This window comes from Actinomadura monticuli (assembly GCF_041463655.1).
In the GTDB taxonomy this organism is placed as follows: Bacteria; Actinomycetota; Actinomycetes; order Streptosporangiales; family Streptosporangiaceae; genus Spirillospora; species Spirillospora monticuli.
This window is the reverse complement of record NZ_JAXCEI010000022.1, coordinates 1-57,391: the sequence shown is the minus strand read 5'-3', so window position 1 is coordinate 57,391 and position 57,391 is coordinate 1. Positions and strand designations below refer to the sequence as shown.

The following is a 57,391-nucleotide window of genomic DNA, read 5'->3' as shown; positions in this document are numbered from 1 at the left end:
CGTGCTCCTTGGTCTGCGGCATCGGGCCGTCGGTGGCGGCGACCACCAGGATGGCGCCGTCCATCTGCGCCGCACCGGTGATCATGTTCTTGATGTAGTCGGCGTGCCCCGGGCAGTCGACGTGCGCGTAGTGCCGGGCCTCGGTCTGGTACTCCACGTGCGCGATCGAGATGGTGATGCCGCGCTCGCGCTCCTCCGGCGCCTTGTCGATGTCCTCGAACGGCGTGAAGGGGTTGAGGTCCGGGTACTTGTCGTGGAGCACCTTGGTGATCGCCGCGGTAAGCGTGGTCTTACCGTGGTCGATGTGTCCAATGGTGCCGATGTTCACGTGCGGCTTCGTCCGCTCGAACTTGGCCTTCGCCACTGGTTGCTCCTTGTTGCGATCCTCGGCCGTCTAGACGACCGCTTCGATGTACGTCTGGTGTGATCTGTGGGCAGGCCCGGTGCTCTACTCGCCCCGCGCCTTGGCGATGATCTCCTGCGCGACGTTCGTGGGAACCTCGGCGTAGGAGTCGAACTGCATGGTGAAGACAGCCCGGCCCTGGGTCTTGCTTCGCAGATCACCCACGTAGCCGAACATCTCGGACAGGGGCACGAGCGCCTTGATGACGCGCATGCCGTGCCGCTCGTCCATGGACTGGACCTGACCGCGGCGGCTGTTGAGGTCGCCGATCACGTCGCCCATGTTGTCCTCGGGCGTCGTGACCTCGACGGACATCATCGGCTCCAGCAGCGTGGGGGACGCCCTGCGGGCGGCCTCCTTGAACGCCATGGAACCGGCGACCTTGAACGCCATCTCCGAGGAGTCGACGTCGTGGTAGGCGCCGTCCTGCAGGGTGACCTTCACGCCCACCATCGGGTAGCCGGCGAGGACACCGAACTCGGCGGCCTCCTGGCAGCCCGCGTCGACCGACGGGATGTACTCCCGCGGGATGCGGCCGCCGGTGACCTTGTTCTCGAACTCGTAGCCGTCGGACCCGCCGCCGAGCGGCTCCAGGTCGATGATCACGCGGCCGAACTGGCCGGAGCCACCCGTCTGCTTCTTGTGGGTGTACTCGACCTTCTCGACCTTGCGGCTGATCGTCTCGCGGTAGGCGACCTGCGGCTTGCCGACGTTGGCGTCGACCTTGAACTCGCGCTTCATCCGGTCGACGAGGATCTCCAGGTGGAGCTCGCCCATGCCGGAGATCACGGTCTGGCCGGTGTCCTCGTCGGTGCGGACCTGGAAGGACGGGTCCTCCTCGGCCAGCCGCTGGATCGCGGTGCCGAGCTTCTGCTGGTCGGCCTTCGTCTTCGGCTCGATCGCGACGTGGATGACCGGCGCCGGGAAGTTCATCGACTCCAGCACGATCGGGTTCTTGTCGTCGCAGAGCGTCTCGCCCGTGGTGGTCTGCTTGAGACCCATCACCGCGACGATGTCGCCGGCGCCGGCGCGCTCGATCTCGGTGCGCTTGTTGGCGTGCATCCGGTAGATCTTGCCGATGCGCTCCTTGCGCTCCTTGACGGAGTTCATCACGCTCGCGCCGGACTCCATGACGCCGGAGTAGACGCGCACGAAGGTGAGCTTGCCCAGGTGCGGGTCGCTCGCGATCTTGAAAGCGAGCGCGGCGAACGGCTCGTCCTCGCTCGGCTTGCGGGTGAGGACCTTCTCCTCGTCGCGGACGGCGTGGCCCTCGATGGCCTCGACGTCCAGCGGGGAGGGCAGGTAGCGGACGATCGCGTCCAGCAGCGGCTGCACGCCCTTGTTCTTGAAGGCGGTGCCGCAGGTCACCGGGGTGAGCTTCGCCGAGATCGTCGCGCGCCGGATGCCGGCGTGCAGCTGCTCCACGGTGGGCTCGTCGCCCTCCAGGTACAGCTCCATGACCTCGTCGTCGTTCTCGGCGAGCGTCTCGACGAGCTTGTCGTGCCACTCCCGCGCCGTCTCCAGGTGCGACTCGGGGATGTCGACCGTGTCGTACATCTCGCCGAGCTTGGCCTCCTCGTTCCAGAGGAGGGCCTTCATGTTGACCAGGTCGACGACGCCCTTGAAGTCGGCCTCGGCGCCGATGGGCAACTGCAGGACGAGCGGGGTCGCGTTGAGACGGTTCTCGATCATGTCGACGCAGCGGTGGAACTCGGCGCCGACCCGGTCGAGCTTGTTGACGAAGCACATGCGGGGCACGCCGTACCGGTCGGCCTGGCGCCACACCGTCTCGGACTGGGGCTCCACGCCGGCCACGCCGTCGAACACCGCGACGGCACCGTCGAGCACCCGGAGGTTGCGCTCCACCTCGATGGTGAAGTCGACGTGCCCGGGGGTGTCGATGATGTTGATCGTGTGATCGATCTCGTTCACGGGCCAGTGGCAGGTGGTGGCGGCGGAGGTGATGGTGATCCCCCGCTCCTGCTCCTGCTCCATCCAGTCCATGGTGGCCGCACCGTCGTGGACTTCACCGATCTTGTAGCTCATCCCCGTGTAGAACAGGATGCGCTCGGTCGTCGTGGTCTTGCCCGCGTCGATATGGGCCATGATCCCGATGTTGCGGACCCTGGCCAGGTCTACACCGGTTTTGGTAGCCACTGTCGTCCTCGCGTCGTCTCGTCGTTGCAGTTCCCGCCGGGATTACCAGCGGTAGTGGGCGAAGGCCTTGTTGGACTCCGCCATCTTGTGCGTGTCCTCGCGCTTCTTGACAGACGCGCCAAGGCCGTTGCTGGCGTCGAGCAGCTCGTTCATCAGCCGCTCGGTCATGGTCTTCTCGCGGCGCTGCCGGGCGTACACCACCAGCCACCGCAGGGCGAGCGTGGTGCTGCGGGCCGGCCGCACCTCGACGGGGACCTGGTAGGTCGCGCCACCCACGCGGCGGCTGCGGACCTCCAGGGTCGGCTTCACGTTGTCGAGCGCGCGCTTCAGCGTGACGACCGGGTCGTTGCCGGTCTTCTCGCGGGCGCCCTCGAGGGCGTCGTAGACGATGCTCTGCGCGATGGAGCGCTTGCCGTCCAGGAGAATCTTGTTGATGAGCGCGGTGACCAGCGGCGAGTTGTACACCGGGTCAGCGATCAGCTGGCGCTTGCCAGCGGGGCCCTTGCGCGGCATCAGCTCTTCTCCTTCTTCGCGCCGTACTTGCTGCGCGCCTGCTTGCGATTGCGGACGCCCTGCGTGTCGAGCGAACCGCGGATGATCTTGTACCGAACACCCGGGAGGTCCTTCACACGGCCGCCGCGCACGAGCACGATCGAGTGCTCCTGCAGGTTGTGGCCGACACCGGGGATGTAGGCCGTGACCTCGATCCCGCTGGTCAGCCGGACACGGGCGACCTTGCGAAGCGCGGAGTTCGGCTTCTTGGGCGTCGTCGTGTAGACGCGCGTGCAGACGCCCCGGCGCTGGGGGCTCGCCTGCAGCGCGGGCGTCTTGTTCTTGGTCACCTTGTCCTGGCGGCCCTTTCGGACCAGCTGCTGGATCGTGGGCACCGCGTCTCCGTCTTCCTCGTACCGAGCCGGTAAGTCTTCTTGCTGCAATCACCACCTCAGGCGAGGCTGTGACCTGCCGGTTTCCCGACCTCTCCGACCCCCGCGGTCGGGCGTGTCGCCCCCTCACGGAAATACAACCGCGCGAAACCGACACAGACCGCCCGGCCCAGAATGAAGGGCCAGATCAAGCCGGGGAGTGAGGCTCCCCCACCCGGCACGTCCCCACGGCGCGAAACCGCTGGACACACCAGGGATCAAAGAGCCCCATCTGATGCGGCGCCGAGGCTGGCCTGCCGGCCTCGCCGACGCGCACGCATAGCGACCCGCAGAGCGGGCGCAAGTGAAGAGATTACCGACCCGCGCTGCAAAGTGCAAAACAGGGAGCGCACTATCGCGCGCCCCCTCCGGAGCGCAAGCCCCCCGGGCGGTCGGGAGGCATCTCCCCTGTGACGATGAACGACAGAATGCCGACGGATGTTCCGGCCTGGACGCGAACGTCCGGGAGGGCTACCCGTCGGCATTCTGTCTCACGTTCCCCCTGTTGGGGAAGATGTGGCCGAGCTTTTACAGGATGAACGCGACGACCAGGACAATGAGGATCACCACGACGGCGACGCCGCCGATGACGAGCCACAGCGTGTTCTTGCCGCCCTTGCCCTCCTGTGAACCGCCGCCGTAGGCGGGCTGCTGGCCGTACTGGCCCTGCTGGCCCGGCTGGCCGTACTGACCGGGCTGGCCGTAGGGCTGCTGCTGGCCGTACTGCTGCTGGCCCTGGGCGCCCTGGCCCTGCTGCTGGTCGTACTGGCCCGGCTGGCCGTAGCCCTGCTGCTGGTACGGCTGGCCGTACTGCTCGGGCTGGCCGAAGCCGCGCTGCTGCTCACCCTGCTGACCGGGCTGCTGTTGGCCGGGCTGCTGTTGGCCGGGCTGCTGTTGGCCGGGCTGCTGTTGGCCGGGCTGCTGGCCGTAGCCCTGCTGTTGCTGCTGCTCGGGCTGGCCGTACGCCTGCTGCTGGCCGTACTGCTGGCCGGGCTGCTGCTGCGGCTGCTGGGGCTGGCCCCACTGCTGCTGACCGATGTCGAGCCGGGTGCTGTCGGCCATGCCGGCGTTCTCGGCGGCGTGGCGCCCCTGGGACACGGCGGACGGGTCGAACGCCTCGGTGGCGCGCCCGTCCTCGACGTTGCTCTCGCCCGGCGGGGCGTACAGGTCGTCCACCGAGGGCGATGAGCCGGACGACTGCGAACCCGCGCCGGCGCCCGCGCCGAAGCCCGGCTCGGGCGGCGGCACCATCATCGTCCGCTCGTGGTCGGCCTGGCCCTGCTGCCCGCCCGGCTTGGGCGCTTCGGGCGACCAGGGCTCGGGCGTGGACGGCGGCGTCGGCGCCTGCCACGGCTCGGCGGGCGGGTCCTGCCGGCGCTCGGGACCGGTGGCGACCGGGACGTCGGTGCCCGGCGACCAGTGCAGCGTCGCCTGGTCGTCGATCGCGGGGCGCTTCGGCTGCTCCGGCTCGGGCGCGCCGGCGGCCGGACCAGGGACGATCATCGTGCGGTCCCCGGAGACGTCCTGGGGGCCGGGCTGCGGCGGCGCCTGCTCGGCGGACGCGCCGGACTCGGGCGGCGGGAAGCCGCCCGGCTGCCCGCCGAAGGGCTGCTGCCCGTACTGCGGCTGGTCCTGCGGCGCGCCGTGCACCGGCTGCTGCGGATAGCCGGACGGCTGCTGCGGAGGCTGCTGGCCGTACTGGGGCTGCTCGTACTGCGGCTGCTCGTACTGCGGCGGCTGCTCGTACTGGGGCGGCTGGCCGTAGCCGGGCTGGGGCCGGCCGTACTGCGGCTGCTCTCCCGGCGGGACGTACTGCTGCGGGTCCTGCGAGGGCGTGAACCCGCCCGGCCCGCCCTGGGGCGCGCCGTACGGCTGCTGCCCGTACGGGGGCGGCTGCTCCTGGGGGGCGCCGTAAGGCTGCTGGGGCGGTGCCGGAGGCTGCTCGCCGAACTGCTGCATCGGCTGCTCGACCATCGTGGGGGGCGGCGGAGGCGGCGCGGGCCGCTCCTCCTCGCGGGGCTCGGCCGGCGGCTTCGCGCCGCCCTGGCCGCCCAGCTGCGGAGCCCCGAACACCACGGTGCGGTCCCCGAGCGGCCGGGCGGGGGGCTCCTGGCCCTCCAGCGTCCCGGGCTGCCCCTCGTCCTCCGGCAACGGCCGCTTCGGTCCCTGCGTGCCGTCGTTCTCGGTCATCGTCGGGCTCCTTCAGCGCCGTCGTCCCGGGGCTCCTCGGCTCCCGGTGGCCCGGAGGCGCGCGGCGCATGACGCGGCTTCCGAACCTTCACCCTTTTCTCCACGAGGCGGTTGCGCCAAACGTGGGCGTTCTCGCCCACAGCCTGCCTCGATCGCCCGTGGGATCGCAAATCACCACCCTTGATAGACGCTGGACGGCCCCGGAGCGTTCCGGCCCGGGGACGTCCGCGTCCGGCCGCGTCAGGAGTGCCCGACGACCGCGTGCGGGCGGTACGGGGCCTCCATCCGCTCGATCTCCTTCTCGTCCAGTTCCAGGCCCTCCGCGGCGATCGCGTCGTCCATGTGAGTGAGTTTCGTCGCTCCCACGATCGGCGCGGTCACACCGGGGCGGCCGAGCAGCCAGGCGAGCGCCACCTGCGCCGCCGGGACGCCCCGCTCGCCCGCGACCTCCCGCACGGCGTCGACGACGTCGAAGTCGGCCTCGGTGTAGAGGCCGTCCCCGAAGGCGTCGTTGCGCGAGCGGACCGTCTTGCGCTCGCCGCCCCTCTCCCGGTTCCCGGCGAGCAGGCCGCGCGCCAGCGGACTCCACGGGATGAGGCCCACGCCCTGGTCGACGCAGAGCGGGTTCATCTCCCGCTCCTCTTCTCTGTAGACGAGGTTGTAGTGGTTCTGCATTGAGACGAACTTCGTCCAGCCCCGCGTCTCGGCGACGTGCTGCGCCTTGGCGAACTGCCACGCGTACATGCTGGACGCCCCGATGTAGCGCACCTTGCCCGACTTCACGACGTCGTGCAGGGCCTCCATGGTCTCCTCGATGGGCGTCCCGTAGTCCCAGCGGTGGATCTGGTAGAGGTCCACGTAGTCGGTGCCGAGCCGGCGCAGCGAGTCGTCGATGCCCGCCATGATGTGCTTGCGGGACAGGCCCCGGTCGTTCGGCCCGTCACCCATGGGCATGCAGACCTTGGTGGCCAGGACGTAATCGTCCCGCCGGGCGAAGAGCTTCGGCAGAAGGCGTCCGGTGATCTCCTCGCTCATTCCCTGCGAGTACATGTCGGCGGTGTCGAAGAACGTCACACCTCCCTCGACGGCCCGCCGGACGATCGGCTCCGCCGCCTCCTCGTCCAGCGCCCACTTCCTGAGCGCCGGGTCGCCGTAGCTCATCATCCCCAGGCAGATGCGCGAGACCTTGAGCCCGGTCGTGCCGAGGCGTACCTGTTCCATGAACAACTCCTCTCAACGACCTCCACGTTGCACCCCGCACCACCGGATCACCAGTCCCTTCCGGCGCTTTCCGCGTTCACCGGAAGGGACGGGCGCGGGCCGCCGAAGGGGCCCGTTCCGCGCGGAACGGGCCCCTTCGGCATGCGAGGGTTCTCAGGCGAACGCGTGGCACTCCACCGTGGCACGGCGTTCGGTCATGCCCTGCTGGACCGCCGAGGTCACACACGCCTGCTGCTTCTCGTCGAGCTTGGGCTGACCGCACTCCTTGACGCTGGAGTAGGTGCGGCAGTCCTGGCGCGTGCCCTGCTCCTGGGACGGCTGGGCCGCGACCGCGCTGCCCATTCCCCCGATCCCGACGACGGCGGCGATCAGCGCACCGGTCATGACCCTCTTCATCAGCTCTCCCCCGTCGCATGCTTCTGGCAACGACGACGTTTCTCCCCGGCCCGCAAGACCACAAAACCCGACAAAACGTCAAGAAAACGACGCCACCCGCAGGTCAAGCGCCGTCGCGGGCGAACTCGGCGCGGACGCCGAGGAGGCGCACCGGCCGCCGCCCGGTGAACTCGGCGAGCGCGGCGAGCGCGGCCCGCTCGATCCGGTGCGGCCCGCTCGCCGGCGCTTCCAGCGTCCGGCCGTGGGTCCGCGTGGTGAACGGCGCGTACCTCACCTTCACGATGACCCGGACGACGTCCCGCCCGTCCGCGGCGACGTCGCCGGCGACCCGCCGCGCCAGGCGGACCACTTCGCGGCGGACGTCCTCCCAATCGTCCAGATCGTGCTGGTACGTGGTCTCCCGGCCGCACGAGCGCGGGACGCGCGGCGCGTCGCTCACCGGCGAACGGTCCCGGCCTTGGGCGAGCCGGACCAGCCACGGCCCGGTCGCGGGCCCGACCTCCGCGGCGAGGACGCCCGGGTCGGCCGCCGCGAGATCGCCGACCGTGGCGATGCCGAGTCCCTTCAGCCGCTCGGCGGTCTTCGCGCCGATGCCCCACAGCGCGTCGGTCGGCCGGTCGCCGAGCACGTCGAACCACGTCGCGGTGGTGAGGCGGAAGACCCCCGCGGGCTTCCCGAAGCCGGTCGCCAGCTTCGCCTGGAGCTTGTTCTGCCCGATGCCCACCGTGCATTCGAGCCCCGTCGCCGCCCGCACCCGGCGGCGGACCTCCTCGGCCACGGTCTCCGGATCGTCGTCGTCGACGGCCAGGAACGCCTCGTCCCAGCCGAGGACCTCCACCACGACGCCGAGGCTCCGCAGGGCGGCCATCACCTCGTCCGAGGCGGCTTCGTAGACGCCCCGGTCCACGGGCAGGAACACCGCGTCCGGGCATCGCCGCGCCGCCGTCCGGAGCGGCAGGCCGGAGTGGACGCCGTACTCGCGCGCCTCATACGAGGCCGTGCTGACCACGCCGCGCTTCGCCGGATCACCGTCTCCGCCGACGACGACCGGCCGTCCCTTCAGTTCCGGGTGCCGCAGCACCTCGACGGCGGCGATGAACTGGTCCAGATCAACGTGCAGGACCCAACGAGCCACACCCTCATTGTTCCCCGCCGGCAAGAAGGCCATCACCGTAGGCGACGGGGGCCGGCGGCCGGATGAACCGGTCCTCCAAAAGCGAAGGCAAGGAGGTCGTTGACGCTCCCTGCCATTTTCAATCTATAGCGCAGTGGGGGGCTTGCGACAAGACCCCTGTCGTGCCGCAGAATCTCCTGGCGAAAGCCCGGACCTGCGGAAATCATGGGCGTGCGATAGGCGCGTGCACCGCCGGGCCGTGGAACGACGATGGACGAATCGGGGGGTCATGGCCGACTTCGACGTGATCATTGCCGGCGGCGGGCCGACCGGCATGATGCTGGCGGCCGAGCTGCGGTTGCACGGCGTCCGCGTGGTCGTGCTGGAGAGGGACGCGCGTCCGACCGAGATGGTCCGCTCGCTCGGCCTGCACGTGCGCAGCATCGAGGTGATGGACCAGCGCGGCCTCCTCGACCGGTTCCTCGCGCACGGCAAGCGGTACCGGCTCGGCGGCTACTTCGCCGGCATCCACAGGCCGTGGCCGGAGGGGATGGACACCGCGCACTCCTACATCCTCGGCCTCCCGCAGCCGGTCACCGATCGCCTGCTCGCCGAGCGCGCCGCCGAGCTCGGCGCCGAGATCCGGCGCGGCACCGAAGTGGTCGGGCTGAGCCAGGACGAGGACGGGGTGACCGCCGAGCTGGCCGACGAGACCCGGCTGCGCTCGCGCTACCTCGTCGGCTGCGACGGCGGCCGCAGCACGGTGCGCAAGCTGCTCGGCGTCGGCTTCCCCGGCGAGTCCGCCGGGCACGAGTGGCTGCTGGGCGAGATGGAGGCGGCCGTACCGGAGGAGGAGGTGACCGCCGTGGTGGCCGAAATCCGCAAGACCCGCCACGGGTTCGGCGCCGGACCCGTCGGCGACGGGGTGTATCGCGTGGTCGTCCCCGCCGAGGCGGTGGCCGCCGATCCCGCCGTCCCGCCGTCCTTCGAGGAGGTCAAGCGGCGGCTGCGGGCGTTCGCCGGCACCGACTTCGGCGTGCACTCGCCGCGCTGGCTGTCCCGTTTCGGCGACGCCACCCGGCTGGCCGAGCGGTACCGGGCCGGCCGGGTGCTGCTCGCCGGGGACGCCGCGCACATCCATCCGCCGCTGGGCGGGCAGGGGCTCAACCTCGGCGTCCAGGACGCGTTCAACCTGGGCTGGAAGCTGGCCGCCGAGGTCGCCGGGTGGGCTCCGGAGGGGCTGCTGGACAGCTACCAGGCCGAGCGGCGCCCGGTGGCCGCCGACGTGCTGGACCACACCCGCGCGCAGTCCGAGCTGATCTCCCCGGAACCCGGCCCGCGGGCGGTGCGCCGGCTGCTGGCCGAGCTGATGGACTTCGAGGACGTGAACCGGTACCTGATCGAGAAGGTCACCGCGATCGGCGTCCGCTACGACTTCGGCGCGGGCCACGACCTGCTCGGGCGGCGGCTGCGGGACGTCGAGCTCAAGCGGGGCCGGCTCTACGCGCTCATGCACGGCGGCCGCGGGCTGCTGCTCGACCAGACCGGGCGGCTGTCGGCGGCGGGCTGGGCGGACCGGGTCGACCATGTCGCCGACACCAGTGAGGAACTGGACGTGCCCGCCGTGCTGCTGCGGCCGGACGGCCATGCGGCCTGGGTCGGCGACGATCAAGCGGATCTGCTCGGCCACCTGCCCATCTGGTTCGGCGCACCCGCCGGCTGAGCCGACGAGGCGCCCGCGGAGGGTCCCGCGCCGGCTCAGTCCGCGAGCCAGCGCAGGGCCTCGCGCTGGAACGGGACCTCGGTGTCGAGCTGGCAGAGGACGCCGATGCCCACGCCGAGCGCGCGCTGGGCGTGCACGTAATCCGGCGGGAAGGCCAGGCTGAGGCCGACCTGCATCGACGAGGTCATCCCTTCGACGGTGGCGCGCAGGTAGGCGCCGTCGAAATGGAAGGTCTCGTCCCGGACGGCCGTTCCGGAGTGCTCGAAGAGCGCTTTGAGGCGCGCGCCGTCCGCCCGCACCCCGGGACGCAGGAAGCCCATTTCGCGGAGGACGGCGACCAGTTCCTCCGGGTCCTCGGCGAGGTGGATCAGCATCCATTTGTGCAGCGGGCTCGGGGTGCCCGGCTCATGGCGGTACATCGCGCCGAAGTCGAGCACGCCGAGGCGGCCGTCGTCGAAAAGGCGGAAATTGCCGGGGTGCGGATCGCCGTGCATCATCCCGGTCCGGGGAATGGCCGAGAACATCAGCCTGGTCAACAGCAGGCCCGCCCGGGCCCGCTCCTCCGGGCCTCCGGCGGCGATGATCCGGGCCAGCGGGGTGCCGTCGAGCCAGGACGAGACGATGACCCGCCCTTCCTGGAGGACCACCTCGGGGACGACGTAGTCGGGATCGTCCAGGAGGCCGGCCCGGAACGCGGCCTGCGCCTCGGCCTCCCGCGCGTAGTCGAGTTCGAGGGCCAGGCCGTCCATCAGCTCGGTGGCCAGGGCCTTGCCGTCCAGTTGGGGGGCGACCAGGGAGGTGAACCAGCGCATCGCGAACACCGTCAGATCCCGGTCGTCCAGGAGCTGCGCCCTGGCGCCCGGGTACTGCACCTTGACCGCGACGGGACGTCCGTCGGGCAGGACGGCGCGATGGACCTGGCCGAGCGAGGCCACCGCGACGGGTTCGGGGTCGAAGGAGGCGAAGAGGCGCTGCCAGTCCGGGCCGAGGTCGTCCTCCAGGACCTGCCGCACCCTGGCCGCGTTCTCCGGCCGCGCCGCCTCCTGCAGCCCGGCGAGCCGCTCCCGGTAGACCGCGGAGATCGACGGCGGGAGCACCGTCTCGTACACCGACAGCACCTGGCCGAACTTCATCACCCCGCCCTTGAGCCCGCCGAGCACCTCGAAGAGCTGGTCGGCGGTGCGCTCGTGCAGGTCGAGCGACGCCTCGTCGGTGAGCCGGCCGAGCGCCTTCAGCCCGCCGGCCACGGCCATCCGCCGGCCGACCCCGAGCGGGATCGCCGACAGCCTCGCCAGCCGGGGCAGTGCCTGGATTCGCATGCCGACAGCGTCCACGGCGCGCCCGGCCCGCCGCATCGCCCCGCGGTCCCCGACACGCTATGACCGTGGTCGCAGCCGGCCTGGGACCACGGTCCGATGACGGGACGACCCGCCCCTCCCTAGGATCGGCGCATGCGCTGGACCGCCCCGCCCTGGCCGCTGCTGAGGCTGCTCGCCTGGGTCGGGACGTGCTGGGCGCTGCTCGCCGTGCTACTCGACCCGGCCGAGCCCGCCCGGACGGCCCTCGTCACCGGGTACGCCGCGCTGTGGGCGTGGCAGGCGGTACGGCCCTGGAACCCGCCCGTCGCGGCGGTGCCCCTGCTGGCGCCGGTGATCCTGCTGGTCATCGCCCTGGCGCCCGGGGCGGGAGGCGGCGACGGGTTCCGGCCGTTCCCGTTCACCGAGGGCACCTACGCCGACGGGGCCCTCGCGGTCGCCACCGCTCCGGTCTGGATCCACCTCGTCGTGCTGGCCCGCGGCCGCGACCTTGCCTGGGCGGTCCCGCTGACGCTGGTGCTCGCTCCCGTCCGGCACCTGCTGGACGGAGGGCTGCCGCTCTGGCCGGCCTGGATCATGTGGGGAGTCGGGTTCATGGTGCTCGGCTCGGCGTTCCGGATCCACGGCATGCTGTATGAGGCGCGGCTCCGGCTCACCCGGGAGGCGGTGGCCGAGGAGCGCCGGAAGATCGCGCGCGAGGTGCACGACCTGGTCGGGCACGGGCTCGGCGTCGTCATGCTGAACATCACCGCGGCCCGGCTCGCGACCTCCAGGGGCAACGCCGACGCGGCGGGCCGGGCGCTGGCCGAGGCCGAGCGGGCCGGGCGGCGGAGCGTCCGGGACGTCCACCGCGGGTTGGTGCTGCTACGCGACCCGGCGGGCGCCGCCGCGCCGCCGATCGCGCCCGCCCCGCCCACCGCCGAGGACACCGGGGCCCTGGTCGCCGAGCTGCGGGCCGGCGGGCTCGCGGTCGCGCTCACCACGCGGGGCGACCTCGGCGCCGTCGACCCGGCGGTCGGGCTCACCATCTTCCGGGTGGTCCAGGAGGCCCTGTCCAACACCGCCCGGCACGCGCCCGGCGCGGAGGCCGCCGTCACCGTGGCCGTCGGCGACGCCGCCGCCGAGGTGACCGTCACCGACCCCGGACCGGCGGACGCGCGGGGACGCCCCTCCACCGGCGGGCTCGGGCTCGTCGGCATGCACGAGCGGGTCGGCGTGCACGGCGGGGTGCTGCGCGCCGGGCCCGACGGCGCCGGCTGGACCGTCCACGCGACCATCCCCCTGACGGGGACGGCGCCGTGATCAGGCTGCTGCTCGTCGACGACCAGCAGCTCGTCCGCGCCGGGCTCGCCCGCATCTTCGACGGCGAACCCGACGTGAAGATCGTCGGCGAATGCGCGGACGGGGACGAGGTCATGGGCGCCGTCACGCGGTGCGCCCCCGACGTCGTGCTGATGGACGTCCGGATGAAGCGGCTGGACGGCGCCGAGGCCACCCGGCTGCTGCGGGCCCGGCCCGGCGCGCCGCCCGTGCTCGTCCTCACCATGTTCGACGACCCGGAGGTGGTGGCCGCCGCGCTCGCCGCCGGCGCGGCCGGTTTCGTGCTCAAGGACGCGCCCGGCGAGGAGATCATCCAGGCGACCCGGGCCGTCGCCGCGGGCAAGGGCTGGCTCGACCCCGCCGTCACCCCGCACGTCCTGCGCGCCTACCGGACCGCGTTCCGCCCGCGGCCCGCACCGTCCGGCAGCCTCTCCGACCGCGAACGCCAGGTGCTGGAACTCATCGGCACCGGCGCCACGAACCCGGAGATCGCCGCCCGGCTCCACATCGCCGAAGGCACCGTGAAGACCCACATCGGCAGCATCTTCACCAAGCTCGGCCTCCGCGACCGCGCCGCCGCCGTCATCTACGCCCTCCGCCACACCCCCTAGCCTCTCCGTTGACCTGCGGCATGTTGTTGCTTACGCCGCGCTCATACCAACAACACGCCGCAAGTCAACGTCGAGTTCGCTTACCTTGCCGCTTATGGGAGCTAAGCGCTGGCTGGCGCTCGTCTGCGTTGGGGTGGTTGCGTCCTCGCGCGTTCGGGCTCACCGCCGGCACAACGGCCCGCCCCTACGACCGTTAGCCGACCCGGGACGCGCGAAGGCCGCCGCCCGCATGCGGCGGGCGGCGGCCTTCACGTGTCGTCAGTCAGGTGTCCGCGAGCCGGGACGTCGCGAGCGCGGCGCCCCGGGACGGGACGCTAGCGGTTGTACTGGCCGAAGTCGTACTCCTCCAGCGGCACGGCCTCGCCGGAGCCCTGCCCGAAGGCGTACTCGGCGCCGTCGTCGTAGGACCCGACGGAGTAGACCGCGGCCTTCGCCTCCTCGGTCGGCTCGACCCGGACGTTGCGGTACTGCGGCATGCCGGTACCGGCCGGGATGAGCTTACCGATGATGACGTTCTCCTTGAGGCCCAGCAGCGGGTCGCTCTTGGCGTGCATCGCGGCCTCGGTGAGCACCCGGGTCGTCTCCTGGAAGGACGCCGCCGACAGCCACGACTCGGTCGCGAGCGAGGCCTTGGTGATGCCCATCAGGACCGGGCGGCCGGCGGCGGGGACCCCGCCCTCGGCCACGACGTTCCGGTTGCGCTCCTCGAAGATCGGACGCTCGACCAGGTCGCCCGGCAGCAGCTCGGTGTCGCCCGACTCGAGGATGTTCACCCGCTTCAGCATCTGGCGGACGATGATCTCGATGTGCTTGTCGTGGATCGACACGCCCTGCGACCGGTAGACCTCCTGGACCTCCTGGACCAGGTGGAGCTGCACGGCGCGCGGGCCGAGGATGCGCAGCACCTCGTGCGGGTTGATCGCACCCGCGATGAGCTGCTGGCCGACGCCCACGGACTCGCCCTCCTTGACCAGGAGGCGGGACCGCATCGGCACCGGGTAGGCGATCTCGTCGGAGCCGTCGTCCGGGACGACGACGACCTTGCGGGCCTTCTCCGTCTCGTCGATCTTGACGCGGCCGGCGACCTCGCTGATCGGGGCCACACCCTTGGGGATGCGGGCCTCGAACAGCTCCTGGACGCGCGGCAGACCGTGCGTGATGTCGCCACCGGCCACACCGCCGGTGTGGAAGGTGCGCATGGTCAGCTGCGTGCCGGGCTCACCGATGGACTGCGCGGCGATGATGCCGACGGCCTCGCCGACGTCCACCCGCTTGCCGGTGGCCAGCGAGCGGCCGTAGCAGGCGGCGCAGACACCGATCTTGGCCTCGCAGACCAGGGCGCTGCGGGTGCGGACCTTCGTCACCCCCGCCTCGAACAGCCGGGTCACGACCGCGTCGGACAGGTCGGTGTCGGCGGGGTAGATGACCGTCCCGTCGACGACGACGTCCTCGGCGATCGTGCGGCCGGTCAGGCTGGTCTCCGTCGTGGGCAGCTTGATCAGGCTGCCGTCCGACTGCCGCTCGACGATCTCGAAGGGGATCGTGCGGTCGGTGCCGCAGTCCTCCTCGCGGACGATGACGTCCTGCGCGACGTCCACCAGGCGCCGGGTCAGGTAACCCGAGTCGGCGGTGCGCAGCGCGGTGTCGGCGAGGCCCTTGCGGGCGCCGTGCGTCGAGATGAAGTACTCGACGACCGACAGGCCCTCGCGGAAGGACGACTTGATCGGACGCGGGATGGTCTCGCCCTTCGGGTTGGAGACCAGGCCGCGCATGCCGGCGATCTGGCGGAGCTGCAGCGGGTTGCCGCGGGCGCCCGACTGGATCATCATCCAGATCGGGTTGGCCTTCGGGAACGCCTTCTCCATGTCCACCGCGACGTCCGCGGTGGCCTTGTTCCAGATCTCGATGAGCTCCTGCTTGCGCTCGTCGTCGGTGATCAGGCCGCGGTTGAACTCGCGCTGCACCTTGTCGGCGCGCGCCTCGTAGCCGCCCAGGATCTCCTGCTTGTTGGGCGGCGTGATGACGTCGTCGATCGCGATCGTGACACCGGACCTGGTCGCCCAGTGGAACCCGGTGCTCTTCAGCGCGTCGAGCGCGTTGGCGACGGCGACCTTCGGGTACGTCTCCGCCAGCTCGTTGACGATCGCCGAGAGCTGCTTCTTGCCGATCTCGTCGTTGACGAACGGGAAGTCGTCCGGCAGCGTCTCGTTGAACAGCGCGCGGCCGAGCGTCGTCTCCAGCCGGTACGGCTGGCCGGGCTCGTAGCCCTCCGGCGCGCTCCACTCGCGCGGCGGCGGGATGTCCTTGAGCCGGATGCTGACCTGCGCCTGCATGTCCAGCTCGCCGCGGTCGTAGGCCATGATGCCCTCGGCGATGGACCCGAACGCGCGGCCCTCGCCCTCGGCGCCGTCCTTCTGCGTCGTCAGCCAGTACAGGCCGATGACCATGTCCTGGGTGGGCATGGTGACGGGCTTGCCGTCCGACGGCTTCAGGATGTTGTTCGTCGACAGCATCAGGATCCGCGCCTCGGCCTGCGCCTCGGCGGACAGCGGCAGGTGCACCGCCATCTGGTCGCCGTCGAAGTCCGCGTTGAACGCGGTGCAGACGAGCGGGTGGATCTGGATGGCCTTGCCCTCGACGAGCTGCGGCTCGAACGCCTGGATGCCCAGCCGGTGCAGGGTCGGCGCGCGGTTCAGCAGCACCGGGTGCTCGGTGATGACCTCTTCCAGGACGTCCCACACGACGGGACGCGCGCGCTCGACCATCCGCTTGGCGGACTTGATGTTCTGCGCGTGGTTGAGGTCGACCAGCCGCTTCATGACGAACGGCTTGAACAGCTCCAGCGCCATCTGCTTGGGCAGGCCGCACTGGTGCAGCTTCAGCTGCGGGCCGACGACGATGACCGAGCGGCCGGAGTAGTCGACGCGCTTGCCCAGCAGGTTCTGCCGGAACCGGCCCTGCTTGCCCTTGAGCATGTCGGACAGCGACTTCAGCGGACGGTTGCCCGGCCCGGTGACCGGACGGCCGCGGCGGCCGTTGTCGAACAGCGCGTCGACGGCCTCCTGCAGCATCCGCTTCTCGTTGTTGACGATGATCTCGGGCGCGCCCAGGTCGAGCAGGCGCTTGAGCCGGTTGTTCCGGTTGATGACCCGGCGGTACAGGTCGTTCAGGTCGGAGGTCGCGAAGCGGCCGCCGTCCAGCTGCACCATCGGACGCAGGTCCGGCGGGATGACCGGGATGCAGTCCAGCACCATGCCGAGCGGGCTGTTGCGGGTGTTGAGGAACGCCGAGACGACCTTCAGCCGCTTCAGGGCGCGGGCCTTCTTCTGGCCCTTGCCGGTGCGGATGATGTCGCGCAGCTTCTCGGCCTCGGCGTCGAGGTCGAAGTTCTGCAGCCGCGCCTGGATGGCCGCGGCGCCCATGCCGCCCTCGAAGTACTTGCCGAAGCGGTCGCGCATCTCGCGGTAGAGCAGTTCGTCGCCCTCCAGGTCCTGGACCTTGAGGTTCTTGAACCGGCTCCACACCTCGTCGAGGCGGTCGAGCTCGCGCTGCGCGCGGTCGCGCAGCTGCTTCATCTCCCGCTCGGCGCCGTCGCGCACCTTGCGCTTCTGGTCGGCCTTCGCGCCGGCCTCCTCCAGCTCCGCGAGGTCGCCCTCCAGCTTCTGCTGGCGGGCCTCGACCTGCGCGTCGCGGGCCTGCTCGATCTGCTGGCGCTCCACCGAGATGTGCGCCTCCAGCGTGGGCAGGTCGCGGTCGCGCCGCTCCGCGTCCACGCTGGTGATCATGTAGGCCGCGAAGTAGATGATCTTTTCGAGATCCTTCGGGGCCAGGTCCAGCAGGTAGCCGAGGCGCGACGGCACGCCCTTGAAGTACCAGATGTGCGTGACCGGCGCGGCCAGCTCGATGTGGCCCATCCGCTCACGGCGCACCTTGGCGCGGGTCACCTCGACGCCGCAGCGCTCACAGATGATGCCCTTGAAGCGGACGCGCTTGTACTTGCCGCAGTAGCACTCCCAGTCCCGGGTCGGGCCGAAGATCTTCTCGCAGAAGAGCCCGTCCTTCTCCGGCTTGAGGGTCCGGTAGTTGATCGTCTCCGGCTTCTTCACCTCGCCGTGCGACCACTGGCGGATGTCGTCGGCGGTCGCCAGACCGATGCGAAGCTCGTCGAAGAAGTTGACGTCAAGCAACTGTTTTCCCCTTGAGTTCTCAGACCTCGTCGACGCTCATCGCGCCCTCGTTAGGACGGCGGGACAGGTCGATGCCGAGCTCCTCCGCGGCGCGGAAGACGTCCTCGTCGGTGTCGCGCATCTCGATGGACATGCCGTCGCTGGAGAGCACCTCGACGTTGAGGCACAGCGACTGCATCTCCTTGATGAGCACCTTGAAGGACTCGGGAATGCCGGGCTCGGGGATGTTCTCGCCCTTGACGATGGCCTCGTACACCTTCACGCGGCCGAGGACGTCGTCGGACTTGATGGTCAGCAGCTCCTGGAGCGCGTAGGCGGCGCCGTACGCCTCCAGTGCCCAGACCTCCATCTCACCGAAGCGCTGGCCGCCGAACTGGGCCTTACCGCCGAGCGGCTGCTGGGTGATCATGGAGTACGGGCCGGTCGAGCGCGCGTGGATCTTGTCGTCGACCAGGTGGAGCAGCTTGAGGATGTAGATGTAGCCGACCGAGATCGGGTCGCGGTAGGGCTCGCCGGTGCGGCCGTCGAACAGCCGCGCCTTGCCGCCGGGCTCGACCATGCGGTTGCCGTCGCGGTTGGGCAGCGTGCTCGCGATCAGCCCGGTGACGTCGTCCTCGCGGGCGCCGTCGAACACCGGCGTGGCGGTGTTCGTCCACGGGGCGGCCTCGTCGGCGCCGATCTCCCGCAGAGCGCGCTTCCACTCGGCGTCGTCGCCCTCGACCTTCCAGCCGCGGGAGGCGACCCAGCCGAGGTGGGTCTCCAGGACCTGGCCCACGTTCATGCGCCCGGGGACGCCCAGCGGGTTCAGGACGATGTCGACCGGGGTGCCGTCCTCCAGGAACGGCATGTCCTCGACCGGGAGCACCTTGGAGATGACGCCCTTGTTGCCGTGCCGGCCGGCCAGCTTGTCGCCGTCGGTGATCTTGCGCTTCTGGGCGACGTACACCCGGACCAGCTCGTTCACGCCGGGCGGGAGCTCGTCGCCGTCGTCGCGGGAGAACACCCGGACGCCGATGACCTTGCCCTGCTCGCCGTGCGGCACCTTCAGCGAGGTGTCGCGGACCTCGCGCGCCTTCTCACCGAAGATCGCGCGGAGCAGCCGCTCCTCCGGGGTCAGCTCCGTCTCGCCCTTCGGGGTGACCTTGCCGACCAGGATGTCGCCGGGGACGACATCGGCGCCGATGCGGATGATGCCGCGCTCGTCGAGGTCGGCGAGGACCTCCTCGGAGACGTTCGGGATGTCCCGGGTGATCTCCTCGGGGCCGAGCTTGGTGTCGCGGGCGTCGACCTCGTGCTCCTCGATGTGGATCGAGGAGAGGACGTCGTCCTGCACCAGGCGCTGGCTGAGGATGATGGCGTCCTCGTAGTTGTGGCCCTCCCACGGCATGAACGCCACGAGGAGGTTCTTGCCGAGCGCCATCTCGCCGTTGTCGGTGCACGGCCCGTCGGCGATGACCTGGCCGACCTCGACCCGCGCGCCCTCGTCGACGATCGGCTTCTGGTTGAAGCAGGTGCCCTGGTTGGACCGCTTGAACTTGGCGACGCGGTAGGTGTTCCGCGTGCCGTCGTCGTTCATGACGGTCACGTAGTCGGCGGAGACCTCCTCGACGACGCCGGCCTTCTCGGCCGTGATGACGTCGCCGGCGTCGGTCGCGGCGCGGTACTCCATGCCGGTGCCGACCAGCGGCGCCTCGCTGCGCAGCAGCGGGACGGACTGGCGCTGCATGTTGGAGCCCATGAGCGCGCGGTTGGCGTCGTCGTGCTCCAGGAACGGGATCATCGCGGTGGCGACCGAGGTCATCTGCCGCGCCGAGACGTCCATGTACTGGACCTCGCGGGCGGGGACGAGCTCGATCTCGCCGCCCTTGCGGCGCACCAGGATGCGGTCGTCGACGAAGGTGCCGTCGTCGTTCAGCAGCGAGTTGGCCTGCGCGATGACGAAGCGGTCCTCCTCGTCGGCGGTCAGGTAGTCGATGTGCTCGGTGACGACGCCGTCGGTGACCCGGCGGTACGGCGTCTCGACGAACCCGAACGGGTTGACCCGCCCGAACGCGGCGAGCGAGCCGATCAGGCCGATGTTCGGGCCTTCCGGCGTCTCGATCGGGCACATGCGGCCGTAGTGGGACGGGTGGACGTCGCGGACCTCCATGCCCGCCCGCTCACGCGACAGACCGCCGGGACCCAGCGCGTTCAGCCGGCGCTTGTGCGTCAGCCCGGCCAGCGGGTTGGTCTGGTCCATGAACTGCGACAGCTGGCTGGTGCCGAAGAACTCCTTGATGGAGGCGACGACCGGCCGGATGTTGATCAGCGTCTGCGGCGTGATCGCCTCGACGTCCTGGGTGGTCATCCGCTCGCGGACGACCCGCTCCATGCGCGCCAGGCCCAGCCGGACCTGGTTCTGGATCAGCTCGCCCACGGTGCGCAGGCGCCGGTTGCCGAAGTGGTCGATGTCGTCGACCTCGATCGGCACCGGGACGGCCCCGAGGGTGGCCTCCTCCTCGCCGGCGTGCAGCCGGACCAGGTACTCGACCGTGGCGACGATGTCGTCCTCGGTCAGGGTGCCCTGCCGCATGTCGAGGTCCAGGCCGAGCTTCTTGTTGATCTTGTAGCGGCCGACCTTGGCGACGTCGTAGCGCTTCGGGTTGAAGTACAGGTTCTCCAGCAGCGTCTGCGCGGACTCGCGCGTCGGCGGCTCGCCCGGACGCAGCTTGCGGTAGATGTCCAGCAAGGCATCGTCTTGGCCGGACGTGTGGTCCTTCTCCAGGGTGACGTTGATCGACTCGTAGGAGCCGAAGCGCTCGCGGATGCGCGCCTCGTCCCAGCCGAGCGCCTTGAGCAGCACGGTGACGGGCTGCTTGCGCTTGCGGTCGATGCGCACGCCGACGTTGTCGCGCTTGTCGATCTCGAACTCGAGCCAGGCGCCGCGGCTCGGGATGACCCGGCAGCCGTAGATGTCCTTGTCGGACGCCTTGTCGAGGGCGCGGTCGAAGTAGACGCCGGGCGATCGGGTCAACTGGGAGACGACGACGCGCTCGGTGCCGTTGATGATGAAGGTGCCCTTCGGGGTCATGAGCGGGAAGTCGCCCATGAACACCGTCTGGCTCTTGATCTCACCGGTGGTGTTGTTGATGAACTCCGCCGTGACGAACAGCGGGGCGGAGTAGGTCATGTCCTTGTCCTTGCACTCCTCGACGGAGTACTTGGGCGGCTCGAACCGGTGGTCGCGGAACGAGAGGGACATGGTTCCGGAGAAGTCCTCGATGGGACTGATCTCTTCGAAGATCTCCTCCAGCCCCGACTGGGTCGGGACGCTCTTACTTCCGGCCTTCTGGGCCGCCTCGACCCGGGCCTTCCACCTCTCGTTGCCCAGCAGCCAGTCAACGGAGTTGGTCTGCAGTGCAAGGAGGTCCGGGACTTCGAGCGGCTCCTTGATGCGCGCGAAGGAGACGCGGTGCGGACCGGTTGCGGTATTCGAGGCGTTGCGCGAGGCTGCCAAGAGTGGTCCTTCCGAGGGCTCGCGGCGTAACTGACGACACGCACGCCAGACGATCCACGTCCGAGACCTGCGTTTTCGGGGTCCATGACAGGCCCCTGCAGGGGTGCACTCACACGCGGATAGTCAGAGGGCAGCGCAAAGGGGCAGTGTAGCCGACTGGTACACCGCTCGCAACTCTAGCGCCGCAGTATGCATCACGTTGCCATGGAGCATCGCCCCTCAGCGCCTCTCAGTCAAGAGCGGACTTGGACTTTTCGGGCCCTGACCTGCAGTGAGGAACGCCATAGTTTACCGGGGAGGGCGACCCCCCGAGCCTCCCGTCGCGACGCAGGCGATCCTCACGCCGCTGTTGCGGTTTTTGTGCCTGTGCTGGTGGGTGGGGCGTCGCTGCGGTCGCCTGCGTCGGCGGGCATGCCCGCTCCGGTCGCCGGCGCTCCCTCCGCGTGCCCGCCCGTGGCTGCCGCTTCTGTCTTCTGCACGGCTTCGCGCGCCAGTCCGAGAAGGGGCGGTGTGGCACGTCCTAGAGGGTGGTTGTGGCGCGCCCATAAGGGAACCCCGTGGCCTGAGGGCCACGGGGTTCTCCGGGGCAGGGGGCTAGGAGATGACGGTCAGCTCGGAGGCGAGCCACTTGCCGTCCTTCTTGACCATCGTCATCTTGATGCGCAGCGGCTCGGGGAGGCGCTGCTGCTTGTCGTTCTTGGTGGCGGACGAGCGGTTGGCGTAGACGAGGGTGACGACCTTGTCGGGCGTCGCGCTCACGACGCCGACCTTCATCACCGTCGTGTTGGAGACGGCCCCCTGCTGGACGGCGACGGTCCGGAGCTCCTGGGCGAGCTTCTCGTAGTCGGTGTGGAGCTTGCCCGTCGTGGTGGCGGACGCGGCCTTCAGGTCGGCGTCGAGCGTCTGGTAGTCGTACGAGGAGAGCTTCTGGGCGGCGCGGGACGACGCCATCGACGCCTCCTTGCCCGCCTGCTCGGCCGCCTTCTGCTCGCCGACCTTGAGGTACAGCGCGGTGGTGGCGGCGCCCAGCGCGAGCGTCAGGACGGCCAGGACGGCGATCACCGTCGAGACGCCGCCGAGGCGGGACCGCCGGGGCTCGTCGTCCCCGTCGCCGACGTCGTCCCCGGCTTCCTCGGCCGCCTCGGTCGCCTCGGTCGCCTCGTCGTCCTCGTCTTCGGCGTCGCCGGTTTCCGAATCGACCGAAGCGTCCGTGGACGGCGCTGAGTCGTCCTCTGGCGCGTTTTCGGGGTCGGGCGCGACTTCGGACGCCTTCCGGGGGGTCTTGGGCTTCTCCAGGGACTTGGCGGGCTTTTCGGGCTCGTCCGCGACCTCGGTCTCGGCCTCCGCTTCGGCGGCCTCGTCGGCGGCGATCTGGGCCAGCCGGGCCGCCTCGCGGGCCTTCGCGGCCGCTTCCTCCGCCAGCCGGGCGGCCTCGGCCGCCTCCTCGGCCTTAATCGCCTTGATGTCCTTGACGTCCTTATCGGCCTTAGTCGCCTTGTCCGCCTTCGTGGTCTTGTCGGCGTTGGCGTCGGGCTTCTTCTTGTCCGATTTCTTGTCCGAAGCGGAGCGCTTGCCCCGGCCGAGCATCGTCACGGGACAACCTCCAGTCCGGACACGAGCCAGCGGTCGTCGACCCGCGTGAGGTCCATCTGGTAGCGGTAGCCCTGCGGCGTACCGTTCTTGACCTTGTCATTGGTGACGGTCCCGTTGAGGGAGACCATCACCTCGGCGGAGTCGCCGTCGATCGAGACCAGCGCGGCCTCGACGTCGCTGACGGTCGACTTGGCCTTGGCCTGGGTCACCTGCTGCATGAAGGCGTTCGACTGGCTCGCCAGCTTGTTCTTCAGGTCGCCGGTGGTGCCGGAGACGATGCGGTCGAGGTCGCGCTGCGCGGTGGAGGCGTCGAGCGACATGAGGTTGACCCCCATCTGCCGCGCGGACTGGATCGCCTTGGCCTTCTGGTCGGCCTCGTCCTTGTTGCGGAGGGTGACGACGCCGAGCCAGCCGGACGCGATCGCGAGGCCGACCACGATGACGCTGAGCGTGATGGCGGTGACCAGCGGTAGGCGGGCCCTCATCGTGTCCGCCTCACTGGCTCAGAGGTCCGAGCAGGAGCCACTTCCACGAGGATTCTTCTCCCAACTGACGGGTTCCGGCGCTGCGCGGCATGACGTATCGCTTGCCGTCGGGCCCGTAGACCGCACCGGTCGTTGGATCGTATCCAGCGAACTCCACTGAATCGGCCGGATACGACAAGGTCAGCTGACCGTCGGCGAGCTGCCCGGTGGGGGCCGCCGCCGCGGCCTTGGTCTTGGCGTCGCCGTTGCCCTTGGCCTGCGACTTCCCGTCCTCGCCGGTGGCGGACGCGCCGCCCTCGGGGAACCCGGCGCCCGCCGTGGCGCCCGCCGGGACCCGCGGGAACGGCAGGATCTCGTTCTTCGGGAAGTTGCGGGCGCCGCGCACCGCGGTCTCCGCGTTGCCCGGGGCCTTGCACCCGGCGTCCAGGGTCGGCGTCTTCTTGGACGTGTCCTGGGGCCAGCGGTGCTTGACCTTCTCGTAGCCCTTGGTGCAGGCGGGCGGGGCGTCGATGTTCAGCGCGAGGCCCAGGTGCTGGGTGCCGTCGCCGGGCGTCACGGTGAACGCGCCGGCGACCGTCACCGGGTACAGGATGAACAGCGACCGGAGGCCGGCCTGGCGGGACGTGATGATCTGGCCGGTCGTGGTGAGGTTCGCCAGGAGGGTGGGCAGGGTCGGCGCGAGCTGGTTGATGGCCTTGTGCGCCTCGTCCACCGCGCCGGGCGCGCTGTCGATCGTCCTGCGCAGGGCGGGGTCGTCGTTGCGCAGGGACGTGGTGAGGTCGTTCAGGTTCCGGGCGAAGCCCTGGATGTTGGCGGCCTGGCCGCGCTGGGTGTCCAGGACGGTGACGCTGTTGTTCAGCAGCCGCTCGGTGTCGGGGTAGGCCTCGTCGGCGGTCTTCAGCAGCCGGTCGGTGTCGTCCAGGATCGACTGGAGGTCCTCGGCGGAGCCGGAGAACGCCTTGTCCAGTTCGTCCACGATGATGCCGAGGTCCCGGGTGTTGACCGACCCGACGAGCGAGTCGACGTTGCGCAGCAGCTCGGCGGTGGACACCGGCAGCGTGGTGCGGTCCCTGGGGATCGTGTAGGCGGCGCCCTCGTCGAGGTAGGGGCCGCTCTTCTTGGTGGGCTCCAGGTCGATGTACTGCTCGCCGACCGCCGACCGGTTCGCCACGATGGCCTTGGTGCCGTCGCGGGGGATCCGCTCGCCGCGGTCGAGCAGCAGCTTGACGCGGATGCCGTCCTTGGTCAGCTCGATCGGCCCGACCCGTCCGACGGGGACGCCCCGGTAGGTGACCTCGGCGTTGGTGAACACGCCGCCGGAGTCGGTGAGGTCGACGTAGGCGACGTACTCCTTGCCGAGGAGGTCGCGGCCCAGCCCGATGTAGTTCACCGAGACGATCGCCACGCCGACGACCGTGATGACGGCGAACGCGATCAGCTGGACGATGACGCCGCGCTTGAGGATCACGAGAGGCCCCCCGTCATCAGGGTCCGCAGGCCGCCGTCACCGGGCTCCGGGGCGAGCGCGCCCGTCCGCCGCGGTGCCGGCGTGCCGGACGTTGTCTTCTTGGGGGCGGGGGCCGGCAGGCCCCCGGTGGCGCCGGCCGGAGTCTGCGGCAGCACGCCGAGCGGCGAGTCGGGCAGTGTCACGTTCGGGACCTGCAGCATGTTGCGCATCTGCTTGCCGCTGCCGAGCATGCCTTCGAGGTCGGTGCCGCCGAGCAGGTTGCGCGCGATGGACTCGAAGTCCAGGTCGACGGTCAGCCGCACGTTGCCGTAGTCGCCCGCGATGACGTTCTCGAACGTCGCCGGGAACGGGAAGGTGATCAGTGATTCCAGCGACCTCGGCAGGTCGTTGCCCGCCTTGTTGAGGTTCCGCAGGATCTTGTCGACGTCCCGCAGGTTCGCCAGCAGGTCGGCCTTCGACCGGTCGATCACGGTGGTGGTGGTGCGGCTGAGCTTGTTCAGCGCGACCAGCATCTTGGTGAGGTCGGCGCGGTTGCGGTTGAGGACGTCGATCGCGGGGCCCGTCTCGTCGATGGTGTCCTGGATCGTCTTGCGCTCGTCCGCGAGCTTGCCGGTCAGCCGGTCGATGCTGTCCAGCGCCCGGGTGATCGCGGCGCGGTTGCGGTCGAGCGTCCCGGCGAAGGTGTTCACCCGCTCCAGCACCGACCGGATCGTGGACTCGCGGCCGCCCATCGCGGCCTGCAGCTCGTGGCTGATCGTGGAGACCTGCTCCAGGCCGCCGCCGTTGAGCAGCAGCGACATCGCCGACAGCACCTCTTCGATCTCGGTGCCGCGGGACGTGCGGTTCAGCGGGATCAGGTCGCCGCTGCCGAGCCGCCCGACCGGGGCCTCGTTCTTCGGCGGTTCGAGCTGGACGAACTTCTCGCCGAGGAGACTCGTCTGGCCGATCGTCGCGATCGCGTTGTCGGGGAGCCGCACGTCGCCGCGCACCTTGACGGTGACGAGCGCGTGCCAGCCGCCGACCTGCCCCGGCCCGCCGCCGGCCAGCTTGATGTCGTCGACCTTGCCCACCGACACGTCGTTGACCTTGACCGCCGACTGCGGGACGAGGTCCAGCACGTTCGCGAACTCGATCTTCACGGTCGTCGGGTTCGAGCCGAGGTCGGGGCCGCCGGGCAGCGGCAGCGACTCCACGCCGTTGAACGAGCAGCCCGACAGGGCCGTCGCGGCGGCGATCGCGGCGGCGCCCAGCAGGTGGGCGCGGCGCATCGGCCGTCTCCTGCTCATCGGCCACCTCCCGGCAGCAGCGCGCTGAGGTCCCCGGGCTTGCTGGTGCGCGTCCCGGCCGTCGCGGTCTGGTTCGTCTTGGCGTTCGCCGTGCCGGTCCCGCCCGTCTTGGCGCTCGCCCGGCCCTGCGGGCCGTAGGCGTCCGGTGGGATCGGCACCGGGTCGTAGTGCGTGGTCAGCGCGGTGATCCAGGACAGGTCGAGGCTGAAGCCCGTCAGCGCCTTGCCGATGCCGTTGTACGGCTTGACGAAGTCGAGGCACTCCTTGGCGGGCGTGCCCACCGAGTACGCCAGCGAGCAGATCCAGTCGGCCAGGTCGTGGAACTGGCGGAAGTTGTCGCGGGTGTGGATCGTGCCGCTGATCGGGTCGTACGCGCGGGCCAGGTTGTTGACCGCCAGCGGCCCGGCGGTGAGGATCTCGGCGAGCGCGTCCTTCTCCTTCACCAGCACGCCGGTGATCTGGGCGAGCTGCCGGACGCTCGACGACAGCTCGTCGCGGTTGTCCTTGACGAACCGCTGCACGTTCCGCAGCGTCGGGGCGAGCGTGTTGAGGGCCGCGGACAGCTCCTCCTTCTCCCCCGCGAGCTGCGCCGACACCCCGTTGAGGTGCCCGGTGAACGACTTGATCTGCTGGTCGTTCGCCTTCATCGCGTCGGTGATGATCCGCAGGTTCCTGATCGTCGCGGCGACGTCGCCGCGGTCGGTGCTCAGCGTGCTGAGCGCCTTGGAAGCGTCCGCGATCGTCGCCCGGATGTCGTCGCCCTGCCCCTCCAGGTTCGCGGCGCCGACCTGCAGCAGCCGCGACAGCGACCCCTCCTGGCCGTTCGCGCCGGGCGCGTTGGCGCCCTCCGGGCCGAGCGCCTTGCTGAGGTCGCTCAGGCTGCCGCCGACCTGGTCGACCTCGACCGGGACGGCGGTGCGGCTCGTGGTCAGCGTGGCGCCGTCGGCGAGGACGGCGCCGCCCTTGTAGACGGGCGTCAGCTGGATGTAGCGGTCGGCGACGAGCGTCTGGTTGATGATGACGGCCTGCGCGTTGGCGGGCACCTTGTACTTGGCGTCGTACCTCAGCTCGACCTTGACGGCGTCGCCGACCGGCTCGACCTTCGTGACCTCGCCGACCGGGATGCCGAGGATGCGGACGTCCGCGCCCTTGTAGAGGCCCACGGTCTTGGTGAAGTACGCCGTCATGCGGCGCTGCTCCGGCTCCTGGAGGATCAGCAGGAGCGCGGCCACCAGCACTGCGACGGCGATGACCGCGCCGCCGATGCGGAGGATGGTTCCTGAGTTGCGCACTGTGACCTGCCTGCTCACGGGAGGAACGGCAACGGGTTGTTGCTCTGGTTGCCGGTCTGGCCGCCCTGCTTCTTCGTCGTCGTCCCGCCGCTCCCCGGCGGGTCCTGGATGGAGGCCGGGATCGGGAGGAGGTTCTGGATCCAGGAGTCGAACCAGCGCCCGGTTCCGGTCACGTCCGAGAACTGCCGCGCGAACGGCGCGAACAGCTGCAGGATGCGGTCCAGGTTGTTCTGGTTCTTCAGCAGGATCCTGTTGACCTTGGCCAGGTTGTCCAGCATCGGCCGCAGCTGCTGCTCGTTCTCCTTGATCAGCGCGTTCACCTGCTGCGAGAGCGTGACCGTGTTGATCAGGAGCTGGTGGATCACCGCGCGGCGCGCCTGCACCGCCTGGAGGACCTTGTCACCGTCCTGGACGAGCTTGGCGAAGTCCTGGTTGCGGTTGGCGAGCAGTTCCGAGACGTCCTTGGCCTTGCCGGCCAGCTCGTGCAGCTCGTCGTCGCGGGACGCGACCGTGTTCGACAGCCGCCGCAGGCCCTGCAGCGACGCCCGGACCTCCTCCGGCGAGTTCTTGAAGGTGTCCGACAGCACGTCGAACGACTTGGCGACCTGCTTGACGTCGATCGCGCTGACCCGCTGGCTCAGCTCGCTGATCGCGGGGACGACCTCGAACGGGGTGTGGGTCCGCTCGATCGGGATGTTGCGGCCGAGCCTGCCGGTGCCGCGCGGGGTCAGCTCCAGGTAGTGCGCGCCGAGGATCGTCTTGATCTTGATGCCGGCCTCGGTGCGGGCGCCGAGCCTGACGCCGTCGTCCACCCGGAAGGTGACCTTGACGTGGTCGCCGTCCAGGTCCAGGGCGGTGACCTTGCCGACCTTGACGCCCGCGATGCGGACCTCCTCGTCGGGCCTCAGGCCCGCCGCCTCCTTGAACGCGGCCGTGTGCGTCCTGCCGCCGGCGACGAACGGGATGCTCTCCAGGTTCATCGCCAGCACCAGCAGCACCGCGATGATCGCGAACGCGGAGAGCCCGATGGGGACCGGGTTGCGCTCCCGGAACGGGATCCTCATCTACTTGCACCTCGCGTTCTCGTTCACGATCGCCGGCGTCTGGTAGACCGGTCCGCCCGGCAGCCGCACCCGCGCGTCGAGGCCGCAGATGTACATGTTGAACCAGGACCCGTAGGACGAGATGTTCACGAGCCCTTCGAGCCGCTTCGGCGACCGCTTGAGCCCTCCGTCGATCGCGTCGCCGTTGGCCGCGAACGTCCCGGCGAGCTTGCGCAGCCCGGCGATGTCGTTCCTGAGGTCCGGCCGGGCGTCCGCCAGCAGGTCCTGCGTGGTGCCGGTCAGGTCGTTGATCGCCGCGACCGAGTCGAAGATCGCCTTGCGGTCGCCGGAGACGCCGCTGACGAAGCCGCGCAGGTCCCGCACGAGCTGGTCGACCTGGTCGTGCCGCTCGTCGATCGTGCCGAGCACCGTGTTCAGGTTGTCGATCACCTGGCCGATGACGCGGTCCCGGTCGGCGAGCGTGTTGGTCAGCGACGCGACGTGCGCGAGCAGGCTGTTGATCGTCCCGCCCTCGCCCTGCAGCACCTGGATGATCTGCATCGCCAGGGTGTTGACGTCCTTCGGCTCCAGCGCGGTGAACAGCGGGCGGAAGCCGTTGAACAGGGTCGTCAGGTCCAGCGCCGGCTTCGTCTGGCCGATCGGGATCGTCCCGCCCGGCTTCAGGTAGTCGTTGGCCTGGCCGGCGCCGTCGGTCAGCGCGAGGTACCGCTGGCCCATCAGGTTGCGGTAGCGGATCTGCGCCTGCGTGGTCGACGGCAGCCCCGCCTTGAGCGGGCCGTCCTCGGCGACGCTGAACGTCACCTCGGCCTTGTCGCCCTTGTACAGCTTGATGGACTCGATCTGGCCGACGCGGACGCCCGAGATGCGGACGTCGTCGTTGTCCAGCAGCCCGGCCACGTCCGAGAAGACCGCCTTGTACTCGCGGGTGTCCCGGAAGCGCATGTTGGAGATCGTCATGGCCAGCACGCCGGTGGCCACCGAGGTGATGACCACGAAGGTCAGCAGCTTGACCGCCGCGCCCGTCGTCTTCACTTGATCGTCACCACCGATCCGTCGCTCAGCAGCGGCCCGAACATCAGCTCCGACACGTCGGACAGCTCATCGGCGGGGGTCCGGGTCAGCGGGCCGAGCACGCTCTTGATCTGCTGCTTCGGGGTCAGCGAGCCGGTGTCGACGAACACGTTCGACAGCGCCCGGCCGCGGTTGCCGCCCCCGCCGTTCGGGTCGTCGGGGTTCTTCCACCACAGGTCGTCCTGCGTCCCGTCCAGGGCCAGGTAGTCGGGGGACGGGATCTTCGGGTTCGGCAGGCCGTAGCAGCGCGGGTTGCGCCGGTCCTTGGCCTCCGGCGCGTCCAGCGGGTACTTGTAGCCCGGCCGCGGCTTGACGATCTCGACCGTCAGGTTGAAGGTCTTGGACCCGCCGCCGCCGGCCACCCGCTCGGCCTCCGGCTTGATCTTCATCAGCCCGGCGAACACGCACGGCAGCGACGGCGAGTAGCGGGCGACGAGGCTCGCCACGTCCCGGTTCGCGATGTTCACGCCGATGATCTTCGGTCCGTTGTGCCGCATGAACACGTCGCCGTCCTGCGCCAGCGAGGTCGTCGCCGGGATCAGCTGCTCGATCGTGGCCTTCTTGTCGGTGATCGTCCGGCTGGTCACGTTGATGTTGCGGAGCGTCTGCAGCAGGTCGGGCGCCGCCGCGGCGTAGATGTCGGAGACGTCCGCCAGGCCGTTCAGGTCGTGCACCAGCGTGCCGAGCTGCGGATTGATCTTCTTCAGCAGCGCGTCCGCCTGTTCGAAGTTCTCGCCGAGCTGGTCGCCGCGGCCCTGCAGCGCGGTGGCGAGGGCGTTCAGCGTCGAGTTCAGCTGCGCCGGCTTCACCGCCTGCAGCAGCGGCAGCAGGTCGTTCAGCACCTTGTCGATCTCGATCGCGGCCTGCGAGCGGTCCTGCTGGATGACCTGGCCGTCGCGCAGCCCGGCCGGGCCGGCCTGCGCCGGGATCTGCAGGTCCACGTACTTCTCGCCGAACAGCGTCTTCGGCAGCAGCCGCGCCTGCACGTTCCGCGGGATCAGTTCCGCCTTGCCGGGGTCCAGCGCGAGGTGCAGGACGGCGCCGTCGCTGGTCGCGTCGGTGCCGCGCACCTCGCCGACGATCAGTCCGCGGACCTTCACGTCCGAGTGCGGCAGCAGCTGCAGCCCGGCCCGCTCGGTCTTCACCGTCACCTCGGTCACGGGCGTGAACGCCTTGTTGTACAGCGCCACGGTCAGCGCCAGCAGCAGGGCGATGACGACGATCATGGAGACGCCGAGTACCCGGTAACGCACGCGTTCGCTCATCGCCGTGCTACCCCGCAATCCGCACGGTCGTGGTGGTGCCCCAGATCGCCATGCCGAGCAGCAGGTCGGCCACGTTGATCACGACGATGCTGGTGCGGACCGCGCGGCCCACCGCGACGCCGACGCCCGCCGGGCCGCCGGACGCGTGGTAGCCGTAGTAGCAGTGGATCAGCATCACCAGCACCGCGAAGATGATCACCTTGCCGAACGACCACAGGATGTCGTTCGGTGGTAGGAACAGATGGAAATAGTGGTCGTAGGTGCCGGTCGACTGCCCGTAGAACATCGTCACGATCACCCGCGTCGCGCCGTAGGAGGCGAGCAGGCCCACGATGTAGAGCGGGACGACCGCGATCATCCCGGCCAGCATCCGGGTCGTGACGAGGAACGGCATCGACGGGACGGCCATGACCTCCAGCGCGTCGATCTCGTCGGAGATCCGCATCGCGCCGAGCTGCGCGGTGAACCCGCAGCCGACCGTCGCCGACAGCGCCAGCGCCGACACCAGCGGCGCGATCTCGCGCGTGTTGAAGTAGGACGCGACGAACCCGGTGAACGCGGCCGTGCCGATCTGGTTCAGCGACTCGTAGCCCTGCAGGCCGACCTGGCTGCCGGTGAAGAACGTCATGAAGCCGACGATCACCACCGAGCCGCCGATCACCGCGAGGCCGCCGGTCCCGAGGCTGACCTCGGCGAGCAGCCGCAGCACCTCCGTGCGATAGCGGCGCAGCACCCGGAACACCCAGGCGAACGCGCGGGCGTAGAACGACAGCTGGTGGCCGAAGTCGTCCAGGCGTTGCAGCGGTGCGTTCACCGCCCGACGGGCCGCCTGTCCCGTCTTACCAGGGACAGCGCTCATTGCCTCGCCTCCGCTCGGCTGCGAGCCGCCGCCGCCGGTGCCGTCTTCCGTCGTCGTTCCGGTCGCACGCTCCCCGCGCTCCTCAGTCCAGACGACGCCCGTCCGCTCGCCATCACATCCCCTTCGACGGGACGAACTGGAAGTACAGCGTGGAGATCAGGAAGTTCTCCAGGAAAAGCAGCATGAACGTGATGACCACGGTCTGGTTGACGGCGTCGCCGACGCCCTTCGGCCCGCCCTTGGCGTTCAGTCCCTTATAGGCGGCGACCAGGCCGGCCGTGATGCCGAAGACGAACGCCTTGAACTCGGCCTGCAGCAGGTCGGGCAGCTGCGCGATCGCGTTGAACGACGCCAGGTAGGCGCCGGGCGTGCCGCCCTGCAGCATGACGTTGAAGAAGTAGCCGCCGAGCAGGCCGACCACCGACACCAGGCCGTTCAGGAACAGCGCGACGAACGCGCAGGCGAGCATGCGGGGCACGACCAGGCGGTGCAGGGGGTTGATGCCCAGCACCTCCATGGCGTCGATCTCCTCGCGGATCTTGCGGGAGCCGATGTCGGCGCACATCGCCGACCCGGCGGCCCCCGCGACCAGCAGCGAGGTGACCAGCGGGCTCGCCTCCCGGACGATCGCGACGACCGCGGTCGCGCCGGTGTAGGACTGCGCGCCGAGCTGCCGGATCAGCCCGCCGACCTGCAGCGACAGGACGCCGCCGAACGGGATGGCGACCAGCATGGTGGGGACGACGGTGACGCTGACGATGAACCAGGCCTGCTGGATGAACTCGCGCCACTGGAACGGCCACTGGAAGGTCGCCCTGGCCGTGTCCAGGCACAGGGCGAAGAACCGTCCGGGCTCCTTCACGACGACGTTCGCCGCGCCGTCCCCGATCTTGCGGAACGACACGGCGGCGCCGCCGCTCTTCCCCTCTCGCTGGTCCGCGCCGATACCAGGAGTGGACATCAGTACCCTGCACCGCCCGCGTGCCGGCCGGGCGGCGGGTTACCGGGGAACTGGCCGCCGGGCGGCGGGCCGCCCGGGAACTGGCCGCCGGGGGGCGGACCGGCGGGCCCGCCCTGGGCGGGTGCGCCGACGGGTGACACGGACGCCACGTACCGCGGCCACTCCTCCACCCAGTTGCGGCCGAGGTCGTCGATGAACGACCCGGGCGGCGGGGTGACGCCGTGCGCGGCGCACCACGCGCCGGGCGCGTGCATGCCGGCGCGCAGCATCCCGTTGCTCGCCATCTGCTGCGGCGGGATGGGGGGCAGCTTGCCCGAGTCGAGGCCCATCTTGGCCTCGGCCTCCAGCTCGGAGGCGTCCTTCTCCTCCGACATGCCGATCGGGCCGACCTTGCTGGCGTTGAGGAACTGCCGGACGACCGGCTCCTCGCTGGACAGCAGCATCTCGCGCGGGCCGAACATGGCGAGGTTGCGCTGGTACAGCAGGCCGATGTTGTCCGGGACGGTCCGCGCCGTGTTGATGTCGTGGGTGACGATGAGGAACGTCGCGCCGATCTGCGCGTTCAGGTCGATGAACACCTGGTTCAGGAACGCGGTGCGGACCGGGTCGAGGCCGGAGTCCGGCTCGTCGACGAGGAGGATCTCGGGGTCGAGGACGAGCGCGCGGGCGAGGCCGGCGCGCTTCTTCATACCGCCGGAGATCTCGCCGGGAAGCTTGTGCTCCGCGCCGAGCAGACCCACCATCTCCATCTTCTCGAGGACGATGCGCTTGACCTCGGATTCGGACTTCTTGGTGTGCTCGCGCAGCGGGAAGGCGATGTTGTCGAACAGGTTCATCGAGCCGAACAGCGCACCGTCCTGGAAGAGGACGCCGAACAGCTTGCGGGTCTCGTAGAGCTGGGACTCGGGCAGGTACGGCAGGTCCCTGTCGCCGATCCAGATGTGCCCGCGGTCGGGCTTGAGCAGCCCGACGAGGGACTTCAGGAAGACCGACTTACCGGTACCGGACGGGCCCAGAAGAACGGAGATCTCACCTGCGGGAATGGTCAGCGACACGTCCTGCCAGATCACCTGGCGGCCAAAGGACTTGGTCAGGCCCTCGACTCTGATCTCGACGCCCACTCGTCACCTTTCGTCCAGGCCGGGGGGAATCCCGAACCAATGAGCGAGTAGCACTCAGGCTCTTGCTGTCGTCACACGGCGTGTCCGCCGTGTTGCTACCGTCCGGTAGCCGCGCCGGGTTCCACTACGGTAGCGGGCCGCTGTCCAAATGGAAGGGGTTCCGGTCCAGATCAGCGGCTAAATGCGACGTCGTAAGACAATCGTTACTTACGGCGTCTATGAGACTAGTGGTCCAAGAACCAGCGCCTCAAGCCCGGTGCCCCGACCGGTCACCGCCGACCCCCGGAGGACGGGAGGGGCGGAGACCGCCTGGTGTGACCACAGCGTCAGGACGGGACGCTACGCCGCACGCCGATGACCACACAACCCGTCGCGGCACACGCTTTTCCGCGAACGTTTATCACTCCGGCACAGGAAACTGACGCGCCCCACGCACCCGGGAACAAGAAGGAGGCGGCCACCCCGGATGGGGTGACCGCCTCCTCAAAGAGCGGTCGGAGCCGCGCGGGCTCCGAGACTCCGGAACTCTGGAACTCTGGAGCGTCCTACTTGACGGTGACCGAGGCGCCGGCCTTCTCCAGGGCCTCCTTGGCCTTGTCGGCCGTCTCCTTGTTGACCTTCTCCAGCAGCGGCTTCGGCGCGCCGTCGACCAGGTCCTTGGCCTCCTTGAGGCCGAGGCTCGTCAGGGCGCGAACCTCCTTGATGACCTGGATCTTCTTGTCGCCGGCACCCTCGAGGATGACGTCGAACTCGTCCTGGACGGCGGCCTCCTCGCCACCGGCGGCCGGGGCGCCCGGGGCGGCGGCGACGGCCGCGACCGGCGCGGCGGCCTTGACGTCGAAGACGTCCTCGAACTGCTTCACGAACTCGGACAGCTCAAGAAGGGTCATCTCCTTGAACGCGTCGAGCAGTTCGTCGGTGCTGAGCTTAGCCATGATGTTTCCTCCGCTATGGCGTGAAATCTCGGGTGGTACGGAACCGCGGGTACGCCTACTCGGCGGCGGTCTCGGCGGACTCGCCGCCGGCCTCGCGCTTGGCGCGCAGCGCCTCGGCGAGCTGGGCCGCCTGCGTCGGCAGGGCGTTGAACAGCGCGGCGGCGTTCGCCATCGAGCCCTTCATCGCACCGGCCAGCTTGGCGAGCAGAACCTCGCGCGACTCGAGGTCCGCGAGCTTGGTGACCTCGGCGGCGTCCATCGACTGACCGTCGATGAAGCCGCCCTTGATCACCAGCATCGGGTTCGCCTTGGCGAAGTCGCGCAGGCCCTTGGCGGCCTCGACCACGTCGCCGCGCACGAACGCGATGGCCGACGGGCCTTCGAGCAGCTCACGGAACCGCTCGTCGACACCGGCCTCGTTCGCGGCGCGCTTGGTCAGCGTGTTCTTCACCACGCGGAACCGCGCGTTCTCGCCGAGGTTGTCGCGCAGCTCCTTGACCTGCGCGACGCTGAGCCCGCGGTACTCGGTCAGCACGGCACCGCTGGAGCTCTCGAACTCGCTCTTGAGCTCGGCGATCGCCGCGTCCTTGTGGGCCTTGGCCATAGCCCTCCTTCCGATTACCTGGGTGGTCCGATCCGCGCCCGGCCCCGCGAGGGGGTTGGGGGCGCCGATCCACCAAAAAACGCCCCGGCGCAGGCGCACGGGGCGTCCAGGCACGGCACGGAGGCCATGCGGAAGCTCTCGTCTCACCTACGCAGGCCGCCCGAACGGTGTCGGGTCCTTCGGTCACCTCACGGAGGTGACGACCGGCGGTCTTCGGCATCGAACAGAGTACGTGTTCGCCGCCCGTCCTACCAAATCGACGGGACGGCAGGCATCGAACGGCGAGGGGACCGCGGCCCGTGCGGGCCGCGGTCCCCTCGTCCGGCTCTGCGTTCGTCCGGCTCTGCGTTCGTCCGGCTCTGCGCTCAGCTCACGCGCTCGGCGGTCAGGCGCCGCCGAGGCCGCCACCGAGCTGCTTCATCATCTCGGCGAAGTCCGTGACCTGGTCGGCCGGCGGCTCGGTGATGTCCACCGGCTTGCCGTAGTCCCGGTACTTCATCGTCATGGTCAGCGTGCCCTCGGCCGTCTTGTTCGACGTCATCCGCATCTGCTGCGGCACCTGCTGGCCGTCGACCCAGAGGTCGAAGTTCATGGCGTCCATGCCGGTCGTGGTGGCGTTCTTGCGGTAGGCGTCCTGCATCTCCGGGGAGAGCTTGGCGATCGCGTCCTCCATCCGGTAGGTGCCGGTGTAGTGCGTCGTCTCGACGCCGTTCACCGTCTCCTTGCCGACCTCGCGCACGTCCTTGGACGCCGTCAGCATCTTGGTGTTCTGCACCGGGTCCATCTGGCGGGACTGCTGCAGCAGCTCGTCGATGTTCATGCCGGACTGCTTGCCCAGCTCGTCGAGCGAGAGCTTGATCCACGGCTTGGCGCCCGCGCCGCCGCCGAGCTGCGACAGCATCGGCATCTTCAGGTACATGGTCCGGCCGACGAGGCGCTGCTCCATGCCGCCCATCGACTTGCCCGCCATCTTCATCTCGCTGAAGTTCATGCTGTAGGCGAGGTCGGGCTTCGTCCGGTACTGCATGGTGCCGTTCATCGTGAGGTCGCCCTCGGACGTGCCGGCCATCTGCATCGACATGTCGGCCTTGAAGGAGTCGACGTCGCCGGTCTTCTCCGCGGCCTTGCCGAGCACCTGGGCCGCGGTGAGCTTGATGTTCTTGCCGGCCTCGTCCACCTTGTTCCCGGCGTCCCCGAGACAGCCGGTCAGCGAGAGGGCGAGGCCGGTGGCCAGCGCCGTGCCGGCGACGAAACGACGGATCATCGTGGGGGTTCTCCTAGCTCTTCTGGTTCGCCCGGGCACGCGGGCCGAACAGTAGGTCAGACGCGGGAGAACCCGACTCGGTTCACCCGCGCCGGTGCGACCCCGTGCTCAGCCGCCGCCCAGGAACGACCCGATCGACAGTTCACCCACCTGATCGGACGGCGGCGGGTTCACGGTGAACGACTTACCGTAGTCGCTGTAGAGGACGGTCACCGAACCGTTTTCGCCCTGCGACCCGTTCGCCTTCGACACGATCTTGCGGGGCAGGTTGTCGCCGTCCGTCCACAGATCGAAGTTGATCTTACCGTTGGCGCGGTCCTTCGGCAGCCACCTGCTCACCTTCTCGCGCGCCTGCGCGTCGAGGCGGTTCAGCGCGTCCTCGACGGTGACCGTGCCCGCGTAGTGCGTCGTCCGCACGCCGTCGACGCTCTCAATGCCGACCCGGCGGACGTCCTTGGAGCCGGTGAACATCTTCGTCTGCTCGGCCGGGTCGACCTTCTGCACCTGCTCGACCAGGCCCTGGACGTCGAACCCGGTGCGCTGCGACACCTGGCCCACGTTGATCTTCACCCACGGCTTGCCGTCGCTGACGAACCGGGCGAGCTGCGGGAGCTTCGCGTACAGCACGTCGCCGGTGAAGATCGCCTGACCCTTGGCGCCCGGCACGCTCTGCCCGTTGCGCTGGAACTCGTCCAGCTTCGCGCTGAACGTCAGCTCGGGGCGCAGCCGGAACTGCCCGTCGGCGTGGATCCTGCCGGCGCCGTCCCCGGTGCCGGTCACGGTGAGGTCGGCCTTGAACGTGTCGGCCTCCCCCGTCTTCTGGGACGTCTTGAGCAGCGCCTGCCCGGCGCTGAGCTTCATGTTCTCCGTGTTCGCCGACCCGTCCCCGTTGCATCCGGACAGGACGAGCGCGGCACCCACGGCGGTGCCGCCGGCCGCCACCACGAGTCGTCGGTTCATGAGGGTTGAGCCTCCCTTGTCGCCCTTCTGGTGTTCCCAGTGTCGCGGGACGCCAACATCACGGGCATCCCCCGGTGGTACGAACGAGGGGCCGGGCGGTACGACCAACGGCGTAGCCCCGTCCACGCGGGACGGAAGGGGACGGCCCCGCGTCAGCGGTAGGAGCCGAAGGACATCGACCCGTCGAACCCGGCGCCGGGCGACTGCGCGTTCAGCCGGATCGTGGTCGGGCGGGCGCTGCTGTCGGCCCACAGGTCGAGGCCGCAGCCGGTGGAGTCCGGGACCCAGGTGCGGAACCGGGTCGCCGCGTCCTGTGGGAGCAGCGCGTACACGCCGCCCATCAGCGCCTGGGCGCTGAACTGGGTCCGGCCGGACGCGTCCGGCTCGCTCGCGGTCATCCCGGGCAGCGTCCCGATCATGAAGGTGAACTGCCGGGGGTCGGAGTCGCTCTGCAGCTTGCCCAGCTGCGCGGCGGTGAGCGTGGACGTCGTCCACTTCTCCCCGTCGAAGCCCTTGAGGACGTTCCCGCTGACGATCACCTTCTGGGTGACCTTGCTGAGCTCGCCGTTCTGCCGCGTCGCCGTGACGCCGGTGGCGCTCATCGCGAACTTCGGCCACAGGGTGAACGAGGCGGTCTCGACGGCGTGCTGGTAATCGCCGTTCGCCCCGATCGTCACCTTCATGTCCGTCTTGCGGGTGAAGGAGTGCAGGCTGGGGCCCGGCTGGGGCGGTGCCGTGGGCAGGCCGTGCGCGCCGCCGCCGTTCCCGGCTCCCGGGCCCGCGCCCGGGGCGCCCGGGTTGCGCGCGCCCGGCGCGGGGGACGCGCCCGGCGTGACGGTGCCGGCCGTGGAGCCGTTCGGGTTGGTACCGTCCTGCTGGGCCATGGCCGCGGCCGGCGGCATCGCGCCGGCGTCCTTGCCGGAGTCGCCGCCGACCTTGACGACCATCAGGATCGCGGTGGGCACGACGGCCACGGCGGCCACGGCGGAGATGGCGATGGCCCGGTCGGTTCGACGCTTCACGAGGCAATTCAACACCAGGTTCCCCGCAGGTAACAAAACAATCGAGATACGAATTGTCCGGTTCCGGACGGTGATCTATGTATCCGGCGGGTTCGGTGCTACGTCAACCCGGTGTGAGGCGGGCTCGGGTGCTAGGCGGGCTCGGGTGCTAGGCGGGCTCGGGTGCTAGGCGGGCTCGGTGAGGGCGGCGCGCAGGGCGGACTTGCGGATCTTGCCGGTGCCGGTGCGCGGCAGCGTGTCGGCGTACTCGATGCGGCGCGGCGTCTTGAACCCGGCGAGGCGGGCCCGGCAGGCGGCGACCAGCTCGTCCTCGGCGGGGCGCTCGCCGGCGGGGACGACCACCGCGCAGACCGTCTGGCCCCAGCGCGGGTCGGGCAGCCCGATCACGGCGACGTCGGCGACGCCCGGGACCGTGCGCAGGACGTCCTCGACCTCGCGCGACGACACGTTCTCGCCGCCGGTGATGATCACGTCCTTGAGGCGGTCGACGAGGTAGAGGTAGCCGTCCTCGTCGACGCGGCCGGCGTCGCCGGTGCGGAACCAGCCGCCGGTGAACGCCTCGGCGGTCGCGTCCGGATCGTCCCAGTAGCCGGGCGTGACCTGCGGGCCCCGGACGGCGATCTCCCCCAGCGCGCCGGGCGGGAGGCGCGTGCCGTCCTCGCCGAGCACCGCGATCTCGACACCGCCGGCGGGACGTCCCGCCGACGCCGCGAGCTCCGGCCTCGCCGTGATGGCGGCACGGTGGTCGTCCGGGGACAGGAAGGTCGCGTTGCCGGACAGCTCGGTCATGCCGAACCCCTGGTTGAAGTCGCAGCCGAGGACGTCGCCGGCGCGGCGCAGCAGCGGCACCGGCATCGGCGCCGACCCGTAGGCGATCACGCGGACGCTGCCGCGCAGCACGTCCAGCGTCCCCGGATCGTCCGCGGCGTGCGCGAGCAGGTCTTCGAGCATCGTCGGGGCCAGCGACAGGTTCGTGACGCCGTGCCCGCGCGTCGCGTCCACGAGCGCCGCCGGAGTGAACCGGCGCAGCACGACGGCATGCCGCCCGAAGAGGTGGTGCAGGATGACCTGGTATCCCGCCACATGGCACAGCGGGAACGGCGTGCAGAACACGTCGCCCGGCCGCACGGGACGCCCGCGGGCCGTGACATCGATGCCCGCGAGCAGGCTCCGGTGCGTGAGACGCACTCCCTTGGGACGGCCGGTGGTACCGCTGGTGAACATCAGCCACGCGACATCGTCCGGGTCGGCATCGTCCAGGTCGGCATCGTCCGGGTCGGCATCGTCCAGGTCGGCATCGTCCGGGTCGGCGCCGGACGTGCCGGCCTCCTCAGGAGCGGCGTCCCAGGGCAGATCGTCGATGTCGGTCAGCGGCGCGTGCCCCGCGGGCAGATCCCCCTCGGCGGCCAGCCGGTCGAGCAGGTCCCGCTCGCCGATGACGAGTTCGGCGCCGCTGCGGACGATCTGGTCCGCCCACTCGCGAGGATGCAGCCGCTGGTTCAGCGGCACCAGGACGCGCCCGCCGCGCGGAACCCCGTAATAGGCGGCGACGTACTCCAGGCGGTTGTGCGCCAGCAACGCCACCCGCGCACCGGATGAGCACTGGGCGGACAGGTACGCGCTCAGCGCGTCCGTCCTCGCCCGCAGCTCACGGAACGTCCACGTCGTGCCGTCCACCGACAGCGCCGGGACGTCCGGAACATCCCGCGCCGCCGCGTCGAGCACATCGTGAAGCCGTCGCCGCGAACCGTCCATCACACTCCTCGCCACCCCGGCGAATGTACCGAGGACCCGCCGGAGCGGCGTCCCCGATACCACTGGGTGGACGCGAAAGGGCGTCCCCGCCGCGGCGGGGACGCCCTCACGGTGCGGCGATCAGGCGGTCTCGAACTCCGCCGTCAGGTTGCGGACCGCGTTCGGGTCCACCGGGATGCTCGGGCCCATCGACGTCGTCAGCGACGCCTTCTTCACGTACCGGCCCTTCGCGGCGGACGGCTTGAGCCGCTGGATCTCGTCCACGGCGGCGGCGTAGTTCTCCACCAGCTGGCGCTCGTCGAAGGACGCCTTGCCGATGATGAAGTGCAGGTTCGCGTGCCGGTCGACCCGGAACTCGATCTTGCCGCCCTTGATGTCGGTCACGGCCTTCGCCACGTCCATGGTGACGGTGCCGGTCTTCGGGTTCGGCATCAGGCCGCGCGGGCCGAGCACCCGGCCGAGGCGTCCGACCTTGCCCATCTGGTCCGGCGTGGCGACCACCGCGTCGAAGTCCAGGAAGCCGCCCTGGATCCGCTCGATGAGGTCGTCGGAGCCGACGAGGTCGGCGCCTGCGGACTCCGCCTCCTGCGCCTTGGCGCCGACGGCGAAGACCAGCACGCGGGCGGTCTTACCGGTGCCGTGCGGCAGGTTGACGGTGCCGCGCACCATCTGGTCGGCCTTGCGCGGGTCGACGCCCAGCCGCAGCGCGACCTCGACGGTCGCGTCGAACTTGGTGACCGCGGTCTCCTTGGCGAGCTTCACGGCCTCGGCGGGGCTGTACAGCCGCTCCCGGTCGATCTTCTCCGCCGCTGCGCGGTAGCCCTTGCTGCGCTTCATGTTCGTTCCTCCAGTGGAACTCGTGGTGCGGGCCAGCGCCGGCCCTTCCACAGGTGGGGGATTACTTGACGTCGATGCCCATCGAACGCGCGGTGCCGGCGACGATCTTCTCGGCGGCGTCCAGGTCCCGGGCGTTGAGGTCGGGCATCTTGGTCGTGGCGATCTCGCGGATCTGGTCGCGGGTCACCGAGCCGACCTTGTTCTTGTGCGGCTCGCCGCTGCCCTTCTCCACGCCCGCGGCCTTCAGGATGAGCTGCGCGGCCGGCGGCGTCTTGGTGATGAAGCTGAACGACCGGTCCTCGTAGATGGTGATCTCTACGGGGATCACGTTGCCGCGCTGGGACTCCGTGGCAGCGTTGTACTGCTTGCAGAAGTCCATGATGTTGACGCCGTGCGGACCGAGCGCGGTACCGACCGGCGGAGCCGGCGTCGCCTGCCCGGCCTGCAGCTGCACCTTGACGAGCGCCGCGATCTTCTTCTTCGGAGGCATATAAACCCCTATGTCCCATTTTATTGATGGCTCCGACTCCCGGCCTTCCGGGCAACACGACGGCTGGGACGCATCCACCGTGTAGGAACCGCTTGAATCCGGCTTCTCCGCCTGCACGGAGGCCGGACGCTCGATTGCCGACCCTTGCGGTCCGAGCATTCCTCGGACTGGACATATCGGGTCGGCTGCCCTCCACCTGGGCGAGGGCAACCCGTCCAGGATACGGCCTCACGAGGGTGGATCAGTCAACTCTGGCCCGGACGCGGCCACCGGCAAAGCCTTCGGGCCGTCCCCGCGTGGCGGGAACGGCCCGGACGTGGTCTGGGATCAGATCTTGGAGACCTGGTTGAAGGACAGTTCGACCGGGGTCTCGCGGCCGAAGATCGAGACGAGCACCTTGAGCTTCTGCTGCTCGGCGTTGATCTCGTTGACGGTCGCCGGGAGGGTGGCGAACGGGCCGTCCATGACGGTGACGGACTCGCCGACCTCGTAGTCGACGGCGGCCGGGGCCTTCGCCTGCTCCTTGGCGGCCTTGGCGACGCCCTCCTCGGGCTCGGGGGCCAGCAGGTTCGCGACCTCGTCCAGGCTCAGCGGGGACGGCTTGTTCAGCAGGCCGACGAAGCCGGTGACGCCCGGCGTGTTGCGGACGGCGGCCCACGACTCGTCGGTCAGCTCCATGCGGACGAGGATGTAGCCCGGCAGGACCTTCTCGTTGACCTTCTGCCGCTTGCCCTGCTTGATCTCGGTGACCTCGTGCTGCGGGACCTCGATCTGGAAGATGTAGTCCTCCATGTTGAGGGTCTGCGTCCGGGTCTCGATGTTGGTCTTGACCCGGTTCTCGTAGCCCGCGTAGGAGTGCACGACGTACCAGTCGCCCGGCTGGAGCCGGAGCTGCATCTTGAAGTCGGCGTAGGGGTCGGCCGGCGGCTCGGGCTCGGCCTCCTCGTCGGTGTCCTCAGCGTCCTCGGTGTTCTCGGCGTCCTCGGTGTTCTCGGCGTCCTCGGTGTTCTCGGCGTCCTCGGCCTCGACGGCCTCGACGGCCTCGGCCAGGTCCGCGGCGCCCACGGCGGCGTCCGGCGCGGGCCCCTCGCCCTCGAGCTTCGTGTCCGCGGGCTCGGCGTCGCCGTCGGAGACGACCGCCTCGGCCGTCTCGTCGGCGGGCAGCGCCGCCTGGTCTGCCGCAGCAGCCGCAGCGGACTGGGCCTCTTCAACGGCCTCGTCGTAGGGCTGTGAGGGCTCGGACACGGTGACTCTTTCTCTCGGTCTGCGGTGATGGACTTGCAAGGGTGCGGCGAGCGGGCCGGCGGGCCGCGGCGTCGGGCCCGGCGTCAGCCGAAGATGGCGTAGACGCCCTTCTGCAGCCCGTAGTCGAAGCCGGAGACGATCGCGACCATGACCAGCACGAACACCAGTGCCGCGGTGGTGTAGGTGACCAGCTCCCGCCGGGTGGGCCAGATGACCTTGCGCAGCTCGGCGATGACCTGGCGCACGAACAGCGCGGGCGAGGTCCGCCTGGAGGGGGACTTCTTCCTGCCCTTGCCCTTGCCTTCGTCCTTGGCCTCGGGCTCGTCGCGCTCGTCGCGCGTCTCAGTCGCCATTTGCCGCCGTTCACCTCATAGGTCGTGATCCAACCACCATGTGGTTGCCGCGCCGTCCCGTGACGCGACCGGCACGGGTGCGCGCACTGCACCTCGCAGGGCAGGAGGGACTCGAACCCCCAACCGCCGGTTTTGGAGACCGGAGCTCTACCAATTGAGCCACTGCCCTTCATTCTCCGGCTAAGGAGAACACCCGACCATAGGGCCGGGACGGTGCCGCTACCAGCTTACGGCCTCACGCTGATGCCCGCGTGCGGACAGGCTCGTATACCGGTGACGCGTCACTTGGAGGGTGAGTCTACGTGCAGGACGGCCCCGCGTCGAACCGATACTCATAGATCGCCCACGGGCCGCGGTGAGGCCCGGCACCGTCCTCCAGCCCCCACCCACCGCCATCCAACGGACGAGCTGGCTCGGCACCCCCATATATGGCCCGGGTCACAGGAGGCGATCTGTAACGATGGGGGTATGAGCACTGACCGTCCTCGCATCTCCGCGCGCATCGCCGCGATATCCGAGTCCGCCACGCTGGCCGTCGACGCCAAGGCCAAGGCGCTGAAGGCGGCGGGCCGCCCGGTCATCGGGTTCGGCGCGGGCGAGCCCGACTTCCCCACCCCGGACTACATCGTCGAGGCCGCGGTGACCGCCTGCCGGGTGCCGCGCTTCCACAAGTACACGCCGGCGGGCGGGCTGCCCGAGCTGCGCACCGCCGTGGCCGAGAAGACCGAGCGGGACTCCGGCTACAAGGTGGAGGCCGGCCAGGTCCTCATCACCAACGGCGGCAAGCAGGCGGTGTACGAGGCGTTCGCGGCGCTGCTCGACCCGGGCGACGAGGTGATCGTCCCGACGCCTTACTGGACGACCTACCCCGAGTCGATCAAGCTGGCGGGCGGCGTGCCCGTGGACGTCGTCGCCGACGAGACCACCGGTTACAAGGTGACCGTCGAGCAGCTGGAGGCGGCCCGCACCGACCGGACGAAGGTGCTGCTGTTCGTGTCGCCGTCCAACCCGACCGGCGGCGTGTACACCCGGGACGAGATCGAGGCCATCGGACGCTGGGCCGACGAGCACGGCCTCTGGGTCATCACCGACGAGATCTACGAGCACCTCGTGTACGGGGACGCCGAGTTCCACTCGATGCCCGTCGTGGTGCCGGAGCTCGCCGACCGCACGCTCGTCCTGAACGGCGTGGCCAAGACGTACGCGATGACGGGCTGGCGGGTGGGCTGGCTGATCGGCCCGGCGGACGTGGTGAAGGCCGCGCAGAACCTCCAGTCGCACGCGACGTCCAACGTGGCGAACGTGTCGCAGGCCGCCGCGCTCGCCGCCGTGACCGGCGACCTGTCGGCCGTGGCGGAGATGCGGTCGGCGTTCGACCGGCGCCGCAAGACGATGGTGCGGATGCTCAACGAGATCCCCGGCGTCGTGTGCCCCGAGCCGGAGGGCGCGTTCTACGCCTACCCGTCGGTGAAGGCGCTGCTGGGCAGGGAACTGCGCGGCAAGCGCCCGGAGACGTCGGTGGAGCTGGCGTCCCTGATCCTCGAGGAGGCCGAGGTCGCGCTGGTGCCGGGCGAGGCGTTCGGCACGCCCGGATACTTCCGCCTCTCCTACGCGCTGGGCGACGACGACCTCGTCGAGGGCGTCTCGCGCGTCGCGAAGCTGCTCTCCGAGGCGAGCTGACCCCTCCGCGGACAGGAACCGGCCCCGGGCGCACACCGCCCGGGGCCGGTTCTCATCTGGACGGGGCATGCCCGACCCCGTCCCGGAATGCCCGGACGGGCCGTCCCGCGGCGGCCCCTCTCCGCCGCGAGCCGTCCCGCCAAGGCGGGTCTCCGGTCACTCCACGAGCACGGTCACCTCACGGGCATGATCACCACAAGGGCGCGGCCCTCTCACGGGCGCACCCCTTCGGCGATGCGCATGAGCTGGTCCTTGGCCGATCCGGCGGCGGTCACGGTGACGCCGACCCCGGGCCGCGCCAGCCACGAGACCTGGCGCGCCGAGTCGGGGCGGTCGCCGGTCAGCGCCGGCATCCCCCGCACGGAGGTGCGGCCGGGGATGCCCGGCGTCTTCATGAGGTCCTTGGGGCCGGTGAGCCCGCCGCCCTTCACGAGGGCGATCTCCACCCAGCCGGTCTTCCCGCGCCACGAGCACGTCGTGGTCTCCCATCCGGCGTCCCCGGTCACGGCGCACGGGCCGGCGGCGGCCAGGCCGTCCGGAAGATAGGTGATCCAGCCGGGCAGCGCGCCGATCGCGCCGCCCGCCCCGGGACCGCGCGGCCCCGCGCCGCCGGACGACGGGTGCGCGTCCGGTTTCGACGAGACTCCCGCCCCGGGCCTGCCCTTGGACGGCGGGGACGCGGGGAGGCCGGGGGCGGGAGACCGCTCCGGCGGCCGGGACGCCGAGACCGTTCCGGTGGGACGGGTGATCTCGGAGTTCCCGGCCGGTGTGGCCCGGAACGACTGGTAGGCGGGCACGAGGGCGAGCGCGGCGACGGAGGCGGCGGCCACGCCGGCGGCCGTGCGGATCCGGGCCGCCCGGCGCCGGTGCCGCCGCTTGACGTCCGCGACGAGCGACGGCGACGCGGACGTCCCGGCCACCTGCTCGGCCATCGCGTTCCGCAGTTCACTCTCCAGGTCCATCGCTCATCTCCCCAGTGGCGCCAGGTTCGTGTCGAGGCGCTCCCGGAGCCTGGCGAGCCCCCGGGACGCCTGGCTCTTGACCGTTCCGACCGAGCAGCCGAGCGCCTGCGCCGTCTCCGCCTCCGAGAGGTCCTCCCAGAAGCGCAGGACCAGCACCGCCCGCTGCCGCGGCCCGAGCCGGCGCAACTCGTCCATGAGCGTCCCCCTCAGTTCGACGGCGTGGTTCGGCGACGCGGCGGGCGTCTCCGGGAGGCGCGCCATGTGGATCTCCCGGAGCACCTTCCAGCGGCGGGCCCGGCTGATCACGAGGTTGACCAGGATCCGGCGGACGTACGGCTCCGGATCGCTGCCCGCCTCAAGCCGCCCCCAGTGGCGGTAGGCCTTCTCCAGCGCGGTCTGCAGGATGTCCTCGGCGTCCTGCCGGGCCCCGCACATCAACGCGGCGGTGCGCAGCAGGGCATCGCCGCGTGCCGCCACGAACTCCACGAACGACTCGTCGTCTCGACGCCCCACTGTGCTCCGTCCCGGCCGATGCGGTTCCGGTCTGCCGTTGCCGAGAGCGGACGGCCCCCGCGCCGAGGCCGTCCGCCCGCGTCCTGTGCCCTACCGCGCCTGGCGCAGCGCGGCGGTCACGTCCTGCAGCCCCCCGGCGAGGACGGGGCTGCCGTTGACGAACAGCGAGTAGCCGCTCGGGTCGAACACCAGCACGCCGCCGCCGTTCGGGGCCTGCCAGCCGGCGACGCCCGCCACGGTGACCGGGGTGCCGCCCTCGGGGAGCCGCAGCGCCCGCCGGAGCTGATTCTGGGTCATGCCCGCGGGCGTCTTCAGGGTTTCGACGGTGATCCACTGCCCGGCCTTGCCGGCCCACTTCTGCGTGACCGCGCAGATCCGCTGCTCGCGCAGGTCGGCGGTGCCGGGGACGGCGGACACGTAGCGCAGGCCCTTCGGCAGGATGACGGCCTTCTCGACCGCCCCGCCGACCGGCACGGCGGGGCGGAGCGTGCTGCAGTCGAGCTTCGGCACGGCGGGCAGGCCGGGCTTGGCGGGGACGCGCGCGGACGGCTTGGCCGCCGGCGCGCTCCTCTTCAGGTCCGTGGACGGCGCGCAGGTCGGCAGGTTCGCCGGGAGCTTGGTCTTGGCGTCGGGGAGCTTGGCGTCCGGCAGCTTGGCGTCCGGCAGTTCGGTCTTGGGGAGCTCCGCCTGCGGCAGGTCCTTGGTGACGGGGTTCTGCCTGAGGTGCTGCTCGACCTGCTTCTTGGCGCCGGCGTCGGGCACCTTCACGTCCGGGAGCTCGGCGTCCGGCAGGCCCGTCTTCGGCAGGCCCGTCTCGGGCAGGTCGCCCTTCGCCGGGAGGCACGTCGGGAGCGTCTTCGGCGCGGCGTCCGGCACCTTGCGCTCGGCGGCGGGGGCCTTGCCGCCGTTCGACTGGAGGCCCGCCTCGTGGTGGGTGCCGGTCATCGCCCACGTCGCGGAGCCGCCGACGGCGACGGTGCCGATGGCGGACGCGGCGATCAAGGCGGCCTTCAGCGTGATCATGGTGTGTGTCCCTCTCTGCCGGGGTCTTCTCGCGGGGGGTGGCCCGTATCTCTCTGGCGCCCCTCGTATACGCACGGTGCCCGGAGGGGGTTGCACGCGATTCCGAAGTTTTTTCCGGGATGCCCATGAACGGGATGGCCGCCGCGTGTCATGCGAGGTAGTCCGGTGTGGTGATCCTGCGTGTACGGGGTTCGACCGGGCCGATGATCCGGCAACATTGGCTCATGGAGGCCCGTACCGTTTCAGCGCGTCCGGTCCAGGACGGATCCCTGCCGGACGACCGGGAGCCCGCCGCCGCGCGCGGCCCCGCCCGTCCGGACGTGGCCCTGCTGCCGAAGGCGCACCTGCACCTGCACTTCACCGGGTCGATGCGGCATTCCACGCTGGTGGAGCTGGCCGCCCTGCGCGGCGTCCACCTGCCGGACGCCCTCGCCGAGGACTGGCCGCCCAAGCTGCACGCGACCGACGAGCGCGGCTGGTTCCGGTTCCAGCGCCTGTACGACATCGCGCGGTCGGTGCTGCAGACGCCCGACGACCTGCGCCGCCTGCTGCACGAGACCGCCGAGGACGAAGCGGCGGAAGGGTCCGGCTGGCTGGAGATCCAGGTCGATCCGAGCGGCTACGCGGCGAAGTTCGGCGGGCTGACCCCGACCGTGGAGCTGGTGCTGGACGCGGCGCGGGAGGCGTCGGAGGCGTCCGGCGTGGGCATCGGCGTGGTGATCGCGGCGAACCGGACGCGGCACCCGCTGGACGCGAAGACGCTCGCGCGCCTCGCCGTCCGGTACGCGGGCGAGGGCGTGGTGGGGTTCGGGCTGTCCAACGACGAGCGGCGGGGCCGCGCCTACGACTTCGAGGGCGCGTTCCGGATCGCCAAGCGCGGCGGGCTGCTGTCGGACCCGCACGGCGGCGAGCTGCTCGGCCCGGCGAGCATCCGGGAGTGCCTGGACACGCTGGACGCCGACCGGATCGGGCACGGCGTCCGCGCCGTGGAGGACCCGCGGCTGCTGGCGGCGATCGTCGACCGGGGCGTGACGCTGGAGGTGTGCCCGGCGTCGAACGTGGGCCTCGGGGTGGCGGCGACGGCGTCGGACGTCCCGGTGCGGCGGCTCTTCGAGGCGGGCGCGTCGATCGCGCTGGGCGCCGACGACCCGCTGCTGTTCGGGTCGCGGCTCGCCCGCCAGTACGATCTGGCGCGCACCGCGCACGGGTTCTCCGACGCGGAGCTGGCGGAGCTGGCCCGGCAGTCGATCAGGGCCTCGGCCGCCCCGGACGAACTGCGCAAACGCCTGCTGGCGGGGGTCGACGCCTGGCTCGCGGGCTAGCCGCCGGCGGCCTCGGGCCGGTCGGCGGAGGTCTCCGCGGCGCGCGCAGTGTCCGTGCCGCGGGGGATGTCCGCTTCATGCGGGTTCTCCGCGCCGTGCGGGGTGTCCGCGCCGCGCAGGCCCTCCGCCCACTGCGCCGTCGCGCGGGGGAGGTCGGGGCCGTCCGGGGCGCCGAACGCGGCCTGGACGTTCACGAGCAGGCCGGCCGACAGGAACCGGGCGATCTCTTCGGGCGGTGCGCCGGTGAGGTCGCCGACGACCCGCCAGAGCCGGGCCCAGCGGACGCGTCCGAGCCGGGCGACGTCGTCGTCCCGCACGGCGACCGCATAGATCTTGAGCTGGAGCCGGGGCAGGGCCGGCGCGTCCCGGGGCAGCCGGGCGCACGCCTCCGCCATCGCGGCCAGCGCGTCGCCGCCGCGCCGATCGCGGGCGGCGCCGCGCAGGACGTCCTCGACGTCGTCGAAGCAGCGTTCGGCGGCGGCGAGGAACAGTGCGTGCTTGGACGGGAAGAGCCGGAACATGTACGGCTGGGAGACGCCGATCCGCCGGGCGATCGTCCAGGTGGACGTGCCGTCGTAGCCGCCGTGGGCGAACTCGGCCATCGCGGCCCGGACCGCGAGCTCGCGGCGGTCCGCGGCGCTCATCCTCGGGCTCATGCCGTCCAAGTTAGCTCCCGTCCTCACGGGCCTCCCGGCGGTCGCCACATCCCGCGCAGGTCGAGGTGGGCGATCAGCAGCTCGCCGACGCGCACGATGTGGCCGCGCATCTCGGCGGCGGCCTCCCGCGTGTCCCCGGCGCGCAGCGCGGCCAGGACGCGCTCGTGGTCGGCGGCGGCGAGCGCGGGCCACCCGGCGAGCCTCCCGTACAGGCCGCGCGGGACGTACCGCGCCGTCGTCGCGAGCGACCAGGCGAGCTTCGGCGAGTCGGCGGCGAGGTTGATCTCCCGGTGGAAGAGGTGGTTGCACTCCTCCATGAGGTCGGGGCGGCGCGCGTCCATGGCACGTTCCATGGCCCGCTGCAGGCCGTCCAGCTCCCGGACGGTCCCGGCGCCGATCCTTGGCGCGGCGCGCGCGGTCAGTTCGGCGGCGATGCCCGCCTGCACCCAGAACAGATCCTGGACGTCCTGTCTCGACAGCGGCGCGACGACGAACCCGCGCCTCGGCTCCAGCACGACGAACCCCTCGCTGCGCAGCGACTTCAGCGCCTCCCTGACCGGGGTGACGCTGATGCCGAACTCCAGCGCGAGCCGTTCCAGCCGCAGGTGGTCGCCGGGCCGGACCCGGCCGTCCATGATCAGTTCGCGGATGCGGGCGGCGGCCTCGTCGCTCAGCTGCGGCCGGCTGCCGAGCGCCCGCCGGGGCGGGGGAAGGGGGGCGGGTAGGGCCACGCTCGTACTCCAGTCCGGGGCCCTTCCGCGGCGCGCCCCGCGGCCATCAAGGGCTCCCGCCCTCATGGTTCCCGTTCGGTCGCGCGATGATGCCCGCGACCAGCGGGTCGTCGCCGGATCCGGCGACGGCGCCGTAGCCGTAGCCGGTTCAGAGGGTGACGCCGACGAGGACGGGCTCGTTGACGAGGGTGACGCCGAAGGCGGCGTGGACGCCGGCGCGGACCTCGCGGGCCAGGGCGAGGAGGTCGGCGGTGGTGGCGCCGCCCGGGTTGGTGAGGGCGAGGGTGTGCTTGGTGGAGATGCGGGCGGGTCCGAGGGCGTGGCCCTTGCTGAATCCGGCGCGGTCGATGAGCCAGGCGGCGGACGTCTTGACCCGGTCGCCGGCCTCGCGGTAACGCGGGAACGTCGCGTCCGGGCCGAGGCGCTCGGCGACGCGGCGCTCCAACTCGGCGACCACGTCGGGGGCGAGGATCGGGTTGGTGAAGAACGATCCGGCGCTGCGGGTGTCGGGGTCGGCGTCGTCCAGGACCATGCCCTTGCCGCGCCGCAGTTCGAGGACGGCGTCGCGGGCCTCCTTGAGCGTCACCCGGTCGCCGGGCTCGACCCCCAGCTTGCGCGCCAGCTCGGCGTAGGCGATCGGCTGGGACTCCTCGCCCTCGTGGAGCGCGTACGTGACGTCCAGGACGACGTACCGGTCGCTGCCCTTGAACGCGCTGTGCCGGTAGGTGAAGCGGCAGGCGTCGCGGTCGAGGGCGACGACGGCGCCGGCCTCCCGGTCGTAGGCGCGGACCTCGACGATCGTCTCGCCGACGTCCTGCCCGTAGGCGCCGACGTTCTGGATGGGGGTCGCGCCGACGCGCCCGGGGATGCCGGACAGGCACTCGACGCCGGCGAGGCCGTCGGAGACGCAGCGGGCGACGAACGGGTCCCAGTCCTCGCCGGCCTGGACGCGGACGTGGATCCGGTCGCCCTCGGCGGCGGTGCGCTCGGTGCCGCGGGTGCCGACGTGCACGACGGTGCCGGGGAAGCCGTCGTCGGAGACGACCAGGTTGCTGCCGCCGCCGAGCACGAGGACGGGCTCACCCGCGTCGTCGGCCTTCCGGATCGCGGCGACCAGCTCCGCCTCGGTCGTCGCCTCGACGAAGCGCCGGGCGGGGCCGCCCAGCCGGAGCGTGGTGTAACCCGCCAGCTTCACGTCCTCGGCGAACACCGCCACGTCGTCTTCCCCTCCCCGTAGGTGGCCGGCCCCCGGTGGCGGCATCGGCCGGGCGGGCCCGGCCGATGCACCGCTCGTCGTCAGGCGAGCTTGACGACCGCCTTGGCGCGCGTGAGGACCTTCTGGTCGTTGGACTTGGCGGTGAGCGCCACGACGACCTTGTTGTCGTCCAGCTTCTCCTCCACCTTGCCGCTGATCTCCAGGGTCGCGCCGCCCTGGTCGGGGACGACGACCGGAGAGGAGAACCGTACCCCGTAGTCCACCACGGCGCCCGGGTCGCCGGCCCAGTCGGTCACGAACCGGCCGCCCTGCGCCATCGTGAACATGCCGTGCGCGATCACGTCCGGGAGGCCGACCGCCTTGGCGACGGACTCGCGCCAGTGGATCGGGTTGAAGTCGCCGGACGCGCCCGCGTACATGACGAGGTTCGCGCGGTCGATGGCGTACGTCTGCGCGGGGATCTCGGTGCCGACCTCGACGTCGGCGTAGTTCACCTTGGCGGTCATCAGGCCCCCCGCTCCACGATCGTGTTGTAGGACTTGCAGATCAGCTCGCCCTCGGTCGTCTTGACGTCGGTCTCGATGACCATCTTCTCGTTGTTGCCGATCGACTTGATCTCGGTGATCGTCGCGGTGCAGGTCACGACGTCGCCGGCGCGGACCGGGCGGGTGTACTCGAAGCGCTGCTCGCCGTGCACGACCATCGCGTAGTTCAGCCCGAGCTCGGGGTCGGCGAGGCCGGCGTTGCCGAGCGAGACCACGATCGGGAAGGTGGGCGGCGCGATGACGTCGGGGTATCCGGCCGCCTTGGCCGCCTCCTGGTCGCGGTAGATCGGGTTGCGGTCGCCGATCGCGTCCGCGAACTCGCGGATCTTCACCCGGCTGACCTCGTAGGGGTCGCTGGGCGGGAAGCTCCGCCCGATGAAATCACGGTTGAGTGCCATGCAATCCGTCCCTCCAGGTCGAACGGGGCCGCCCTGCCTGGGCGCCTGCCCGGGCGCCCGCCTGAACACGCGTGTTCCGTCTTCGCTCGGACGGTAACAGAATGACGTTCAGCCCGCCCTCGCCGGGTCTCACTGGCGAGGACGGGCTGAATCATGTCAGGGCAAGCGTGCGAAGAAGTACCCCTCGGCGGCCCCGCGTGCGATGAGCGGGCCACCGGCGCGGACGGACGGTGCGCCGGCGGCCGCGTGCCGCGGCGGGCGCATCGCCGTCCCGGACCTCGGCTAGCGGGTCTCGCGGTGGGAGCGGTGGCACCTGCCCGTTGACAGCGCAGCGGGCAGTACTTCCCCGTCCCGAACCTCGGCTAGCGCGTCTCGCGGTGGGGGCGGTGGCACCTGCCCGTTGACAGCGCAGCGGGCAGTACTTCCCCGTCCCGAACCTCGGCTAGCGGGTCTCGCGGTGGGGGCGGTGGCACCTGCAGTTGGGGCAGTACTTCTTGATCTCGAGGCGGTCCGGGTCGTTGCGCCGGTTCTTCCGCGTGATGTAGTTGCGGTGCTTGCACTCCTGGCAGGCCAGCGTGATCTTCGGCCGGACGTCAGTGGCAGCCACGATGGAGTGCCTTTCTGGGTAAGGGACATGGATCTACGGACCGCGGCCGCCCGAGTCGGGCGGCCGGTGGTTCGACCCAGCCTTCTCACCCCCGGGACGAGGGTGAGAGACATGGGTAGTAGCGAGGGCCGGACTTGAACCGGCGACACAGCGATTATGAGCCGCTTGCTCTGCCTGACTGAGCTACCCCGCCGTGATGGTCGGTGTGGACCGTATTGCAAGGATACCGGATGCTCACCGAACCCTGGAAACGCAAAAACCCGGGTCGAGATCGGGATTCGGTTCCGCGGGCTCCACGGACCGTCTCCCAGGTTACCGGGTGCGCCGATGAGCTGCGAAACGTCCTGCTGGAACCGGTGGGACGGTACCACAGGCCCCGGTATGGAGCGAATCAGCGCGTTCCGGAGCCGAGAGGCGTCCCGGGAACGACGAAGGCCGCCGTCCGGTGGTACCGGATGGCGGCCGGGATGCCGTGAGCCCCTTTACGGAATCGAACCGTAGACCTTCTCCTTACCATGGAGACGCTCTGCCGACTGAGCTAAAGGGGCCTGCGCCGCTCGCGCAGTGAAACCATACACGGCCTGGGCGAGTGTGGCGAACCGGTTTGGCCCCCCGGTGTCCGCGCTGGTCAGCGCAGGAGGTCGCGGGCGATGACGAGCTGCTGGATCTGGCTCGTCCCCTCGTAGATGCGGAAGAGCCGGACGTCGCGGTAGAAGCGCTCGACGGCGACGCCGCGCATGTAGCCCATGCCTCCGTAGACCTGGACGGCGCGGTCGGCGACGCGTCCGACCATCTCGGAGCAGAAGTACTTGGCGCACGACGGCCCCTGCTTGGTGTCCTCGCCGGCGTCGTAGGCGCGGGCGGCTTCCAGCACCATCGCGCGTCCGGCGTACAGCTCGGTCTGGGAGTCGGCGATGAGGCCCTGGACGAGCTGGTATTCACCGATGGTCTTGCCGCCCTGGCTGCGCTCCCTGGCATAGGCGACGGTCTCGTCCACGATCCTCTGGGCGAGCCCGACGCAGACGGCGGCGATGCTGACCCTGCCGTGGGCGAGGGACGCCATGGCGGTGCGGAAGCCGGTTCCCTCCGTCCCGACCATGGCCCCGGCGGGGACGCGCACGTCGTCGAAGAAGACCTCGGCCGTGTGGGCGCCGCGCTGGCCCATCTTCTGGTCGGACGGGCCGACGCTCAGGCCCTCCGTGCCCGCCTCGACGAGGAATGTGGAGATGCCGCGCGAGCCGGCGCCGCCCGTCCTGGCGAAGACCATGAAAACGTCGGCCTCCGGGGCGTTGGTGATGAACCGCTTCGCGCCGTTGAGGACGTAGTCGCCGCCGTCGCGCACGGCGGTCGTGGTCAGCGTGCTGGGGTCGGAGCCGGCCTCCGCCTCGGTGAGCGCGAACGCGCCGACGACCTCGCCGGACGCGAGCCTCGGCAGCCAGGCGTCTTTCTGCTCGTCCGTCCCGGAGTTCACGAGGACCTGCCCGGCGATGCCGTTGCTGGTGCCGAACATGGAGCGGAACGCGGGGCTGGCGTAGCCGATCTCGAAGACGAGCCGGACCTCCTCGCTCAGCGACAGGCCGAGGCCGCCGTACTCCTCGGGCAGCGCGTACCCGAACAGCCCCATCTCCCGCGCCGTGCGGCGCAGCGCCTCCGGGATCGCGTCGGTCTCCTCGATCTCCTCCTCGCGGGGGACCACCTGCTCGCGGACGAAGCTGCGGACGGCCTTGAGCACGTCGGCGAAATCCTGTGACTCCATGACCCCATTCTAGAATCAGATTCCAGGATGGGGCAGGGTCATCGGGCGGTTTCCTGATGTCCCGCCCGCTGTGCCAGGGTGATCGACCATGCCGCTCCAGCATGTCGTCGAGGACGCCGTCCGGGCCGCGATCGCCGAGGACCGGTCGTTCGGCGACCTCCTGCCCCAGCTCATGGACGCGTCCCGGTCGGTCTCCCCCGCCGAGATGAGCGCCGCGCTGCCCCGCCTCGCCGAAGGCATCGCGGAGGCGCCCCCGAACCTCGGCGGCTGGCTCGCCGTCCTGTCCGGCGCATGGATCGAGAACGGCGCCGACCCCGCGCCGGCCGGCCCCGCGCTCGTCCACCGCATCACCGAGGTCACCGCCGCCGCGCTCGCGTTCGGCGACGCGTGGGAGCGGGCCGCGGACGGCAAGCCGCCACCCGACATGCAGGAGGAGCAACCGTCCCAGGAGGTGTTCGGCACGGTCGCGCCGGTCCTCGGGGACGGCGCCGTGACCGCGATGATGGCGTGGTTCGCGCTGCCCCAGTACACGATGGCGGGCTGCACGCTCCTGCAGAAGGCGCCGGACGTCCGCGCCGCGATCGACGACCGCGACTTCCGCGTGCGCGCCGCCGAACAGGCCGCCCGCCATCTCGCGCAGATGGACCACTACCAGACGCTGCTGCGCGTCCTCGACGGCGAGCGCCTGCTCGTCCTCGACCGGGCGGGCCGCACGGGCTGGACGGTCACGATCGGCGGCATCGGCGACAACTTCCAGTTGCACGTCCTGCTCGGCGGGGCCCTCATCGGACGTCCCGGCGGGCTGCCCGGCGACCGTCCCGCACCCGAGATCGTCGCGTGCTTCCTGGACGCCGACGTCCCGCCGGGCCCGCCGATCGTGTCCAGCCCGTGGAACCTCGTCGACGCGCACGGCGAATGGATCTGGAACGAGGGGGTGCCGGCGGACATCCCCGCCGTCAACGGGACCCGCGTCGTGGTGATCGACCCGCCGTCCTACGACCGGACGTTCCCGGCCGGACGGCGCTTCCCGCTGATGCCGGCCACCCTCCGCGTCGAGGGGATGCACCTGCCGGACGACCTCGCCGGCTGGTGGCCGCACATCAAGGCGGCGACGCGCTAGAACCGCACGAACACGGCGGTGGCGTCGTCGTGCCGCTTGCCGCGCGGCGGCGCCGCCTCCGACTCCGCCTCCGCTGCCCGCGTCCTGCGGATGAGTTCCCGCGGGCCCTCCTCCTCCAGGAGGCGCAGCAGGTCGTCCCAGCCCATGTGCTCGAACCGCTCCACGAGCCTGGACGCGCCGTCGCTCAGCACCGCCGCCCGCTTCAGCCCCCCGACCGGCACCTCGCCGGTCTGCCCCTCGTACGCGGCCTCCGGTTTCGTGCTCGCCACCCAGAACCCGCCAGGGCTGTTCCGCGACCTGCGCACGCCTTCGAGCGTGTAGCTGGGCAGATGGTCGACGCGGTCGTCGCGGACCACTTTGACCTCGCCGACGTCCAGCACGATCGGGGAGTCGGCGAGGACGAACCACTCCGCGGCCTCGCCGCGGCACCGCAGCAGCGACACCGTCGCCGACGGGCTGTCCGGGTTGTCCAGATCGCAGGTCGCGGTGTGCGCCTCGCCCGTCACCTTGATCGCCTCGGCGACCAGGTCGGGCAGCGGCTTGCCGTCCTCCAGCGCCAGCAGCGCGGCGATCCGGCCGCCGAGCCTGCGCACCAGCCACGCCGGATCGTGCCGGCACCCGCTGTCCACCCCCGGCGGCGCCGTCGCCCCGTCCAGCAGCACGACCCAGCCGGGGCCGGCCGCGACGAAGTCCTCGTTCTCCCGTCCCGGCGTCGCCTCACTCACATAACTCACCTGCACAGATGCAGGTCTACCCGGTGAAGCGCCCGACCGGGACCGCTAGACCGAAACCGCACACCCCGGCCCGCCGACCTGCCCTCTCCTGTATCGGACACCCGATCCCGACGTTCACGCCGGAATCGCGCACCGGCCCAGGCGCCGAGGAGGGATGTCGGCGCCGGGCACGTGATCGGGCGGCCATCGGCAGCGCCTGACGCTCGCCCGCGCGTTCTGATCTCGGGTGGGACCCGTGGCCCGTCCCGATCCAGGCTCTCGGCCACGCACAGATCACCGGTGCGGTGCCACGTTGTCACCGTTAAGGAAGGTGACTCTCCGCAAGGTCTATCTAGAGTTCTAGATATGGCGCGCGACCCTCGGCTGACCTTGCAGACGCTGCTCGTTCTGAGAGCGATGCTGGAAGATCCGGAACGTGAACGCTTCGGTCTGGAACTGAGCAGGGAGACGGGCCAGCCGACCGGCACGATCTATCCGATCATCATCCGCCTTGAACGATGCGGCTGGGTGGAGAGCTTCTGGGAGCCGGCGGAGCACCATCTGCGGGAAGGGCGGCGCAGGCGCCGCTACTACAGACTCACTGATGACGGCGCTCAACGTGCACGCGAGGCGATCGCCGCGGCGGAACGCACGCGCGGCGGCATCTGGAGCCCGAGCGTGACCGGGGACCTCTCATGAACCTCGACTCGATCCTCGACCGGATGCCCGCCGGAAGCGGCGAGCGGGAGCGGATCCGCCGCGCCTACGCTTTCGCCGCCAGCCGGCACGAAGGACGGCACCGGCGCAGCGGCGCCCCCTACATCACCCACCCGCTGGCCGTCGCCGGAACCGCCGCCGCCATGGGCATGGACGCCCCGATGATCTGCGCCGCTCTCCTCCACGACGTCCTCGCCGACACCACGTGCGGCGACGCCGAGTTGAGCGCCGAGTTCGGCGACGAGATCACCGCGCTCGTCAGGGATCTGACGGATCTCGAGGCAGCCGGAGACGCCGGCCTCCAGACGGCGGCCGACCGAGTCCTGACAGAGATGATGTAGGTGAGCACCTCCCGACGGGGTCTGACCCAAGCCCTGACTGACTTCGTGTCTTCCACGGGATCTGTCGTCCCCGGCCGGGAGGTGCTCGTGTGCACTCACCGTGC

The 57,391-nt window shown here is 70.6% G+C and carries 51 protein-coding genes and 3 tRNA genes (1 of these 54 cut by a window edge); 8 read left to right on the top strand and 46 right to left on the bottom strand.

Annotation, left to right across the window (positions count from 1 at the left end; genetic code table 11):
* The 8 genes from tuf to SM611_RS33460 all read right to left on the bottom strand — a co-directional run.
* Positions 1–364, bottom strand: partial view of an elongation factor Tu gene (tuf, locus tag SM611_RS33495; protein ID WP_371954345.1) — the 5' portion only. 830 nt of this gene lie to the left of the window's left edge; 364 of the gene's 1,194 nt are visible here — the first part of the coding sequence; its start codon is at positions 362–364; its stop codon lies beyond the left edge, outside the window.
* A gap of 84 nt (positions 365–448) precedes the next feature.
* A complete protein-coding gene (gene fusA, locus SM611_RS33490; protein WP_371954344.1) occupies positions 449–2,560 on the bottom strand; it encodes an elongation factor G in 2,112 nt (703 codons plus the stop codon).
* A 42-nt stretch (positions 2,561–2,602) separates the two neighbouring features.
* Complete coding sequence (gene rpsG, locus SM611_RS33485) at positions 2,603–3,073, bottom strand: 30S ribosomal protein S7 (RefSeq protein ID WP_021597494.1); 471 nt, start codon at positions 3,071–3,073, stop codon at positions 2,603–2,605.
* Positions 3,073–3,447, bottom strand: a complete 375-nt coding sequence (gene rpsL / locus SM611_RS33480; protein WP_067629379.1) for a 30S ribosomal protein S12 — start codon at positions 3,445–3,447, stop codon at positions 3,073–3,075. Before rpsL ends, rpsG begins: the two co-directional genes overlap by 1 nt.
* A 564-nt stretch (positions 3,448–4,011) precedes the next feature.
* Complete coding sequence (locus SM611_RS33475) at positions 4,012–5,673, bottom strand: hypothetical protein (protein WP_371954343.1); 1,662 nt, start codon at positions 5,671–5,673, stop codon at positions 4,012–4,014.
* Between the two features lie 240 nt (positions 5,674–5,913).
* On the bottom strand, positions 5,914–6,894 hold the full coding sequence (locus SM611_RS33470; protein WP_371954342.1) for an aldo/keto reductase: 981 nt from the start codon (positions 6,892–6,894) through the stop codon (positions 5,914–5,916).
* 153 nt (positions 6,895–7,047) lie between these two features.
* Positions 7,048–7,290: a hypothetical protein gene (locus tag SM611_RS33465; RefSeq protein ID WP_371954341.1), complete on the bottom strand. Its 243-nt coding sequence runs from the start codon at positions 7,288–7,290 to the stop codon at positions 7,048–7,050.
* Positions 7,291–7,393: 103 nt separating this feature from the next.
* Positions 7,394–8,425, bottom strand: coding sequence for a DNA polymerase IV (locus SM611_RS33460; protein WP_371954340.1), 1,032 nt, complete (start codon positions 8,423–8,425; stop codon positions 7,394–7,396).
* Between the two features lie 268 nt (positions 8,426–8,693).
* On the opposite strand from SM611_RS33460, the gene rox reads away from it, so the two are divergent.
* Positions 8,694–10,127, top strand: coding sequence for a rifampin monooxygenase (gene rox, locus SM611_RS33455; RefSeq protein ID WP_371954339.1), 1,434 nt, complete (start codon positions 8,694–8,696; stop codon positions 10,125–10,127).
* A 35-nt stretch (positions 10,128–10,162) separates the two neighbouring features.
* Here rox and SM611_RS33450 read toward each other — a convergent pair whose 3' ends face one another.
* Positions 10,163–11,446 (bottom strand): ABC1 kinase family protein, encoded by a 1,284-nt coding sequence (locus tag SM611_RS33450; protein ID WP_371954338.1) that lies wholly within the window; start codon positions 11,444–11,446, stop codon positions 10,163–10,165.
* 132 nt (positions 11,447–11,578) lie between these two features.
* Here SM611_RS33450 and SM611_RS33445 point away from each other — a divergent pair, with 132 nt between their 5' ends.
* Together SM611_RS33445 and SM611_RS33440 are read left to right on the top strand one after the other, a co-directional pair.
* Positions 11,579–12,745: a sensor histidine kinase gene (locus tag SM611_RS33445; protein ID WP_371954337.1), complete on the top strand. Its 1,167-nt coding sequence runs from the start codon at positions 11,579–11,581 to the stop codon at positions 12,743–12,745.
* Positions 12,742–13,374: a response regulator transcription factor gene (locus tag SM611_RS33440; RefSeq protein ID WP_371954336.1), complete on the top strand. Its 633-nt coding sequence runs from the start codon at positions 12,742–12,744 to the stop codon at positions 13,372–13,374. The genes SM611_RS33445 and SM611_RS33440 overlap by 4 nt, the downstream gene beginning before the upstream one ends.
* Positions 13,375–13,688: 314 nt before the next feature.
* On the opposite strand, the gene SM611_RS33435 is transcribed toward SM611_RS33440, so the two are convergent.
* The 24 genes from SM611_RS33435 to SM611_RS33320 all read right to left on the bottom strand — a co-directional run bounded on the left by SM611_RS33435 (position 13,689) and on the right by SM611_RS33320 (position 43,156).
* Positions 13,689–17,561: a DNA-directed RNA polymerase subunit beta' gene (locus SM611_RS33435; RefSeq protein ID WP_371954335.1), complete on the bottom strand. Its 3,873-nt coding sequence runs from the start codon at positions 17,559–17,561 to the stop codon at positions 13,689–13,691.
* A gap of 19 nt (positions 17,562–17,580) precedes the next feature.
* The gene (gene rpoB / locus SM611_RS33430) at positions 17,581–21,057 is read right to left on the bottom strand and encodes a DNA-directed RNA polymerase subunit beta (RefSeq protein WP_371954334.1); all 3,477 of its coding nucleotides are present in this window, start codon (positions 21,055–21,057) and stop codon (positions 17,581–17,583) included.
* 594 nt (positions 21,058–21,651) lie between these two features.
* On the bottom strand, positions 21,652–22,644 hold the full coding sequence (locus SM611_RS33425) for an Rv1363c family protein (protein WP_504230289.1): 993 nt from the start codon (positions 22,642–22,644) through the stop codon (positions 21,652–21,654).
* A 2-nt stretch (positions 22,645–22,646) separates the two neighbouring features.
* Positions 22,647–23,135, bottom strand: coding sequence for an Rv1363c family protein (locus SM611_RS33420; RefSeq protein WP_371954332.1), 489 nt, complete (start codon positions 23,133–23,135; stop codon positions 22,647–22,649).
* Positions 23,136–23,145: 10 nt separating this feature from the next.
* On the bottom strand, positions 23,146–24,603 hold the full coding sequence (locus SM611_RS33415; protein ID WP_371954331.1) for an MCE family protein: 1,458 nt from the start codon (positions 24,601–24,603) through the stop codon (positions 23,146–23,148).
* Positions 24,600–25,889: an MCE family protein gene (locus tag SM611_RS33410; protein WP_371954330.1), complete on the bottom strand. Its 1,290-nt coding sequence runs from the start codon at positions 25,887–25,889 to the stop codon at positions 24,600–24,602. The genes SM611_RS33415 and SM611_RS33410 overlap by 4 nt, the downstream gene beginning before the upstream one ends.
* Positions 25,886–27,181, bottom strand: a complete 1,296-nt coding sequence (locus SM611_RS33405) for an MCE family protein (protein WP_371954329.1) — start codon at positions 27,179–27,181, stop codon at positions 25,886–25,888. The genes SM611_RS33410 and SM611_RS33405 overlap by 4 nt, the downstream gene beginning before the upstream one ends.
* Positions 27,182–27,195: 14 nt before the next feature.
* Complete coding sequence (locus tag SM611_RS33400; RefSeq protein ID WP_371954328.1) at positions 27,196–28,245, bottom strand: MCE family protein; 1,050 nt, start codon at positions 28,243–28,245, stop codon at positions 27,196–27,198.
* Complete coding sequence (locus tag SM611_RS33395) at positions 28,246–29,277, bottom strand: MCE family protein (RefSeq protein WP_371954327.1); 1,032 nt, start codon at positions 29,275–29,277, stop codon at positions 28,246–28,248.
* Positions 29,274–30,581, bottom strand: coding sequence for an MCE family protein (locus SM611_RS33390; protein WP_371954326.1), 1,308 nt, complete (start codon positions 30,579–30,581; stop codon positions 29,274–29,276). Before SM611_RS33390 ends, SM611_RS33395 begins: the two co-directional genes overlap by 4 nt.
* A 7-nt stretch (positions 30,582–30,588) precedes the next feature.
* The gene (locus tag SM611_RS33385; protein WP_371954325.1) at positions 30,589–31,395 is read right to left on the bottom strand and encodes an MlaE family ABC transporter permease; all 807 of its coding nucleotides are present in this window, start codon (positions 31,393–31,395) and stop codon (positions 30,589–30,591) included.
* Between the two features lie 157 nt (positions 31,396–31,552).
* Complete coding sequence (locus SM611_RS33380; protein WP_371954324.1) at positions 31,553–32,401, bottom strand: MlaE family ABC transporter permease; 849 nt, start codon at positions 32,399–32,401, stop codon at positions 31,553–31,555.
* Positions 32,401–33,522 (bottom strand): ABC transporter ATP-binding protein, encoded by a 1,122-nt coding sequence (locus tag SM611_RS33375; RefSeq protein WP_371954323.1) that lies wholly within the window; start codon positions 33,520–33,522, stop codon positions 32,401–32,403. Before SM611_RS33375 ends, SM611_RS33380 begins: the two co-directional genes overlap by 1 nt.
* Before the next feature lie 545 nt (positions 33,523–34,067).
* Positions 34,068–34,457, bottom strand: coding sequence for a 50S ribosomal protein L7/L12 (rplL, locus tag SM611_RS33370; protein ID WP_371954322.1), 390 nt, complete (start codon positions 34,455–34,457; stop codon positions 34,068–34,070).
* Between the two features lie 55 nt (positions 34,458–34,512).
* Positions 34,513–35,061 (bottom strand): 50S ribosomal protein L10, encoded by a 549-nt coding sequence (rplJ, locus tag SM611_RS33365; protein ID WP_371954321.1) that lies wholly within the window; start codon positions 35,059–35,061, stop codon positions 34,513–34,515.
* Positions 35,062–35,446: 385 nt separating this feature from the next.
* A complete protein-coding gene (locus SM611_RS33360) occupies positions 35,447–36,325 on the bottom strand; it encodes an SCO4651 family lipoprotein (protein WP_371954320.1) in 879 nt (292 codons plus the stop codon).
* A 108-nt stretch (positions 36,326–36,433) separates the two neighbouring features.
* Complete coding sequence (locus tag SM611_RS33355) at positions 36,434–37,285, bottom strand: SCO4651 family lipoprotein (protein ID WP_371954319.1); 852 nt, start codon at positions 37,283–37,285, stop codon at positions 36,434–36,436.
* 152 nt (positions 37,286–37,437) lie between these two features.
* Positions 37,438–38,307 carry a hypothetical protein gene (locus SM611_RS33350; protein WP_371954318.1) on the bottom strand — a complete coding sequence of 290 codons (870 nt, stop codon included), beginning with the start codon at positions 38,305–38,307 and terminating at the stop codon, positions 37,438–37,440.
* Between the two features lie 165 nt (positions 38,308–38,472).
* Complete coding sequence (locus tag SM611_RS33345) at positions 38,473–40,077, bottom strand: class I adenylate-forming enzyme family protein (RefSeq protein ID WP_371954317.1); 1,605 nt, start codon at positions 40,075–40,077, stop codon at positions 38,473–38,475.
* Positions 40,078–40,182: 105 nt separating this feature from the next.
* Entirely contained in the window at positions 40,183–40,899 is a 717-nt protein-coding gene (rplA, locus tag SM611_RS33340; protein WP_371954316.1) for a 50S ribosomal protein L1, read from the bottom strand.
* A gap of 61 nt (positions 40,900–40,960) precedes the next feature.
* Positions 40,961–41,389 carry a 50S ribosomal protein L11 gene (gene rplK, locus SM611_RS33335; protein ID WP_371954315.1) on the bottom strand — a complete coding sequence of 143 codons (429 nt, stop codon included), beginning with the start codon at positions 41,387–41,389 and terminating at the stop codon, positions 40,961–40,963.
* Between the two features lie 327 nt (positions 41,390–41,716).
* Positions 41,717–42,634 carry a transcription termination/antitermination protein NusG gene (nusG, locus tag SM611_RS33330; RefSeq protein WP_371954314.1) on the bottom strand — a complete coding sequence of 306 codons (918 nt, stop codon included), beginning with the start codon at positions 42,632–42,634 and terminating at the stop codon, positions 41,717–41,719.
* 83 nt (positions 42,635–42,717) lie between these two features.
* A complete protein-coding gene (gene secE, locus SM611_RS33325) occupies positions 42,718–42,987 on the bottom strand; it encodes a preprotein translocase subunit SecE (RefSeq protein ID WP_371954313.1) in 270 nt (89 codons plus the stop codon).
* Positions 42,988–43,083: 96 nt separating this feature from the next.
* Positions 43,084–43,156 (bottom strand) — tRNA-Trp (locus SM611_RS33320).
* Positions 43,157–43,455: 299 nt separating this feature from the next.
* On the opposite strand from SM611_RS33320, the gene SM611_RS33315 reads away from it, so the two are divergent.
* Positions 43,456–44,667 carry a pyridoxal phosphate-dependent aminotransferase gene (locus SM611_RS33315; protein WP_371954312.1) on the top strand — a complete coding sequence of 404 codons (1,212 nt, stop codon included), beginning with the start codon at positions 43,456–43,458 and terminating at the stop codon, positions 44,665–44,667.
* A 212-nt stretch (positions 44,668–44,879) separates the two neighbouring features.
* Here SM611_RS33315 and SM611_RS33310 read toward each other — a convergent pair whose 3' ends face one another.
* From SM611_RS33310 to SM611_RS33300, 3 genes are all read right to left on the bottom strand, one after another.
* A complete protein-coding gene (locus SM611_RS33310; protein ID WP_371954311.1) occupies positions 44,880–45,629 on the bottom strand; it encodes a hypothetical protein in 750 nt (249 codons plus the stop codon).
* Positions 45,630–45,632: 3 nt separating this feature from the next.
* Positions 45,633–46,142 carry a SigE family RNA polymerase sigma factor gene (locus tag SM611_RS33305; RefSeq protein WP_371954310.1) on the bottom strand — a complete coding sequence of 170 codons (510 nt, stop codon included), beginning with the start codon at positions 46,140–46,142 and terminating at the stop codon, positions 45,633–45,635.
* Positions 46,143–46,232: 90 nt separating this feature from the next.
* Positions 46,233–47,165 carry a hypothetical protein gene (locus SM611_RS33300; RefSeq protein WP_371954309.1) on the bottom strand — a complete coding sequence of 311 codons (933 nt, stop codon included), beginning with the start codon at positions 47,163–47,165 and terminating at the stop codon, positions 46,233–46,235.
* Between the two features lie 224 nt (positions 47,166–47,389).
* Between SM611_RS33300 and SM611_RS33295 the strand changes: the two genes are divergently transcribed.
* Positions 47,390–48,487, top strand: coding sequence for an adenosine deaminase (locus SM611_RS33295; RefSeq protein ID WP_371954308.1), 1,098 nt, complete (start codon positions 47,390–47,392; stop codon positions 48,485–48,487).
* Here the strand turns inward: SM611_RS33295 and SM611_RS33290 are convergent.
* The 9 genes from SM611_RS33290 to SM611_RS33250 form a co-directional block, all read right to left on the bottom strand.
* Positions 48,484–49,143 carry a TetR/AcrR family transcriptional regulator gene (locus SM611_RS33290; protein WP_371954307.1) on the bottom strand — a complete coding sequence of 220 codons (660 nt, stop codon included), beginning with the start codon at positions 49,141–49,143 and terminating at the stop codon, positions 48,484–48,486. The two genes, SM611_RS33295 and SM611_RS33290, sit on opposite strands and share 4 nt — an antisense overlap.
* Positions 49,144–49,166: 23 nt before the next feature.
* Positions 49,167–49,874: a GntR family transcriptional regulator gene (locus tag SM611_RS33285; RefSeq protein WP_371954306.1), complete on the bottom strand. Its 708-nt coding sequence runs from the start codon at positions 49,872–49,874 to the stop codon at positions 49,167–49,169.
* Between the two features lie 148 nt (positions 49,875–50,022).
* Positions 50,023–51,135 carry a UDP-N-acetylmuramate dehydrogenase gene (locus tag SM611_RS33280; RefSeq protein WP_371954305.1) on the bottom strand — a complete coding sequence of 371 codons (1,113 nt, stop codon included), beginning with the start codon at positions 51,133–51,135 and terminating at the stop codon, positions 50,023–50,025.
* 35 nt (positions 51,136–51,170) lie between these two features.
* Positions 51,171–51,596 carry a MaoC/PaaZ C-terminal domain-containing protein gene (locus SM611_RS33275; protein ID WP_371954304.1) on the bottom strand — a complete coding sequence of 142 codons (426 nt, stop codon included), beginning with the start codon at positions 51,594–51,596 and terminating at the stop codon, positions 51,171–51,173.
* Complete coding sequence (locus SM611_RS33270; RefSeq protein WP_371954303.1) at positions 51,596–52,033, bottom strand: MaoC family dehydratase N-terminal domain-containing protein; 438 nt, start codon at positions 52,031–52,033, stop codon at positions 51,596–51,598. Before SM611_RS33270 ends, SM611_RS33275 begins: the two co-directional genes overlap by 1 nt.
* Positions 52,034–52,475: 442 nt before the next feature.
* A complete protein-coding gene (gene rpmG / locus SM611_RS33265) occupies positions 52,476–52,640 on the bottom strand; it encodes a 50S ribosomal protein L33 (RefSeq protein ID WP_067629315.1) in 165 nt (54 codons plus the stop codon).
* A gap of 119 nt (positions 52,641–52,759) precedes the next feature.
* A tRNA-Met gene (locus SM611_RS33260) sits at positions 52,760–52,833 on the bottom strand.
* Between the two features lie 282 nt (positions 52,834–53,115).
* Positions 53,116–53,188: transfer RNA gene (locus SM611_RS33255), tRNA-Thr, on the bottom strand.
* Positions 53,189–53,268: 80 nt separating this feature from the next.
* Positions 53,269–54,396: an acyl-CoA dehydrogenase family protein gene (locus SM611_RS33250; RefSeq protein WP_371954302.1), complete on the bottom strand. Its 1,128-nt coding sequence runs from the start codon at positions 54,394–54,396 to the stop codon at positions 53,269–53,271.
* A gap of 88 nt (positions 54,397–54,484) precedes the next feature.
* Here SM611_RS33250 and SM611_RS33245 point away from each other — a divergent pair, with 88 nt between their 5' ends.
* A complete protein-coding gene (locus SM611_RS33245; protein WP_371954301.1) occupies positions 54,485–55,516 on the top strand; it encodes a hypothetical protein in 1,032 nt (343 codons plus the stop codon).
* On the opposite strand, the gene SM611_RS33240 is transcribed toward SM611_RS33245, so the two are convergent.
* The gene (locus SM611_RS33240) at positions 55,513–56,241 is read right to left on the bottom strand and encodes a protein phosphatase 2C domain-containing protein (protein ID WP_371954300.1); all 729 of its coding nucleotides are present in this window, start codon (positions 56,239–56,241) and stop codon (positions 55,513–55,515) included. The genes SM611_RS33245 and SM611_RS33240 overlap by 4 nt on opposite strands.
* Positions 56,242–56,595: 354 nt before the next feature.
* Between SM611_RS33240 and SM611_RS33235 the strand changes: the two genes are divergently transcribed.
* Positions 56,596–56,928: a helix-turn-helix transcriptional regulator gene (locus SM611_RS33235; RefSeq protein ID WP_371954299.1), complete on the top strand. Its 333-nt coding sequence runs from the start codon at positions 56,596–56,598 to the stop codon at positions 56,926–56,928.
* The gene (locus SM611_RS33230; protein WP_371954298.1) at positions 56,925–57,287 is read left to right on the top strand and encodes an HD domain-containing protein; all 363 of its coding nucleotides are present in this window, start codon (positions 56,925–56,927) and stop codon (positions 57,285–57,287) included. Before SM611_RS33235 ends, SM611_RS33230 begins: the two co-directional genes overlap by 4 nt.
* Positions 57,288–57,391 lie beyond the last annotated feature (104 nt).

Coding starts and splice junctions, on each gene's coding strand:
- rpsG (WP_021597494.1), bottom strand. CDS start 3,073: ATGCCGCGCAAGGGCCCCGCTGGCAAGCGCCAGCTGATCGCTGACCCG.
- SM611_RS33475 (WP_371954343.1), bottom strand. CDS start 5,673: ATGACCGAGAACGACGGCACGCAGGGACCGAAGCGGCCGTTGCCGGAG.
- SM611_RS33470 (WP_371954342.1), bottom strand. CDS start 6,894: ATGGAACAGGTACGCCTCGGCACGACCGGGCTCAAGGTCTCGCGCATC.
- SM611_RS33465 (WP_371954341.1), bottom strand. CDS start 7,290: ATGAAGAGGGTCATGACCGGTGCGCTGATCGCCGCCGTCGTCGGGATC.
- rox (WP_371954339.1), top strand. CDS start 8,694: ATGGCCGACTTCGACGTGATCATTGCCGGCGGCGGGCCGACCGGCATG.
- SM611_RS33450 (WP_371954338.1), bottom strand. CDS start 11,446: ATGCGAATCCAGGCACTGCCCCGGCTGGCGAGGCTGTCGGCGATCCCG.
- SM611_RS33445 (WP_371954337.1), top strand. CDS start 11,579: ATGCGCTGGACCGCCCCGCCCTGGCCGCTGCTGAGGCTGCTCGCCTGG.
- SM611_RS33425 (WP_504230289.1), bottom strand. CDS start 22,644: ATGCTCGGCCGGGGCAAGCGCTCCGCTTCGGACAAGAAATCGGACAAG.
- SM611_RS33420 (WP_371954332.1), bottom strand. CDS start 23,135: ATGAGGGCCCGCCTACCGCTGGTCACCGCCATCACGCTCAGCGTCATC.
- SM611_RS33410 (WP_371954330.1), bottom strand. CDS start 25,889: ATGAGCAGGAGACGGCCGATGCGCCGCGCCCACCTGCTGGGCGCCGCC.
- SM611_RS33400 (WP_371954328.1), bottom strand. CDS start 28,245: ATGAGGATCCCGTTCCGGGAGCGCAACCCGGTCCCCATCGGGCTCTCC.
- SM611_RS33390 (WP_371954326.1), bottom strand. CDS start 30,581: ATGAGCGAACGCGTGCGTTACCGGGTACTCGGCGTCTCCATGATCGTC.
- SM611_RS33380 (WP_371954324.1), bottom strand. CDS start 32,401: ATGTCCACTCCTGGTATCGGCGCGGACCAGCGAGAGGGGAAGAGCGGC.
- rplL (WP_371954322.1), bottom strand. CDS start 34,457: ATGGCTAAGCTCAGCACCGACGAACTGCTCGACGCGTTCAAGGAGATG.
- rplJ (WP_371954321.1), bottom strand. CDS start 35,061: ATGGCCAAGGCCCACAAGGACGCGGCGATCGCCGAGCTCAAGAGCGAG.
- SM611_RS33360 (WP_371954320.1), bottom strand. CDS start 36,325: ATGATCCGTCGTTTCGTCGCCGGCACGGCGCTGGCCACCGGCCTCGCC.
- SM611_RS33355 (WP_371954319.1), bottom strand. CDS start 37,285: ATGAACCGACGACTCGTGGTGGCGGCCGGCGGCACCGCCGTGGGTGCC.
- rplA (WP_371954316.1), bottom strand. CDS start 40,899: ATGAAGCGCAGCAAGGGCTACCGCGCAGCGGCGGAGAAGATCGACCGG.
- rplK (WP_371954315.1), bottom strand. CDS start 41,389: ATGCCTCCGAAGAAGAAGATCGCGGCGCTCGTCAAGGTGCAGCTGCAG.
- secE (WP_371954313.1), bottom strand. CDS start 42,987: ATGGCGACTGAGACGCGCGACGAGCGCGACGAGCCCGAGGCCAAGGAC.
- SM611_RS33315 (WP_371954312.1), top strand. CDS start 43,456: ATGAGCACTGACCGTCCTCGCATCTCCGCGCGCATCGCCGCGATATCC.
- SM611_RS33310 (WP_371954311.1), bottom strand. CDS start 45,629: ATGGACCTGGAGAGTGAACTGCGGAACGCGATGGCCGAGCAGGTGGCC.
- SM611_RS33300 (WP_371954309.1), bottom strand. CDS start 47,165: ATGATCACGCTGAAGGCCGCCTTGATCGCCGCGTCCGCCATCGGCACC.
- SM611_RS33295 (WP_371954308.1), top strand. CDS start 47,390: ATGGAGGCCCGTACCGTTTCAGCGCGTCCGGTCCAGGACGGATCCCTG.
- SM611_RS33290 (WP_371954307.1), bottom strand. CDS start 49,143: ATGAGCCCGAGGATGAGCGCCGCGGACCGCCGCGAGCTCGCGGTCCGG.
- SM611_RS33280 (WP_371954305.1), bottom strand. CDS start 51,135: ATGCCGCCACCGGGGGCCGGCCACCTACGGGGAGGGGAAGACGACGTG.
- SM611_RS33275 (WP_371954304.1), bottom strand. CDS start 51,596: ATGACCGCCAAGGTGAACTACGCCGACGTCGAGGTCGGCACCGAGATC.
- SM611_RS33270 (WP_371954303.1), bottom strand. CDS start 52,033: ATGGCACTCAACCGTGATTTCATCGGGCGGAGCTTCCCGCCCAGCGAC.
- SM611_RS33250 (WP_371954302.1), bottom strand. CDS start 54,396: ATGGAGTCACAGGATTTCGCCGACGTGCTCAAGGCCGTCCGCAGCTTC.
- SM611_RS33245 (WP_371954301.1), top strand. CDS start 54,485: ATGCCGCTCCAGCATGTCGTCGAGGACGCCGTCCGGGCCGCGATCGCC.
- SM611_RS33235 (WP_371954299.1), top strand. CDS start 56,596: ATGGCGCGCGACCCTCGGCTGACCTTGCAGACGCTGCTCGTTCTGAGA.
- SM611_RS33230 (WP_371954298.1), top strand. CDS start 56,925: ATGAACCTCGACTCGATCCTCGACCGGATGCCCGCCGGAAGCGGCGAG.